45 protein-coding genes and 1 pseudogene (1 of these 46 running past the window's edge) are annotated in these 52,426 nt (G+C 72.6%); 31 read left to right on the top strand and 15 right to left on the bottom strand.

Annotated elements, in window-relative coordinates; all coding sequences use genetic code 11:
* The 12 genes and pseudogenes from ACIBJF_RS17315 to ACIBJF_RS17260 all read left to right on the top strand — a co-directional run.
* Positions 1–106, top strand: a pseudogene (locus tag ACIBJF_RS17315) (RNA-guided endonuclease TnpB family protein); the annotation flags it as partial.
* Positions 107–372: 266 nt separating this feature from the next.
* Positions 373–2,091: an NAD-dependent malic enzyme gene (locus tag ACIBJF_RS17310; protein WP_399174537.1), complete on the top strand. Its 1,719-nt coding sequence runs from the start codon at positions 373–375 to the stop codon at positions 2,089–2,091.
* 90 nt (positions 2,092–2,181) lie between these two features.
* On the top strand, positions 2,182–2,976 hold the full coding sequence (locus tag ACIBJF_RS17305) for a TIGR03084 family metal-binding protein (protein ID WP_399174536.1): 795 nt from the start codon (positions 2,182–2,184) through the stop codon (positions 2,974–2,976).
* The gene (locus ACIBJF_RS17300) at positions 2,973–4,649 is read left to right on the top strand and encodes an acyclic terpene utilization AtuA family protein (protein WP_399174534.1); all 1,677 of its coding nucleotides are present in this window, start codon (positions 2,973–2,975) and stop codon (positions 4,647–4,649) included. Before ACIBJF_RS17305 ends, ACIBJF_RS17300 begins: the two co-directional genes overlap by 4 nt.
* The gene (locus ACIBJF_RS17295) at positions 4,646–6,244 is read left to right on the top strand and encodes an acyl-CoA carboxylase subunit beta (RefSeq protein WP_399174533.1); all 1,599 of its coding nucleotides are present in this window, start codon (positions 4,646–4,648) and stop codon (positions 6,242–6,244) included. The genes ACIBJF_RS17300 and ACIBJF_RS17295 overlap by 4 nt, the downstream gene beginning before the upstream one ends.
* Before the next feature lie 8 nt (positions 6,245–6,252).
* On the top strand, positions 6,253–8,100 hold the full coding sequence (locus ACIBJF_RS17290) for a biotin carboxylase N-terminal domain-containing protein (protein WP_399174532.1): 1,848 nt from the start codon (positions 6,253–6,255) through the stop codon (positions 8,098–8,100).
* Between the two features lie 7 nt (positions 8,101–8,107).
* On the top strand, positions 8,108–9,268 hold the full coding sequence (locus tag ACIBJF_RS17285; protein WP_399174531.1) for an acyl-CoA dehydrogenase family protein: 1,161 nt from the start codon (positions 8,108–8,110) through the stop codon (positions 9,266–9,268).
* A gap of 29 nt (positions 9,269–9,297) precedes the next feature.
* Positions 9,298–10,869 carry a 4-coumarate--CoA ligase family protein gene (locus tag ACIBJF_RS17280; protein WP_399174530.1) on the top strand — a complete coding sequence of 524 codons (1,572 nt, stop codon included), beginning with the start codon at positions 9,298–9,300 and terminating at the stop codon, positions 10,867–10,869.
* Positions 10,866–11,600 carry an enoyl-CoA hydratase family protein gene (locus ACIBJF_RS17275; protein ID WP_399174529.1) on the top strand — a complete coding sequence of 245 codons (735 nt, stop codon included), beginning with the start codon at positions 10,866–10,868 and terminating at the stop codon, positions 11,598–11,600. The genes ACIBJF_RS17280 and ACIBJF_RS17275 overlap by 4 nt, the downstream gene beginning before the upstream one ends.
* 4 nt (positions 11,601–11,604) lie before the next feature.
* Positions 11,605–12,240, top strand: coding sequence for a TetR/AcrR family transcriptional regulator (locus ACIBJF_RS17270; protein WP_399174528.1), 636 nt, complete (start codon positions 11,605–11,607; stop codon positions 12,238–12,240).
* A 34-nt stretch (positions 12,241–12,274) separates the two neighbouring features.
* Entirely contained in the window at positions 12,275–12,847 is a 573-nt protein-coding gene (locus ACIBJF_RS17265; RefSeq protein WP_399174527.1) for a hypothetical protein, read from the top strand.
* A 233-nt stretch (positions 12,848–13,080) separates the two neighbouring features.
* Complete coding sequence (locus ACIBJF_RS17260; protein WP_399174526.1) at positions 13,081–14,115, top strand: isopenicillin N synthase family dioxygenase; 1,035 nt, start codon at positions 13,081–13,083, stop codon at positions 14,113–14,115.
* Positions 14,116–14,200: 85 nt separating this feature from the next.
* Here ACIBJF_RS17260 and ACIBJF_RS17255 read toward each other — a convergent pair whose 3' ends face one another.
* A complete protein-coding gene (locus tag ACIBJF_RS17255) occupies positions 14,201–15,301 on the bottom strand; it encodes a citrate synthase 2 (protein WP_399174525.1) in 1,101 nt (366 codons plus the stop codon).
* A gap of 166 nt (positions 15,302–15,467) precedes the next feature.
* Here ACIBJF_RS17255 and pdxH point away from each other — a divergent pair, with 166 nt between their 5' ends.
* On the top strand, positions 15,468–16,154 hold the full coding sequence (gene pdxH, locus ACIBJF_RS17250) for a pyridoxamine 5'-phosphate oxidase (protein WP_399174524.1): 687 nt from the start codon (positions 15,468–15,470) through the stop codon (positions 16,152–16,154).
* Positions 16,155–16,591: 437 nt separating this feature from the next.
* Positions 16,592–17,347 carry an SIS domain-containing protein gene (locus ACIBJF_RS17245; RefSeq protein WP_399174523.1) on the top strand — a complete coding sequence of 252 codons (756 nt, stop codon included), beginning with the start codon at positions 16,592–16,594 and terminating at the stop codon, positions 17,345–17,347.
* Positions 17,348–17,375: 28 nt separating this feature from the next.
* Here ACIBJF_RS17245 and ACIBJF_RS17240 read toward each other — a convergent pair whose 3' ends face one another.
* The gene (locus ACIBJF_RS17240; RefSeq protein ID WP_399174522.1) at positions 17,376–18,782 is read right to left on the bottom strand and encodes a PAS domain-containing protein; all 1,407 of its coding nucleotides are present in this window, start codon (positions 18,780–18,782) and stop codon (positions 17,376–17,378) included.
* Between the two features lie 308 nt (positions 18,783–19,090).
* On the opposite strand from ACIBJF_RS17240, the gene ACIBJF_RS17235 reads away from it, so the two are divergent.
* Both ACIBJF_RS17235 and ACIBJF_RS17230 read left to right on the top strand, forming a co-directional pair.
* The gene (locus tag ACIBJF_RS17235; protein ID WP_020940714.1) at positions 19,091–19,783 is read left to right on the top strand and encodes a metal-dependent transcriptional regulator; all 693 of its coding nucleotides are present in this window, start codon (positions 19,091–19,093) and stop codon (positions 19,781–19,783) included.
* Between the two features lie 359 nt (positions 19,784–20,142).
* Positions 20,143–21,063, top strand: a complete 921-nt coding sequence (locus tag ACIBJF_RS17230) for an alpha/beta fold hydrolase (protein WP_399174521.1) — start codon at positions 20,143–20,145, stop codon at positions 21,061–21,063.
* Between the two features lie 9 nt (positions 21,064–21,072).
* Here the strand turns inward: ACIBJF_RS17230 and ACIBJF_RS17225 are convergent, their stop codons facing one another.
* The 3 genes from ACIBJF_RS17225 to ACIBJF_RS17215 form a co-directional block, all read right to left on the bottom strand.
* Entirely contained in the window at positions 21,073–22,659 is a 1,587-nt protein-coding gene (locus tag ACIBJF_RS17225; RefSeq protein ID WP_399174520.1) for a transporter, read from the bottom strand.
* Positions 22,656–23,432 (bottom strand): ABC transporter ATP-binding protein, encoded by a 777-nt coding sequence (locus ACIBJF_RS17220; RefSeq protein WP_399174519.1) that lies wholly within the window; start codon positions 23,430–23,432, stop codon positions 22,656–22,658. Before ACIBJF_RS17220 ends, ACIBJF_RS17225 begins: the two co-directional genes overlap by 4 nt.
* An 88-nt stretch (positions 23,433–23,520) precedes the next feature.
* Entirely contained in the window at positions 23,521–24,186 is a 666-nt protein-coding gene (locus tag ACIBJF_RS17215) for a bifunctional DNA primase/polymerase (protein WP_399174518.1), read from the bottom strand.
* 289 nt (positions 24,187–24,475) lie between these two features.
* On the opposite strand from ACIBJF_RS17215, the gene ACIBJF_RS17210 reads away from it, so the two are divergent.
* Together ACIBJF_RS17210 and ACIBJF_RS17205 are read left to right on the top strand one after the other, a co-directional pair.
* A complete protein-coding gene (locus tag ACIBJF_RS17210) occupies positions 24,476–25,861 on the top strand; it encodes a transcriptional regulator (RefSeq protein ID WP_399174517.1) in 1,386 nt (461 codons plus the stop codon).
* Positions 25,862–26,058: 197 nt separating this feature from the next.
* Positions 26,059–27,666 carry a hypothetical protein gene (locus ACIBJF_RS17205; protein ID WP_399174516.1) on the top strand — a complete coding sequence of 536 codons (1,608 nt, stop codon included), beginning with the start codon at positions 26,059–26,061 and terminating at the stop codon, positions 27,664–27,666.
* A 43-nt stretch (positions 27,667–27,709) separates the two neighbouring features.
* Here the strand turns inward: ACIBJF_RS17205 and ACIBJF_RS17200 are convergent, their stop codons facing one another.
* Positions 27,710–29,035: an ABC transporter substrate-binding protein gene (locus ACIBJF_RS17200; protein WP_399174515.1), complete on the bottom strand. Its 1,326-nt coding sequence runs from the start codon at positions 29,033–29,035 to the stop codon at positions 27,710–27,712.
* A gap of 117 nt (positions 29,036–29,152) precedes the next feature.
* Between ACIBJF_RS17200 and ACIBJF_RS17195 the strand changes: the two genes are divergently transcribed.
* Both ACIBJF_RS17195 and purU read left to right on the top strand, forming a co-directional pair.
* Complete coding sequence (locus ACIBJF_RS17195; protein ID WP_399174544.1) at positions 29,153–29,653, top strand: hypothetical protein; 501 nt, start codon at positions 29,153–29,155, stop codon at positions 29,651–29,653.
* 99 nt (positions 29,654–29,752) lie between these two features.
* Positions 29,753–30,631: a formyltetrahydrofolate deformylase gene (purU, locus tag ACIBJF_RS17190; RefSeq protein ID WP_399174514.1), complete on the top strand. Its 879-nt coding sequence runs from the start codon at positions 29,753–29,755 to the stop codon at positions 30,629–30,631.
* A gap of 38 nt (positions 30,632–30,669) precedes the next feature.
* Here the strand turns inward: purU and ACIBJF_RS17185 are convergent, their stop codons facing one another.
* Together ACIBJF_RS17185 and ACIBJF_RS17180 are read right to left on the bottom strand one after the other, a co-directional pair.
* Entirely contained in the window at positions 30,670–31,878 is a 1,209-nt protein-coding gene (locus ACIBJF_RS17185) for a zf-HC2 domain-containing protein (protein ID WP_399174543.1), read from the bottom strand.
* A 209-nt stretch (positions 31,879–32,087) separates the two neighbouring features.
* Positions 32,088–32,657, bottom strand: coding sequence for a sigma-70 family RNA polymerase sigma factor (locus tag ACIBJF_RS17180; protein WP_399174513.1), 570 nt, complete (start codon positions 32,655–32,657; stop codon positions 32,088–32,090).
* A gap of 342 nt (positions 32,658–32,999) precedes the next feature.
* Here ACIBJF_RS17180 and ACIBJF_RS17175 point away from each other — a divergent pair, with 342 nt between their 5' ends.
* Entirely contained in the window at positions 33,000–33,374 is a 375-nt protein-coding gene (locus ACIBJF_RS17175) for an STAS domain-containing protein (protein ID WP_399174512.1), read from the top strand.
* Between the two features lie 187 nt (positions 33,375–33,561).
* Positions 33,562–34,074 (top strand): EF-hand domain-containing protein, encoded by a 513-nt coding sequence (locus tag ACIBJF_RS17170; protein WP_366487261.1) that lies wholly within the window; start codon positions 33,562–33,564, stop codon positions 34,072–34,074.
* Between the two features lie 249 nt (positions 34,075–34,323).
* Here the strand turns inward: ACIBJF_RS17170 and ACIBJF_RS17165 are convergent, their stop codons facing one another.
* A complete protein-coding gene (locus ACIBJF_RS17165; RefSeq protein WP_399174511.1) occupies positions 34,324–35,832 on the bottom strand; it encodes a class I adenylate-forming enzyme family protein in 1,509 nt (502 codons plus the stop codon).
* Between the two features lie 91 nt (positions 35,833–35,923).
* Here ACIBJF_RS17165 and ACIBJF_RS17160 point away from each other — a divergent pair, with 91 nt between their 5' ends.
* From ACIBJF_RS17160 to ACIBJF_RS17145, 4 genes are all read left to right on the top strand, one after another.
* Positions 35,924–37,120 (top strand): amidohydrolase family protein, encoded by a 1,197-nt coding sequence (locus ACIBJF_RS17160; RefSeq protein WP_399174510.1) that lies wholly within the window; start codon positions 35,924–35,926, stop codon positions 37,118–37,120.
* Positions 37,120–38,253 carry an acyl-CoA dehydrogenase gene (locus tag ACIBJF_RS17155; protein ID WP_399174509.1) on the top strand — a complete coding sequence of 378 codons (1,134 nt, stop codon included), beginning with the start codon at positions 37,120–37,122 and terminating at the stop codon, positions 38,251–38,253. The genes ACIBJF_RS17160 and ACIBJF_RS17155 overlap by 1 nt, the downstream gene beginning before the upstream one ends.
* Before the next feature lie 2 nt (positions 38,254–38,255).
* Positions 38,256–39,131 carry an acyl-CoA dehydrogenase family protein gene (locus tag ACIBJF_RS17150; RefSeq protein WP_399174508.1) on the top strand — a complete coding sequence of 292 codons (876 nt, stop codon included), beginning with the start codon at positions 38,256–38,258 and terminating at the stop codon, positions 39,129–39,131.
* A 553-nt stretch (positions 39,132–39,684) separates the two neighbouring features.
* Positions 39,685–40,248: an ATP-binding protein gene (locus ACIBJF_RS17145; protein ID WP_399174542.1), complete on the top strand. Its 564-nt coding sequence runs from the start codon at positions 39,685–39,687 to the stop codon at positions 40,246–40,248.
* A gap of 263 nt (positions 40,249–40,511) precedes the next feature.
* Here the strand turns inward: ACIBJF_RS17145 and ACIBJF_RS17140 are convergent, their stop codons facing one another.
* Positions 40,512–41,438: a cyclase family protein gene (locus ACIBJF_RS17140; protein WP_399174507.1), complete on the bottom strand. Its 927-nt coding sequence runs from the start codon at positions 41,436–41,438 to the stop codon at positions 40,512–40,514.
* A gap of 86 nt (positions 41,439–41,524) precedes the next feature.
* Here ACIBJF_RS17140 and ACIBJF_RS17135 point away from each other — a divergent pair, with 86 nt between their 5' ends.
* The 3 genes from ACIBJF_RS17135 (at position 41,525) to ACIBJF_RS17125 (ending at position 44,733) form a co-directional block, all read left to right on the top strand.
* Positions 41,525–42,436: an SDR family NAD(P)-dependent oxidoreductase gene (locus tag ACIBJF_RS17135; protein WP_399174506.1), complete on the top strand. Its 912-nt coding sequence runs from the start codon at positions 41,525–41,527 to the stop codon at positions 42,434–42,436.
* Between the two features lie 99 nt (positions 42,437–42,535).
* Complete coding sequence (locus ACIBJF_RS17130; RefSeq protein WP_399174505.1) at positions 42,536–43,684, top strand: acyl-CoA dehydrogenase family protein; 1,149 nt, start codon at positions 42,536–42,538, stop codon at positions 43,682–43,684.
* A complete protein-coding gene (locus tag ACIBJF_RS17125) occupies positions 43,684–44,733 on the top strand; it encodes a Zn-dependent alcohol dehydrogenase (protein WP_399174504.1) in 1,050 nt (349 codons plus the stop codon). Before ACIBJF_RS17130 ends, ACIBJF_RS17125 begins: the two co-directional genes overlap by 1 nt.
* Here the strand turns inward: ACIBJF_RS17125 and ACIBJF_RS17120 are convergent.
* Positions 44,723–45,739, bottom strand: a complete 1,017-nt coding sequence (locus ACIBJF_RS17120) for a GlxA family transcriptional regulator (protein ID WP_399174503.1) — start codon at positions 45,737–45,739, stop codon at positions 44,723–44,725. The genes ACIBJF_RS17125 and ACIBJF_RS17120 overlap by 11 nt on opposite strands.
* A gap of 71 nt (positions 45,740–45,810) precedes the next feature.
* On the opposite strand from ACIBJF_RS17120, the gene ACIBJF_RS17115 reads away from it, so the two are divergent.
* Positions 45,811–47,118, top strand: a complete 1,308-nt coding sequence (locus ACIBJF_RS17115) for an MFS transporter (RefSeq protein WP_399174502.1) — start codon at positions 45,811–45,813, stop codon at positions 47,116–47,118.
* A 23-nt stretch (positions 47,119–47,141) separates the two neighbouring features.
* Here ACIBJF_RS17115 and ACIBJF_RS17110 read toward each other — a convergent pair whose 3' ends face one another.
* The gene (locus ACIBJF_RS17110; RefSeq protein ID WP_399174501.1) at positions 47,142–47,930 is read right to left on the bottom strand and encodes a hypothetical protein; all 789 of its coding nucleotides are present in this window, start codon (positions 47,928–47,930) and stop codon (positions 47,142–47,144) included.
* A 93-nt stretch (positions 47,931–48,023) separates the two neighbouring features.
* Positions 48,024–48,620, bottom strand: a complete 597-nt coding sequence (locus tag ACIBJF_RS17105) for a flavin reductase family protein (RefSeq protein ID WP_399174500.1) — start codon at positions 48,618–48,620, stop codon at positions 48,024–48,026.
* Between the two features lie 83 nt (positions 48,621–48,703).
* Here ACIBJF_RS17105 and ACIBJF_RS17100 point away from each other — a divergent pair, with 83 nt between their 5' ends.
* Positions 48,704–49,639: a hypothetical protein gene (locus tag ACIBJF_RS17100; protein WP_399174499.1), complete on the top strand. Its 936-nt coding sequence runs from the start codon at positions 48,704–48,706 to the stop codon at positions 49,637–49,639.
* Positions 49,640–49,643: 4 nt separating this feature from the next.
* Here the strand turns inward: ACIBJF_RS17100 and ACIBJF_RS17095 are convergent, their stop codons facing one another.
* Both ACIBJF_RS17095 and ACIBJF_RS17090 read right to left on the bottom strand, forming a co-directional pair.
* Positions 49,644–50,426, bottom strand: a complete 783-nt coding sequence (locus ACIBJF_RS17095) for an enoyl-CoA hydratase/isomerase family protein (protein WP_399174498.1) — start codon at positions 50,424–50,426, stop codon at positions 49,644–49,646.
* Positions 50,423–52,426 carry the 3' portion of an acetate--CoA ligase family protein gene (locus ACIBJF_RS17090; protein WP_399174497.1) on the bottom strand. 219 nt of this gene lie beyond the right edge of the window, so the window shows 2,004 of its 2,223 coding nt (coding positions 220–2,223); the start codon falls outside the window, past its right edge; the stop codon is at positions 50,423–50,425. The genes ACIBJF_RS17095 and ACIBJF_RS17090 overlap by 4 nt, the downstream gene beginning before the upstream one ends.

The following is a 52,426-nucleotide window of genomic DNA, read 5'->3' as shown; positions in this document are numbered from 1 at the left end:
CAGGGACAAGAACTCCGCCCGCGTGATGCTGGTCCGGGCAGGTTGGAACCCGGACGGTGCCGAGGGCGTAAGACCACCCGAGCCGCCGGCTCCGGTGGCGGCCTGAGCCGTAAATCCCCGCTCAGCCCTGGAGGGTGACCAATCCCCTCCCTTCAAGGGAGGGGAGCCTTCAATCTCAACTGGATCCCTCCCCCACGCGACGCACCCGGCATGCACCGCAGGCAGCGCATCCTAATGGGCCCCGCTGCGCGGCCGTCCGATCACCGCCGTATGCCCGCGCGGCCCGGACCACCCGGTCCGCCTGACCGGCTCAGTAACAGAGAGTAGCCATTGCGGTGCACACCGGAGCCGGATGTGTGGAAAAGTGGTCTCGTGACCGGCAACAGCGATCCCGCTCCTCGTCCGCTGAAGATCACCGCCCGTGGCCGTGCCGTACTCGCCGACCCCCGGATCAACCGCGGGACGGCGTTCACCGAGACCGAGCGCCGGGCCCTGGACCTCGTCGGGCTGGTCCCGCCCCACGTGCTCACCCAGGACGAGCAGGCCGAGCGCGCCTACGCCCAGTACCGGGCGCAGCCGAGCGACCTGGCCAAGAACGTCAATCTGGCCGCGCTGCACGACCGCAACGAGACGCTCTTCTACCGGGTCGTCGGCGACCACCTCGAAGAGATGCTGCCCATCGTGTACACGCCCACCGTGGGCACGGCCATCGAGCGCTACAGCCACGAGTACCGCCGCCCGCGCGGCATCTACCTCTCCGTGGACGCCCCCGATGACATCGAGTGCTCCCTGCGCGCGAGCGGTCGCGGCGCCGACGACGTCGATCTGATCGTGGCCACCGACGGCGAGGGCATCCTCGGCATCGGCGACTGGGGCGTGGGCGGCATCGACATCGCGGTCGGCAAGCTCGCCGTCTACACGGCCGCCGCCGGCATCGACCCGCGCCGCACCCTGCCGGTCATGCTCGACGTCGGCACCAACCGCAAGGAACTCCTCGACAACCCCCTCTACCTCGGCAACCGGCACCCCCGCGCCGACCGGGAGACCTACGACGCGTTCATCGACGCCTACGTCAGCGCCGCGACCGAACTCTTCCCGAACGCCCTGCTGCACTGGGAGGACTTCGGCACCGCCAACGCCCGCCGGATCCTGAACCGTTACCGGGACCGGGTCTGCACCTTCAACGACGACATCCAGGGCACGGGCGCCGTGAACCTCGCCGCCGTCCTGTCCGGCGTACGCGCCGCCGGTGTGCCCCTGCCCAAGCACCGGATCGTCGTCTTCGGCGCGGGCACCGCCGGCATCGGCGTCGCCGACCAGCTCCGGGACGCCCTGGTCGCCGAGGGGCTGTCCCCGGCCGAGGCCACCGCCCGTTTCTGGTGCGTCGACCGGTACGGGCTGCTCACCGACGGCCAGGGCGACAAGCTCCGCGACTTCCAGCAGCCCTACGCCCGCCCCGCCGACGAGGTCGCCGACTGGCGGCGCGACGACAGCCTGCCCGGCATCCCCCTCGACGAGGTGGTCCGAAGGGTCCGTCCCACCATCCTCATCGGCACCTCCGGCCAGAGCGGCGCCTTCACCGAGCCGATCGTCCGCGAGATGGCCCGGCACACCGAGCGCCCGATCATCCTGCCCATGTCCAACCCCACCCACCTCGCCGAGGCGACCCCGGCCGACCTGCTCGACTGGACGGACGGGCACGCGCTGGTGGCCACCGGCAGCCCTTTCCCGCCGGTCGAGCGGGACGGGACGACGTACGAGATCGGGCAGGCCAACAACGCCCTCGTCTTCCCCGGTCTCGGCCTCGGCGCGATCGTCGCACGGGCCTCCCGCATCACCGACCGCATGCTCCGCGCGGCGGCGGACGCGGTGGCCCGCCGGACCGGCGACAGCGACGTGGCCCGGCTGAACGCGCCGGTCCTGCCGCCCATCCGGGACCTGCGCGGCACGTCGGAGGCGGTCGCCGTGGCCGTGGTCCGCGCGGCGATGGCGGACGGCGTCGCCCGGGCCGGTCTGGACGGCGCCGACGTCGAGGCGGCGGTGCGCGCGGCGCGCTGGGAGCCGGTGTATCCGCCGGTGGAAGCGGTGTGAGGGCCCCTTCCCGGGAAGCGGGCGAAACCGGCCGCCCAAATTCATGCAAGCACGCTTGATTGTTTCTGTGTCCACTGCCATGCTCCCCCCATGGCCGACCCGACGCCCGTCATCGATGACCTGCGTGCCGAGAGCGAGGAACTCGACCTGCTCGTGGCCGAGTTGAACCCCGGGCAGTGGGCACTGCCCACCCCGGCCCCCGGCTGGACCGTCGCCCACCAGATCGCCCATCTCGCCTGGACCGACCGGTCGGCGCTGATCGCCGTCACCGACGCGGACGCCTTCCGCGCACTGGTCGGCAAGGCGCTCGCCACCCCCGACTCCTTCGTGGACGAGGGGGCGGAGGAAGGCGCCCGGCGCACGTCCGCCGAGCTGCTGGCGGCCTGGCGCGAGGGGCGCATCGCCCTCGACCGGGCCCTGCGCGAGGCCCCGCCCGGCGCCCGTTTCCCCTGGTACGGCCCGCCCATGTCGGCCGCCTCCATGGCCACCGCCCGCCTCATGGAGACCTGGGCCCACGGCCTGGACATCGCCGACGCCCTCGGTGTGGCCCGCACCCCCACCGACCGGCTCAGGCATGTGGCCCGACTCGGGGTTCGCACCCGGGACTTCGCCCACACCGTGCACGGGCTCACTCCGCCCGCGGAGGAGTTCCGCGTGGAACTCGTGGCGCCGACGGGCGAGTTGTGGGCGTACGGCCCCGAGGACGCCCCGCAGCGCGTCACCGGCCCCGCCCTCGACTTCTGCCTCCTCGTCACCCAGCGCGCCCACCGCGTGGACCTCGCCCTGAGCGCCGTCGGCCCGGACGCCGACCGCTGGCTGGACATCGCGCAGGCCTTCGCGGGTCCGTCCGGCGGCGGCCGCCCGCCGAAGGGGGCCCCGGCATGACAGTGCTGCGCATCGGCAACTTCTCCGGCTTCTACGGCGACCGCTTCGACGCCCTGCGCGAGATGCTCACCGGCGGCGAGGTCGACGTCCTCACCGGCGACTACCTCGCCGAGCTCACCATGCTGATCCTCGCCCGCGACCGGCTGAAGGATCCCGGCGCCGGTTACGCCCGCACCTTCCTGCGCCAGCTGGAGGACTGCCTCGGCCTCGCCCACGAGCGCGGAGTGAAGATCGTCACCAACGCGGGTGGACTCAATCCGGCCGGACTCGCGAATGCCGTCCGGGAGTTGGCCGGCCGCCTGGGCATCCCGGTCCGTGTCGCGCATGTCGAGGGCGACGACATCGCCGCCTCCCACCCCGGCGCGCTCGCCGCCCACGCCTACCTCGGCGGCTTCGGTATCGCCGCGTGCCTGCGGGCCGGTGCGGACATCGTCGTCACCGGACGGGTGACCGACGCGGCCCTCGTCACCGGGCCCGCCGCCGCCCACTTCGGCTGGGGCCCCACGGACCACGACCGGCTCGCGGGCGCCGTCGTCGCCGGGCATGTGCTGGAGTGCGGGACCCAGGCCACCGGCGGGAACTACGCGTTCTTCCGGGAGGGAGACGTACACCGGCCCGGCTTCCCGCTCGCCGAGGTCCACGCCGACGGCAGCAGCGTCGTCACCAAGCACCCCGGCACCGGCGGCCTGGTCGACGTCGGCACGGTCGCCGCGCAGCTGCTGTACGAGACCGGTGGCGGCCGGTACGCCGGGCCCGATGTCACCGCCCGGCTGGACACCGTACGGCTGAGCCAGGACGGGCCGGACCGAGTGCGGATCGAGGGCGTGCGGGGCGAGGCGCCACCGCCCACGCTGAAGGTCGGGCTCAACCGGCTCGGCGGCTTCCGCAACGAGGTCGTCTTCGTCCTCACCGGACTCGACATCGAGGCCAAGGCCGCGCTGGTGCGGGCGCAGCTCACCGACGCACTCGCCAAGTCGCCGCCCGACGAGGTCCGTTGGGAGCTGGTCCGCACCGACCGGGCCGACGCCGACACCGAGGAGACCGCGAGCGCCCTGCTGCGGCTCGTCGTACGGGATCCGGACGAACGGGTCGTCGGTCGGGCGCTGAGCGGGGCGGCCGTGGAGCTGGCGCTGGCCAGTTACCCGGGCTTCCATGTGCTCTCCCCACCGGGGAAGGGCTCGCCTTATGGGGTCTTCGAGGATGTGTACGTCCCCCATGGTGCCGTCGCCCATCTGGCCGTCCTCCACGACGGACGCCGTATCCCTGTGCCGGTGCCCCAGGACACTCAGCCCCTGGACGACGTACCAGCCCCACCGCTCCCTGACCCCCTCCCGCCCGGTCCGACCCGTCGCGCAGCCCTCGGGCTGGTCGCCGGGGCCCGCAGCGGGGACAAGGGCGGGAACGCCAACGTCGGCGTCTGGGCCCGCAGCGACGAGGCCTGGCGGTGGCTCGCGCACGAGCTGACCGCCGAAAGGTTCCGGCAGCTGATCCCCGAGAGCCGGGACCTGCCCGTCACCCGGCACCTGCTGCCGAATCTCCGCGCCCTGAACTTCGTCGTGGCGGGCATCCTCGGCGCGGGCGTCGCCGCGCGGGCCCGCTTCGACCCGCAGGCCAAGGCCCTCGGCGAATGGCTGCGCTCCCGCCACCTGGACATCCCGGAGGCCCTGCTGTGACCGTCCTGACCTCGGCCCTGGACCCGGCCGGTCCCGACTACCGGGCCAACCGCGAGGCCATGCTCGCCAAGCTCGCCGCACTCGACGCCGAGCACGCCAAGGCGCTCGCGGGCGGCGGCGAGAAGTACATCCAGCGGCACCGCAAGCGGGGCAAGCTGCTCGCGCGCGAGCGGATCGAGCTGCTGCTCGATCCGGACACGCCCTTCCTGGAGCTGTCCCCGCTGGCCGCCTGGGGCAGTGACTACACCGTCGGCGCCTCGCTGGTCACCGGCATCGGCGTGGTCGAGGGCGTGGAGTGCCTGATCACCGCCAACGACCCGACCGTGCGCGGCGGCGCGAGCAACCCGTGGAGCCTGAAGAAGGCCCTGCGGGCGAACGACATCGCGCTCGCCAACCGGCTGCCCTGCATCTCCCTGGTGGAGTCGGGCGGCGCCGACCTGCCCTCCCAGAAGGAGATCTTCATCCCCGGCGGCGCCATCTTCCGCGACCTCACCCGGCTCTCCGCCGCCGGCATCCCGACCATCGCGGTCGTCTTCGGCAACTCCACCGCCGGCGGCGCCTACATCCCGGGCATGTCCGACCACGTGATCATGGTCAAGGAGCGGGCGAAGGTCTTCCTCGGCGGGCCGCCGCTGGTGAAGATGGCCACCGGCGAGGAGAGCGACGACGAGTCCCTGGGCGGCGCCGAGATGCACGCGCGCGTGTCGGGCCTCGCCGACTACTTCGCCGTGGACGAGCCGGACGCCTTGCGGCAGGCCCGCCGTGTGGTGGCCCGGCTGGGCCACCGCAAGGCGTACCCGGATCCCGGCCCCGCCGAGCCTCCCAAGTACGACCCGGAGGAACTGCTGGGCATCGTCCCGGGCGACCTCAAGATCCCCTTCGACCCGCGCGAGGTCATCGCCCGGATCGTCGACGCCTCCGACTTCGACGAGTTCAAGCCGCTCTACGGGACCAGCCTGGTCACCGGCTGGGCGGCCCTGCACGGCTACCCGGTGGGGGTGCTCGCCAACGCCCAGGGCGTGCTCTTCAGCGCCGAGTCGCAGAAGGCCGCCCAGTTCATCCAGCTCGCCAACCAGCGCGACATCCCGCTGCTCTTCCTGCACAACACCACCGGTTACATGGTCGGCAGGGAGTACGAGCAGGGCGGGATCATCAAGCACGGCTCGATGATGATCAACGCGGTCAGCAACAGCAGGGTCCCGCACCTGTCCGTGCTCATGGGGGCGTCGTACGGCGCCGGGCACTACGGCATGTGCGGGCGGGCCTACGACCCCCGCTTCCTGTTCGCCTGGCCGAGCGCCAAGTCCGCCGTCATGGGCCCGCAGCAGCTCGCCGGCGTGCTGTCGATCGTCGCCCGCCAGTCGGCGGCGGCGAAGGGACAGCCGTATGACGAGGACGCGGACGCCGCTCTGCGCGCCATGGTGGAGCAGCAGATCGAGTCCGAGTCGCTGCCGATGTTCCTGTCCGGGCGGCTGTACGACGACGGCGTCATCGACCCGCGCGACACCCGCACCGTCCTCGGCCTGTGCCTGTCCGCCCTCCACACGGCGCCCTACGAGGGCGTGCGCGGCGGCTTCGGCGTCTTCCGGATGTGAGGCATCACGTGATTACGACACTGCTCGTCGCCAACCGGGGCGAGATCGCCTGCCGGATCTTCCGCACCTGCCGTGAGCTGGGGATCCGGACGGTCGCCGTGCACTCGGACGCCGACGAGAACGCGCTCCACGCGCGCGTGGCCGACACGGCGGTACGGCTGCCGGGCGCGGCGCCCGCCGAGACGTATCTGCGCGGCGACCTGCTCGTGAAGGCGGCCCTCGCCGCGGGCGCGGACGCCGTGCACCCCGGCTACGGCTTCCTCTCCGAGAACCCCGACTTCGCCCGCGCCGTCCTCGACGCCGGCCTGACCTGGATCGGCCCCTCCCCGGAGGCCATCGAGGCGATGGCGTCCAAGACTCGCGCCAAGGAACTGATGGGCCTCACGCCCCTGCAGGAGGTCACCGAGGCCGACCTGCCGGTGCTGGTGAAGGCGGCCGCCGGCGGCGGGGGGCGCGGGATGCGGATCGTGCGCCGCCTGGAGGAGCTGAGCGCCGCCCTGGAGGCCGCGCGCGCCGAGGCCGCGAGCGCCTTCGGCGACGGCGAGGTGTTCATCGAGCCCTACCTGGAGCACGGCCGCCACGTCGAGGTCCAGATCCTCGCCGACACCCACGGCACGATCCGGCCCCTCGGCACCCGCGACTGCTCCCTGCAGCGCCGCCACCAGAAGGTCGTCGAGGAGGCCCCGGCGCCCGGCCTGTCCGAGCAGCTCACGGAGGACCTGTACGCGCTGGCCGTACAGGCCGCGTCCGCCGTCGCCTACACCGGCGCCGGCACCGTCGAGTTCCTCGTCGCCGACGGCCGCGCGCACTTCCTGGAGATGAACACCCGCCTCCAGGTCGAACACCCCGTGACCGAGGCGGTGTTCGGCATCGACCTGGTCGCCGAGCAGATCCGCATCGCGGAGGGCGGGGCCCTGGAAAAAGACCCGCCACGCGCGCGTGGCCACGCCGTCGAGGCCCGCCTGTACGCCGAGGACCCCGCCCACGACTGGGCCCCGCAGACCGGCACCCTGCACCACCTCGCCGTACCGGACGGGGTCCGCCTGGACACCGGCTACACCGACGGCGACACCATCGGCGTCCACTACGACCCGATGCTCGCCAAGGTCGTCGCCCACGCGCCCACCCGCGCGGAGGCCATCCGCCGGCTCGCGGGCGCGCTGGAGCGGGCCGATCTGCACGGCCCGCTCACCAACCGGGACCTCCTCGTGCGTTCCCTGCGCCACGAGGAGTTCACGAGCGGCCGCATGGACACCGGCTTCTACGACCGCCACCTGCCCGCCCTGGCCACCCCGGCGCCCGACCCGTACGCCCCCCTGGCCGCCGCCCTCGCCGACGCCCACGGCCGCTCCCGCTTCGGCGGCTGGCGCAACGTTCCCTCACAGCCGCAGGTGAAGCGGTACGCGGTCGCGGGGGAGGAGCACGAGGTCCGCTACCGGCACGCGAGGGACGGCCTCGCGGCCGAGGGAGTGCGGGTCGTGCACGCCGACGCGCGCGTGGTCGTACTCGAAGTGGACGGCGTGGAACGGAAGTACACCGTCGCCCGCTACGGCGACGAGGTCTACGTGGGTGCCACCCGCCTCACCGCCCTGCCCCGCTTCCCCGACCCCACCGCCCAGCTCGCACCGGGTTCCCTGCTGGCACCGATGCCGGGCACGGTCGTCCGCGTCGCCGAGGGCCTTCAGGAGGGGGCGGCCGTCCAGGCGGGCCAGCCGCTGATCTGGCTGGAGGCGATGAAGATGCAGCACCGGATCTCGGCGCCGGTCACGGGAACGCTGACCGCGCTGCACGCCAGGACCGGCCGGCAGGTGGAACCAGGAACCCTGCTCGCCGTAGTGCAGGAAACCTCTTCTTAGGAGCCTCATGTCTCCCGTCATCGAAACCGAAGAGCACAAAGCCCTCCGCTCGGCGGTGGCCGCCCTCGGCAAACGCTACGGCCGCGACTACCTCGTCCAGGCCGTCGCCGCGGGCAAACCCCCCACCGAACTGTGGACCGAGGCCGGAAAGCTCGGCTACCTCGGCGTCAACCTCCCCGAGGAGTACGGCGGCGGCGGTGGCGGCATCGCCGAACTCTCCATAGTCCTCGAAGAGCTGGGAGCAGCGGGCTGCCCCCTGCTCATGCTGGTGGTCTCGCCCGCCATCTGCGGCACCGTGATCTCCCGCTTCGGCACCGAGGCCCAAAAGCAGCGGTGGCTCCCGGGAATCGCCGACGGCACCCGCCTCATGGCCTTCGGCATCACCGAACCCGACGCCGGCTCCAACAGCCACCGCATCACCACCACCGCCCGCAAGGACGGCACCGACTGGCTGCTGACCGGCCGCAAGGTCTTCATCTCCGGCGTCGACATCGCGGACGCCGTCCTGATCGTCGGCCGTACCGAGGACGCCCGCACCGGACGCCTCAAGCCCTGCCTGTTCATCGTCCCGACGGACGCCGAGGGCTTCGAAAGGCGCCCGATCGACATGGAACTGGGCGCCGCCGAGAAGCAGTTCGAGCTGGTCCTGGACGACGTACGGCTGCCCGCCGACGCACTCGTCGGCGACGAGGACGCCGGACTGCTGCAACTGTTCGCCGGGCTGAACCCCGAGCGGATCATGACCGCCGCCTTCGCCATCGGAATGGGCCGCTACGCCCTGGCCAAGGCCGTCGAGTACGCCCGCGACCGTACCGTCTGGAAGTCCCCGATCGGCGCCCACCAGGCCATCGCCCACCCCCTGGCGCAGGCCCACATCGACCTGGAACTGGCCCGGCTGATGATGCAGAAGGCGGCCCACCTCTACGACACCGGCGACGACATCGGCGCGGGCGAGGCCGCCAACATGGCCAAGTACGCGGCCGGGGAGGCCTGCGTGAAGGCCGTCGACCAGGCCGTGCACACCCTCGGCGGCAACGGGCTCACCCGCGAGTTCGGACTCGCCTCGCTGATAACGGCCGCGCGCGTGGCTCGTATTGCCCCGGTGAGCCGGGAGATGATTCTCAACTACGTCTCTCACCAGACCCTGGGCCTGCCCAAGTCGTACTAGGCGACCGCGCCGACCGTCCTGGAGGAACCGTGTTCCGCAGCGAGTACGCAGACGTTCCGCCCGTAACACTCCCGATCCACGAGGCCGTCCTGGGACGTGCCGCCGAGTTCGGCGAGCACCCCGCGCTCATCGACGGCACGGACGGCACCACACTCACGTACCAGCAGGTGGACCGGTTCCACCGGCGCGTCGCCGCCGGACTCGCTGACGCGGGCGTCGGCAAGGGCGACGTCCTCGCCCTGCACAGCCCCAACACCATCGCCTTCCCGACCGCCTTCTACGCCGCCACGCGCGCGGGTGCCTCCGTCACCACGGTGCACCCGCTCGCCACGCCCGAGGAGTTCGCCAAGCAGCTCGGCGACAGCAGGGCACGCTGGATCGTCACCGTCTCACCCCTGCTGGAGACTGCCCGCCGCGCCGCCGAACTCGCGGGCGGCATACGGGAGATATTCGTCTGCGACAGCGCGCCCGGCCACCGCTCCCTCACCGACATGCTCGCCACCGCCGCCCCCGAACCGGAGATCGCGTTCGACCCGGCCGAGGACGTCGCCGCGCTGCCGTACTCCTCCGGCACCACCGGCATCCCCAAAGGCGTGATGCTCACCCACCGCCAGATCGCCACCAACCTCGCCCAGCTGGCGCCCGCCGTACCGGCCGCCCCCGGCGACCGCATCCTCGCCGTACTGCCGTTCTTCCACATCTACGGCCTCACCGCCCTGATGAACGCGCCCCTGCGCCAGGGCGCCACGGTCGTCGTCCTGCCCCGCTTCGACCTGGAGACCTTCCTCGCAGCCATCGAGAAGCACCGCATCACCGGCCTGTACGTCGCCCCGCCGATCGTCCTCGCCCTCGCCAAGCACCCGGCGGTCGCCCGCTACGACCTCTCCGGCCTGAAGTACGTCATCAGCGCCGCCGCCCCGCTGGACGCCCAGCTCGCCCGCGCCTGCTCGCAGCGCCTCGGCCTGCCCCCGATCGGCCAGGCCTACGGCATGACCGAACTGTCCCCCGGCACCCACGTCGTCCCCCTCGACCGGCTGCACGACGCCCCCGCCGGCACCGTCGGCAGGCTCATCGCCGGCACCGAGATGCGGATCGTCTCCCTGGACGACCCCGACAAGGACCTCGGCACCGGCGAGAGCGGCGAGATCCTGATCCGCGGCCCCCAGGTGATGAAGGGCTACCTCGGCCGCCCCGACGCCACCGCCGCGATGATCGATGCCGACGGCTGGCTGCACACCGGAGACGTCGGGCACACCGACGAGGACGGCTGGCTGTACGTCGTGGACCGGGTCAAGGAACTCATCAAGTACAAGGGCTTCCAGGTGGCCCCCGCCGAACTGGAGGCCCTGCTGCTCACCCACCCACGCATCGCCGACGCCGCCGTCATCGGCACCTACGACGGCGACGGCAACGAGGTCCCGCACGCCTTCGTCGTCCGCCGCGCCGACACCGCCGGCGAACCGACCGAGAACGAGATCATGCGGTACGTCGCCGAACGCGTGGCCCCCTACAAACGCGTGCGCCGGGTCACCTTCATCGACGCCGTCCCCCGCGCCGCCTCCGGCAAGATCCTGCGCCGGGAACTGAGGGAGCTGCCGTGACATCGATCAGCCGCACGCGCGCGCGTGCCGTCGAAACCCTCAGCCTCGATGCCACCGACACCCGCAACGCCCTCTCGGCCGCCCTCGTCTCCGACCTCGCCGCCGCCCTCACCGACTGCGGCGAGGACCCCGGCGTACGCGCCGTCGTCCTCACCCACACCGGCTCCACCTTCTGCGCCGGCGCCGACCTGCGCGACCCGCCCGACCCCGACGCCCTGGTCGCCCTGCTCCGGCAGATCGTGGAACTGCCCAAGCCGGTCGTCGCCCGCGTCACCGGCCACGTCCGCGCCGGCGGCCTCGGCCTGCTCGCCGCCTGCGACATCGCCGCCGCCTCCACCACGGCCACCTTCGCCTTCACCGAGGTCCGCATCGGCGTCGCCCCCGCGGTGATCTCCCTGCCGGTCATCCCGCGCACCGACCCCCGTGCCCTCGCCCGCCACTACCTCACCGGCGAGCGCTTCGACCCGGCTCAGGCCGTACGCCTCGGCCTGCTGACGACGACCGCCGACGACGTCGACGACGCCCTCGCCCCCATCCTCGACGGCCTGCGCCGCTCCTCCCCGCAGGCCCTGACCGAGACGAAACAGCTGCTCACGGCTAGGGTGCTGGAAACATTCGACCGGGACGCGGCGGCGCTGACCGCGCTCTCGGCCCGGCTGTTCTCCTCCGACCAGGCCCGGGAGGGGATGACGGCCTTCCTGGAAAGACGGGACGCGGCATGGGTGGTGTGACCGGATGAGCACGACGGCGGAACGCGACGGCGTGGCCCGGCAGGACCCGAACCCCAAGCCGGACCGCAGCCCCAAACAGGACCGCAGCCGGGCCACCCGGCAGCGGCTCCTGGAGGCCGCCGTGGCCTGCCTGGCCGAACACGGCTGGGCGGGCTCCACCGTCGCCGTCGTGGCCGAACGCGCCGGCGTCTCCCGCGGCGCCGCCCAGCACCACTTCCCGACCCGCGAGGACCTCTTCACGGCCGCCGTCGAATACGTCGCCGAAGAACGCTCCACCGCCCTGCGGGAACTCTTCCCGGCCGGCCCCGCCGACCGCCGCGCCGTCGTCGCCGCCCTCGTCGACCTCTACACCGGCCCCCTCTTCCGCGCCGCCCTGCACCTGTGGGTCGCCGCCTCCAACGAGGACCAGCTGCGCACCCGCGTGACCGAACTGGAGGCCCGCGTCGGCCGCGAGACCCACCGCATCGCCGTCGACCTCCTCGGCGCAGACGAGAGGCGCCCCGGCGTCCGCGAAACCGTCCAGGGCCTCCTCGACATGGCCCGCGGCCTCGGTCTCGCCAACCTCCTCACCGACGACACCGCCCGCCGCGCACGGGTCGTCGCCCAGTGGGCCGACCTGCTCGAACAGGCCCTCGGCTGAGCCGTTGTCAGTGGCGGCGGCTACGGTTGCGGGCATGGGGGACCACTTTCAGACCATCGTCGACCTGGACGCCACCGCCGCCGAGGCACCGCGGCTCGCCGAGCACGTCCTCGACCGGCTCGTGACCGAGGGCATCGTGCTGGCCGAGCGCACCGACCGCTCCTTCGGCCACCACCTGCCCGGCCCGCACTGGCACCGGGCGGTCGACCCGGCAGACGCCGACTGGAAACCGTCCGACGGCCTGACCGTGTACACCGGGCGCACGATCTTCCACGGCGGCCAAGGCGAGCCCGAGTGGGTCCGCTGCCCCCGCTGCACGACCACCACCCGCCTCTACACCGACGAGTACGACCGAATAGACGCGGCCTGGGAGCCGTACGGCACGGCCATGGACCGCTGGCACGCGACCGGAGCGGCCGACGTCACCTGCCCCGCCTGCGCCACCCCGGTCCCGCTCCCGGACTGGACCTGGGCCCACGACTACTTCGCCTTCGCCCACCTGGGCTTCGAGTTCTGGAACTGGCCCGAGTTCGGCGAGGACTTCCGCACCCTGCTCGCCGATGCGCTGGGCGGCCACCGCACCGTGTGCGTGTGGGGCAAGTTCTGACCGGGTGAGCCGGGCCACACCCGTATCCGGCACAGGGCAGTACTCTTGGCCCATGCTTCCGATGCTCGTCCGCCGCCGCCACGTGGACTACGTGCGCGTCACGAGCATGGGCTGTCGGCGCCTGCCCGCCTGATCCAGCCCCCTCCTCACTTCTTTTTCCGGTCCTTTTCCGGCACCCGGGGGCCGTCACACCCCTCGGCGGCCACCGTGCCCCGTACACCCGCGGACGCACCATGACCACGCACACCGAGACGGCGACCCCGTCCTACGACCAGCTCCCCATCATCGACCTGTCGGCCGCCGACCGCGGCCCCCAGGCCCGCGCCGAGCTCCACGCCCAGCTGCACAGCGCCGCCCACGACGTCGGCTTCTTCCAGCTCGTCGGACACGGCGTCACCCAGGCCGAGACCGACGCGCTGCTCACCGCCATGCGCGCCTTCTTCGCCCTCCCCGAGGCCGACCGGCTCGCCCTCGACAACGTGCACTCCCCGCACTTCCGCGGCTACACCCGCACCGGCGACGAACGCACCGCCGGCGCCCGCGACTGGCGCGACCAGCTCGACATAGGCGCCGAACGCCCCGCCCGCGTCCCCGCCCCCGGCGAACCCCCGTACTGGTGGCTCCAGGGCCCCAACCAGTGGCCCACCGCCCTCCCCGAACTGCGCACCGCCGCCCTGGCCTGGATCGACAGGCTCAGCGCAGTGGCGAACCGCCTCCTGCACGAACTCCTGACGGCGATCGGCGCCCCCGCCGACTTCTACGACCCGGTCTTCGGCACCCACGCCCACCCGCATCTCAAGCTCGTCCGCTACCCCGGCAGCGCCGACGACGGCACCGACCAGGGCGTCGGCGCCCACAAGGACTACGGCTTCCTGACCCTGCTCCTGCAGGACACCGTCGGCGGCCTCCAGGTCCAGCGCGAGGACGGCCTCTTCCACGACGTCCCGCCCATCGAGGGCGCCTTCGTCGTCAACCTCGGCGAACTCCTGGAAGTCGCCACCAACGGCTACCTGATCGCCACCAACCACCGCGTGGTCAGCCCGCCCGGAGCCACACAACGCTTCTCCGTGCCGTTCTTCTACAACCCCCGCCTGGACGCCAAGGTCGAGCCGCTGCCCTTCCCGCACGCCTCCGAGGCCCCCGGCATCACCACCGACCCGGCGAACCCCCTGTACGCCGAGTACGGCTACAACGAACTCAAGGGCAAGCTGAGGGCACACCCGCTGGTGGCGCAGCGGCACCATGCGGATCTGCTGACCCCTGCATGAAAAAACCGGGCCCGAAGGGCCCGGTTTTCAGGGGCGCGGGCAACCACGGCAGACCCGCGGTCGCCCGCGCCCCTGAGCCCCTCTCTCAGCGGGCGATCTCTTCGTACCCCTCGATGTCCTCCGGCCGACGCGGCCCGGGACCCACATACCGAGCCGACGGCCGCACCAGCCGCCCCGTCCGCTTCTGCTCGAGAATGTGCGCCGACCACCCGGCGGTCCGGGCACACGTGAACATCGACGTGAACATGTGCGCCGGTACCTCGGCGAAGTCCAGCACGATGGCCGCCCAGAACTCCACGTTGGTGGCGAGCACCCGGTCGGGCCGGCGATTGTGCAGCTCCTCCAGCGCGGCCTTCTCCAAAGCCTCGGCGACCTCGAACCGCGGCGCCCCCAGCTCCCGCGCCGTACGCCGCAGCACCCGCGCCCGCGGATCCTCCGCCCGGTACACCCGGTGCCCGAACCCCATCAGCCGCTCACCCCGGTCCAGGGCCTGCCGGACGTACGCCTCCGCGTCCCCCGTCCGCTCGATCTCCTCGATCATCCCGAGCACCCGAGAGGGGGCACCCCCGTGCAACGGGCCGGACATCGCCCCGACCGCCCCCGACAGCGCGGCCGCGACATCGGCCCCGGTGGAGGCGATGACCCGCGCGGTGAACGTCGAGGCGTTCATCCCGTGCTCGGCCGCGGACGTCCAATAGGCGTCCACCGCGGCGACATGCTTGGGATCCGGCTCCCCCCGCCACCGGATCATGAACCGCTCCACCACCGACTTCGCCTTGTCGATCTCCCGCTGCGGCACCATCGGCAGCGTCTGCCCACGCGCCGACTGGGCCACGTACGACAGCGCCATCACGGCGGCCCGCGCGAGGTCCTCACGCGCCCGCCGCTCGTCGATGTCGAGCAACGGCTTCAGCCCCCACACCGGCGCCAGCATCGCGAGCGCCGACTGCACATCCACCCGGATGTCACCGGAGTGCACCGGGATCGGGAACGGCTCGGCGGGCGGCAGCCCCGGATTGAAGGCCCCGTCGACCAGCAGCCCCCACACGTTCCCGAACGAGACATGACCGACCAGATCCTCGATGTCGACGCCCCGGTAGCGCAGGGCGCCCCCCTCCTTGTCCGGTTCGGCGATCTCCGTCTCGAACGCGACGACTCCCTCGAGTCCGGGTACGAAATCGGACATCAGGCGGCTCCTCGTGAAGTGTCGGCGGCGGTCACCCCGGTGATGCCCCGATCGGCCGGTGGTCACCCAAACCGCAAGGGAACCTGCACGATAACTCCCAGTGCCACGGTTGGGGAGTCTGTACGACACTGAGTGCCAGTGGCGTTCGATACGGCAAGATGACCGCGTGACCGACCGCGACCCGCTCCTGGATCCCGTCCTCGACCCCGCCGCCATGCGCAAGCAGTACCGGGCGGAGGGACTCGCCGAACAGGACCTCGCCGCGCACCCCATGGACCAGTTCGCCCGCTGGTTCGAGGACGCCGCCCGGGCGGCCCTGCACGGCACCATCTACGAGCCCAACGCGATGGTCGTCTCCACGGTGGACGCGGCGGGCCGCCCCAGCTCGCGCACGGTCCTGATGAAGCAGTTCGACACCGAGGGCTTCGTCTTCTTCACCAACTACGGCTCCCGCAAGGCCCACGACCTCGCCGAGAACCCGCACATCTCCCTGCTCTTCCCCTGGCACCCGCTGGCCCGCCAGGTCATCGTCACTGGCACCGCCCACCGCACCGGCCGCGACCAGACCGCCGCCTACTTCCGCACCCGCCCGCACGGCTCCCAGCTGGGCGCCTGGGCCAGCGCCCAGTCCTCGGTGATCGCCTCCCGCACCGAACTGGACGCCGCCTACGCCGAACTGCAGGCCCGCTACCCCGAGGACGAACAAGTCCCGGTCCCCCCGCACTGGGGCGGCTTCCGCATCACCCCGGAGACCATCGAGTTCTGGCAGGGCCGGCACGACCGCCTCCACGACCGCCTGCGCTACGTCGCCCAGCCGGGCGGCGGCTGGCAGGTCGAGCGCCTCGCCCCCTGAGAGCACGGGCGCCCCGTGAACGCAGACGACCCGCGGGCTGGGTTCCTCTGAGAGGAGCCGGCCGGACGTACCGGCAGCCCGCGGGTCGGGTGACTGCGTTGGATTTGGCCAGCTGCGTGTTTCGCACACACGCTGGTCCGGCACCGCACTTGGTGTGGTGGCGAGCCGCTAGCCCGCAGCCACCTCGCGCGTCCGGGTTTCACTCATTTACCCGATCACCTCCCTTCCACGTAAGGCACAGCCTAGGAAGCGGTCGGGGAGGGCTCAAGTGTTTTTCCGATGCGCCGCCGGCGGAGACGGAGATCCGGGTTCCCGAGATCGCACCGGCCGGCTGTCCCGAACGCGTGACCGGCCCGGATGGCAGGCGGCCGTATTGACACCGCGCTGGTCCAGACCGCACGGTGATCCGCGACACAGACGCTGCGAAGGGGCACCGCATGAGCGACGGCACGCCTGCCGACCTGTTCTTCGACGCCGCCATCGGCCTGCTGCAACGGGTCCGCGAGGAGGAGGCCGAGTCGATCGCCGCCGCCGGCAACCTGCTCGCCGACACCGTCGCCGCCGGCGGCCGCCTGTTCGCCTTCGGCGCCGGGCACTCCTCCCTGGCCGCCCAGGACGTCGTCTACCGCGCCGGCGGCCTCGCCCTGATGAACCTGCTCGCCGTCCCCGGCGTCGTCGGCGTCGACGTCACCCCGGCCACCCTCGGCTCCGCCCTCGAACGCGTCGACGGCCTCGCCGGTGCCGTCCTCGACACCTCACCGGTCCGCTCCGGCGACGCCCTGGTGATCATCTCCCTCTCCGGCCGCAACGCCCTGCCCGTGGAGATGGCAGTGAACGCCCGCGGCCTCGGCCTGAAGGTCATCGGTGTCACCTCGGTCGCGTACGCCTCGCAGACCACGTCCCGGCACTCCTCCGGCACCTTCCTGAAGGACCACTGCGACATCGTCCTGGACTCGAAGATCGCCGTCGGGGACGCGGAGCTCACCCTGGACACCATCCCGGCGCCCTTCGCCCCCGCCTCCACGGTCGTCACCGCCGCCCTGATGCAGGCCGTCATGGCGACCGCCGCCGCCGCCCTCGCCGACCGGGGCATCGAACCCCCGCTCCTGCGCTCCGGCAACGTCGACGGCGGCCACGAGTGGAACCGCCGCGTGATGCGGGAGTACGGCGACCGGATCTTCTACCGGCACTGAGCCCACCGGCGAGCCGCGGCGGGAGGGGCTACTTCTCCCGCACCGCGTCCGCCAGGTCCAGCGCCGCCGCGATGCGGACCGCCACGTCCTCGGCGTAGGCCGTGTCGGACCGCTCGAAGCGGCTGCGGCCGGAGCCGCGCAGGAAGGTCACCACGCCCAGCGTCCGCCCCCGGCTGCGCAGCACCGCGCACAGGGCGTGCACCGCGTCGCCGGGCCACTGCCGGGCCAGCGCCCACTCCCGCGCCCGCTGTTCCGGGACCGATCCGGCGTCCGCGCGTACCGCCCCGGCCCGCTCCACGCACTGCAGCGCCGGATGGCCCGGCTCGTAGCGCACGGGCAGCCCGGCCGCGCCGGTGAGCAGGCTCGGTCCCGGCGCTCCGGCGGGCGTCGCGGCGAGCCGTACCAGTCGTACGGCCGTCCCCTCGCCCTCGGGACCCTGGGAATCCTCCGAGCGCGGGGAAGGCACCATACGGTCGATCAACGCGTGGTCGGCGAAGCCGGCGAGGGCGAAGTCCAGGTGGACGGTGGCCGCCTCGGCCGGGTCCTCGCACTCGGCGGCGGCACGCGCGGCCCGGTGCAGTTGGTTGGAGCGGAAGCGCAGCAGGGCCGCCTCCTGCTCGCCCTGTTTGGCCTCGGTGACGTCCTGGAACAGCCAGCCGACGCCGAGCGGCACGGGTTCCTCCGCGAGCGGCGAGGACAGCCGTACGAAGCCGTTGCGCCAGCAGCGCCGCTTCTCGCTCCCCTGGGTGCGCACGGTCACCCACATCTCGGCGGGCGCGGGCGGCGCGCCTTCGGCCAGCACATGGGTCAACGCGGCCTCCAGTTCCTCCACCCCCTGCGCGAGCAGTTCGCCGAGCGGCCGGCCCAGCGCGGAGGTGCGCCCGATGCCGAGCGCGCGGGCCGCGTGCGCGTTGACGACGGCGGGCCGCAGGTCGGCGTCGATGAGCACGACTCCCCAGGCGGCGTCCTCGAACAGCGCCTCGCTCAGCGCGATCGACCGCTCCAGGTCGATCTGGGTGTGCACCTCGCTGAACGCGCAGTAGACCCCCGCGGGTTTGCCGTCGGGCCCGCGTACGGCGGCGGACTGGGTCCGTACGAGCACCCGCCCGCCGTCCTTCGTGACCAGCGCGAACTCGTGCACCTGCCGCCCGGGCGCCTGCATCACCGACATCAGCCGGGTCTGCACCTCCTCGGCGTCGGCGCTGCGCACCGCCCATCCGGCGAACCCGTGCCGCCCCACGGCCTCGGCGGCCGTCCAGCCGAGGATGCGCTCGGCCTCCCGGTTCCAGTGCGTGACGACCCCGTCGGCGTCGAAGGCGCACAAGGCCGCGTCCATGCCGTCGAGCAGTGCGGCGAGCAGATCGGATCCGCCTGACTCACCGGGCTCGTCCGGCCCGAGTGCGTCGGTGGTCCCACTCCGCCGGGAAGCACTCACCTGGACCCCCTGGAGGCTGCGTCGGCGCGCTGACGGCGCACGGTTCGCTCACTGGGCTTCATCTAACTGGAACGTGACTCAGCCCACATCCTGTTCCCGCAAGATTGGCCCCACAAGATTGAGCGCCCCAAGGGGTGCGGGGAACTGCGCGACCAGCGGCCCGCGGACCCGTACCCGGCAGCGGCCCCGGACTCCCCGGTGGCCGCCCGTTTTCCCGGGGGCCCCCGCTTGTCAGTCGGATCCGGCAGAATTGGTGCCAGGGCCAGCGCACGCGCCGGGCTGCCGGCAGAGGTAATCGAGGGGCACGTATGTCCGGACTGATCGACACCACGGAGATGTATCTCCGCACCATCCTCGAACTCGAAGAGGAAGGCGTCGTCCCCATGCGCGCCCGCATCGCGGAGCGGCTGGACCAGAGTGGGCCGACGGTGAGCCAGACGGTGGCGCGTATGGAGCGCGACGGGCTCGTCTCCGTCGCCAGCGACCGGCATCTGGAGCTGACCGACGAGGGGCGCAGGCTCGCCACGCGCGTGATGCGCAAGCACCGGCTGGCCGAGTGTCTCCTCGTCGATGTGATCGGCCTGGAGTGGGAGCAGGTGCACGCGGAGGCCTGCCGCTGGGAGCACGTGATGAGCGAGGCCGTCGAGCGGCGCGTGCTGGAGCTGCTGCGGCACCCGACCGAGTCGCCGTACGGCAATCCGATCCCGGGCCTGGAGGAGCTGGGCGAGAAGGACGGTGCCGATCCGTTCCTGGACGAGGGCATGGTCTCGCTGGCCGACCTGGACGCGGGCACGGACGGCAAGACGGTCGTCGTCCGCCGTATCGGGGAGCCGATCCAGACGGACGCGCAGCTGATGTACACGCTGCGGCGCGCGGGTGTGCAGCCCGGGTCCGTGGTGAGTGTGACGGAGTCGGCGGGCGGTGTGCTGGTGGGCAGCGGCGGCGAGGCGGCCGAGCTGGAGGCGGACGTCGCCTCGCATGTGTTCGTGGCCAAGCGCTGAGCGGGAGAGGGCCCCGGCGCCTTGCGGCGCCGGGGCCTGTCCTCCCCTGTGCTGACCCGGAGCCCCGAGCTCTCAGGGTCATTCCCCTCGGACCGTTTTTCCCCGAGCGGTCCGCCTCCCGCAGAAGTGATCCCCTCGGTGGCGGCGATCATTCCTTCAGGGGTGTCACTCGAATGAGGGGTGTTGTCCGCAGATACGCATTTTTCGAATAAGTATTCGATAGTCTGCGGCGGCAGGACGACCACGACGGCGAGCGCGACGACAAGCACGACGACAAGCACGACAGCGACAGCAGCGAGTACGAGCGAGTACGGCAGTACACCGGTACGAGGCAGGCGGAGCTGGGGGGTGCCAGGCCGATGGCACGGCGTATCGACGTGACGGGAGCGGGTGGGGTGCGCCTCGCCGCCTGGGAGTTCGCCGACCCTCCCAAGACGGGACTCGATCCGGACGACCGGACGGGCGGCCGGGCGGGCGGCCGGGCGGACGCGCCGCCAGGTCCGACGCCCGGCGCCGCGGGCGTGCTGTTACTTCACGGCCTGATGGGCCGTGCCTCCCACTGGGCCTCCACCGCCCGCTGGCTCGCCGCACGCCACCGTGCCGTCGCCCTCGACCAGCGCGGACACGGCCAGAGCGAGAAGCCCCCACAGGCCGCCTACACCCGCGAGGCCTATGTCGAGGACGCCGAGGCCGCCCTCGAACAGCTCGGCCTCGCCCCCGCGCTCCTGATCGGCCACGCCATGGGCGCGCTGACCGCCTGGCAGCTCGCCGCGAAGCGCCCCGAACTGGTCCGGGGCCTGATCATCTGCGACATGCGGGCCTCCGCCCTGGGCGCCGCCTCGCAGCGGGAGTGGGCGGACTGGTTCAGGGCCTGGCCCGTCCCCTTCGCCACGCTGGCCGACGTGCGCAAGTGGTTCGGTGAGGACGATCCCTGGGTGGAGCGGCCGAATCCGGCGCGTGGTGAGTTCTACGCCGAGGTGATGCACGAGGGCGCCGACGGCTGGCGACCGGTGTTCGAGCCGGAGCAGATGCTCCGGTCCCGGGAGACCTGGGTGTACGACGCGCACTGGGAGGAACTGGCCCAGGTGCGGTGCCCGACGCTGGTGGTGCGTGGCGTGGACGGGGAGCTGGGGCGGGCGGAGGCGCAGGAGATGGTGCGGGTGCTGCCGGCCGGGGAGTACGCGGAGGTCTCCGATGCCGGGCACCTTGCGCACTACGACATGCCGGGGGCCTGGCGAGGAGCCGTCCAGCCGTTTCTTGATCGGGTCCTCGGGGACTGAGGAGTTGCTCTACCCCTTGCTGACAGCCGTGAGGATCTCCGGCAGCCGCCCTGCCGTCCTCGGAGCCGCCAGGCGCAGGCCCAGCCAGGTCAGCGTCGCGCCGTACGCCGCCCCCACCGGCAGCAGCAGCCACCGCCAGTCCTCCCCGCCCGCGCTCACGTGGAGCCAGACGGTGAGGGTGATGACGGGGGAGCAGAGCAGGGCCGCCGCGATCATGCCGCCGAAGATCGAGATCCAGGCGAGGCCCGCCTGGCCCGGGACGACGTTCTTGTGGCCCTCCTGGGGGATGGAGTAGGGGAAGCGGGCCGAGGTCCAGGCGCCGGTCGCGAGCATCGCCCCGAGCAGCGCGAAGGACAGCCCGAGCACCTCCGGCAGCCGCGTCCAGGCGCCGAGCAGGGCCGTCGTCACCACCGTCACGAGCGCCGCGTAGGGGAGGGTGATCAGCAGCAGGGCGAGGGCGCGGCCGCGCAGCTCGGCGTAGGCGTCCCGGGGTGAGGAGATGGTCATGGCCACCATCCAGAACGCGGAGGTGTCCTGCCCGAACTGGTTGTACATCTGGATGCCGAGCATCCCGGCGGCGAAGCACGCGAAGTAGATCGACCCGGTGCCCTGCACGGCGTTGAACACCGGCACGATCAGCCCGATGGCCAGCGAGGTCACCCAGGCGGCCTTGGTCTTGGGGTCCCGCCAGATGTAGCGCAGGCTGCGTTCCGTGACCGTACCCGTGCGGTCCCGCGGCAGCAGCCGGCCGAGTCCGGTGGCCGAGCGGCTGCGGACCGCGGCGTCGGCCGGCTGCAGCGTGGAGGCGTCGGGCGCGGTCATCAGCCGGGTCAGGCTCCGCGCCCACACGACGATCAGCGCCGCCAGACCGGCGACGGTGACGGCGAGTTGGGCGGCCGCGACGCCGTACGACCCTTCGCTCGCCGCGCGCACCGCCGCCACCGCCGACGCCGGCGGCACCCAGGACAGCACGTCCGCGACCGGCTGCAACTGGCCGAGCCCGGCCGAGCCCAGCTGCCGCGCCCCGAAGTTGACCAGCTGCGCCCCGATCGCGATCACCAGTCCGCTCAGCACGGCCAGATCGCGGCCCTTCCTGCTGGTCAGCAGGCGTACGTTGGCCGTGGCGACGGCCCGCGCCAGTGCCACGCAGACCAGCAGGGCGAGGGCCACGGCGACGACGGAGACGACGTACCCGGCCGCGCCCTGGGCCAGGGACAGCGCGCAGCCCGCCAGCACCAGCAGCGTGAACAGCGGGCCGATGCCGACCAGGGAGGCCGCGAGCAGTGCCCGGACCAGCGGGCGGGGGCGCAGCGGGAGCATCACCAGCCGGGTGGGGTCCAGCGTCTCGTCACCGGTCGGGAAGAACAGCGGCAGCACCGTCCAGCCCAGCGCCAGCACGGCCGTACCCGGCACGGCGACGGCGTCGGCGTGCGCGTGCCCGTGCAGCGCGAGCAGCCCCAGCAGCTGCAGCAGGGCGAACAGGACCGCGATGACCGCCGAGACGACGAACGCGGCCCGCCGGCCCCCGGACTGCCGCAGCCCGTTCTTCAGCAGTGACAGTTTCAGCCGTACGACGGTGGAGGTGAGGTTCGTCATCGGGCCGCCCCGCCGCCCAGCCAGTCCAGATCGGACCCGGCGTCCCGGCCGGTCGCGCCGACCAGCTCAAGGAAGGCCGCCTGGAGCGTCGGGTGCGTGCCGCGCACGTCGGCCAGCGGGCCGGTCGCGCGGATGCGTCCCGCCGCCATCACCGCGACCCAGTCGCACAGCGACTCGACCAGCTCCATGACGTGGGAGGAGAAGACGACGGTGGCGCCGGAGGCGGTGTACCGCTCGAGGACGCCCCGGATGGTCTGGGCGGACACCGGGTCGACGCCCTCGAAGGGCTCGTCCAGGAAGAGCACCTCGGGGTTGTGCAGGAGCGCGGCCGCGAGCCCGATCTTCTTGCGCATGCCGGTCGAGTAGTCGACGACGAGCTTGTGCTGGGAGCCGGCCAGGTCGAGGACGTCCAGCAGTTGCGTGGCCCGCTTGTCGACCTCGGCCCCCGGCAGTCCGCGCAGCCGTCCCGAGTACCCGAGCAGCTCCCGCCCCGACAGCCGCTCGAACAGCCGCAGCCCCTCGGGAAGGACGCCGATCCTCGCCTTGACGGCCACGGGATCCCGCCACACGTCGTGCCCGACGACCTCGACGGTCCCGCCGTCCGGCCGCAGCAACCCGGTCGCCATGGACAGGGTGGTGGTCTTCCCGGCCCCGTTGGGCCCGACCAGCCCGATGAACTTCCCGGCGGGCAGGTCCAGATCGATCCCCCCGACGGCGACCTGCTGCCCGAACTGCTTCCAGAGCCCTCGTACGCGTACTGCGACTTCGGTCATGGAGGAAGGCTACGACCAGTGCGGCGCCCGGTAGGGGCGCGGGGCTGGGCCCGGTATGCGGCTCCGCCGCGCGGACGACGGCGCGCGGCTACCGATCCCGCCCGCAGGCGTACGCGAGCGGCGAGATCAGCTCCTCCGCGTCCGGCAACCACCGATTCGCCGGGGTGGGCCGGCAGGCCCACTGCACGGCCCCGCGAGACCCGAACCGCGTCGGGGGAGCGGCCACGTACGCCCCCTCACCCAGCGCCACGAGATCAAGGGACGACAACGTCCACCCCAGCTTCCGCACCAGTTCCGGCACCTTCACCGACCCGCCCGGCAGCACGAAGAAGTGCATCCGCCGATCCGGACTCAGCGTGACCGGCCCCAGGGTCGACTCCATCCGCTCCATCCGGGCGAGCGCCAGAAACCCCGCGCTCTCCGGGACCGACAACGCGTCGAACGTCCGGCCCGTCGGCAGCAGGATCGAAGCCGTCGGCTGCTTCTGCCACATCCGGCGCGCGACGGTCGCGCTGCCGGTCGCCTGCGTCGCCCAGTCGGGGCGCGCGGGGTGCGCACCCGGCGCAGGGCAGGAGGCGTCGCCGCACGAGCAGCGCTGGACTCCGGCGACCGCTTCCAGCCAGGTGCCCGGGAACACGTCCCAGTGCCGGTCCTCGACGTAGCGTACGGCGGTCTCCAGCAGCGATTCCCCGCGCTGCTGCGGAATCTGACCGGCAATCTGAATGTTTTCGGCGCCCGCGATCGTCTCTTCCACGCCCCTCTCAACTCCCGCACCCACCTGGAGTTACGGCCGTAGCGCGCGCGGGGGTGGAGCATCGATTCGGCAGTCGGGGCGCATGGGTGCACGGGCGGGGGCGCGCGGGAGGAAGCGGGGCCTGACCTGGGTAGCCAGGGGTGGGGTTGGCATGCGCCTTTACCCCGGCAAACCGCACATGTCGCGCATTGACGGTATGTCAACTGGGCAGTGATCTTCCCGTACGGATCGTCACCGACCACTCGGCCGGAACCTCACGCTCCGGGGGTCGCAACGCAGGGGGTAGTCCATGGCCGCAAGGCCTCTCGTGGCGAGGCAGCCGAACGAACGGCTGCAGGCACTCATCCAGGAAGCGGGGTGCTCGAACGCCGGGCTGGCCCGGCGGGTCAACATGTGCGGCGCCGAGCACGGCCTCGATCTGCGCTACGACAAGACGTCCGTGGCCCGCTGGCTGCGCGGACAGCAGCCACGGGGCCGCGCGCCGGCGATCATCGCGGAGGCGCTCGGGCGCAAGCTCGGCCGTACGGTCACGATCGACGAGATCGGCATGGCCAACGGCAAGAACCTCGCCTCGGGGGTCGGTCTCCAGTTCTCGCCGACGGTACTGGGGGCCATCGAGCAGGTCTGCGAGCTGTGGCGCAGCGACGTGGGCCGGCGGGACTTCCTGTCCGGCTCTTCCGTCGCCGCCTCCGCGCTGGTCGAGCCCAGCCGCGACTGGCTGATCTCGGCGCCGGACGCCCAGGTGGCCCGGCAGGCGGGCCCGCGGGTGGGGCAGGCCGACGTGGCGGCCGTACGGTCCATGACGCAGGCGCTGACCGACCTGGACCACCAGTTCGGCAGCGGGCATGTGCGCCCGGTCGTCGTGCACTACCTCAACGGCGTCGTCTCCGGGCTGCTCGCCGGCTCCTACCGGGAGACGGTCGGGCGGGAACTCTTCGCGTCCGTCGCCCGGTTGACCGAACTCGCCGGGTACATGGCCGTGGACACCGGCCAACCGGGGCTGGCCCAGCGGTACTACATCCAGTCGCTGCGGCTCGCGCAGGCCGCCGGTGACCGCGGGTACGGCGCTTACGTCCTCGCCGCGTCCATGAGCCACCTCGCCGCCCAGCTCGGAAACCCGCGGGAGATCGCCCAGTTGGCGCGGGCGGCGCAGGAAGGGGCGCGCGGGCAGGTGACCCCGCGCGTGGAGGCGATGTTCCACGCGGCCGAGGCGCGCGGGCACGCCCTGCTCGGCGACGCGCGCGCGGCGCAGGCGTCCATCGGGCGGGCGGTGACGGCGATGGAGCAGGTGGACGGCTCCTGCGGCGACGACCCGGTGTGGATCCGGCATTTCGACGAGGCGTATCTCGCCGACGAGTTGGCGCACTGCCACCGCGATCTCGGTCGGCCCGAGCAGGCGGCCCGGTACGCCGAGCAGTCGCTGGCCGGGCACCCGGAGTCCCGGGCCAGGCGGCGCGCCATCGGTTATGTGCTGCTCGCCACGGCCCAGGTGCAGCAGCGGGAGGTCGAACAGGCCTGCAGCACCGGCCTGAAGGCGGTGGAACTGCTGGAGACGCTCCGCTCCAACCGGGGCGCCGAGTATCTGGAAGATCTCCAGCAGCGCCTGGAACCCTTCCGGGAGGAGGCGGTGGTACGGGAGTTCGGGGCGCGCCTCGATCTCCAGCAGGCCGCGTGAACACCGGCCCCGCGGCTGCGTGAACGCACGGCGAACGGCACCCGGATCCGTGAGGGTGTCGGGCCTGCGCGCCGCGGGGCTGTTTTGTTACCGCTGTCACAGGGAAGAAGATCGCGCCCTGAGCTGCATGGCACCCGGCTCGGGGGACCCGGTAGCGTGAGCCCGATTCACAAGGTCCCCCATTGGTAGGAGTCCCGGTGACGCAGAGTGGACAGGGCGAGGAGCCGTCGGCGCGGCCCGCGCGCGAAGGCATCGTGCTGCCCTCCGACGGAGGCGAGCCCTTGCTGCCCGGCATGACCGGCGCGCCCGCCCCCGCGGCCCCGGCAGGCGGGCAGGCCTGGGGCGGCTCCTGGGGGCCCGAGCAGCAGGCACCGCAGCCGGGCCAGGGCTGGCCCCCGGCGGCGGCCCCGCAGTGGCACACCCCGGACGCCGTGCACCAGCAGCCGCCCGCCGCGAACCCCGGCCCGCTGCCCCCGGAGGGCGCCCCGGCCCCGTCGTACGGCCAGACGCCGTCGTACGACCACTCCGGCGCGCAGGGCGGTGGCTACGACGCCGGTCAGCAGCCCGGGTACGGCGCGGCACCCGATCCGTACCAGCAGCATCAGCAGCAGTCGTATCCGCAGCCGTCGGGCGCCGCCGCGCCGCTTCCGCCAGCCGTGCCGGACGCCTACCCGGCCCCGCTGCCCCCGGCGGACGAGGGCGCGACGCAGTACATACCGCCGGTGCAGGCGTCGGCCGCACCCGAGGGCGCCACGCAGTACCTGCCGCCCGTGCCGGCCGCCCCCGCCGACGAGGGCGCGACCCAGTACATCCCGCCGGTGGCGCCCGGCGCGCTGCCGCCCGAGTCGGGCGGCGAGGAGACGCGCTACCTCGGCCGCGTCCAGCAGCAGGCGCCCGCGCAGGCGTCGCCTGATGCACAGGCCACCCAGTACATCCCGCCGTACGCCGCGCAGGCGCAGAACCAGTCGCAGGGCGGGAACCAGCAGCCCTCGGACGGGTTCGACCACCTCTTCCGGGGCGGCCCGGCGGGCGACGGCCCGGCCGGGGCCACCCAGCAGATGCCGCGCGTCCAGCAGCCGGACGCCCACCACGGCCCGGCGCAATACGGCGCCCCGCAGCCCTCGTACGGCGCCCCGCAGCCCTCGTACGACCCCGCACACGACGACGAGGGGCCCCGGAGCCGGTCGCGGGTGCCGCTGATCGCCGCGATCGGTGTCGGCATCGTCGTCGTCGGCGTGGGCGTCGGCGCCCTGCTCAGCGGCGGGGGCGGCAAGGACCAGGGCACTGACGGCAAGACGGTCGCGGCCACCTCCGCGGCTCCGAGCCAGGGCTCCTCGGCGGCGGCCGACCCGGCCCGGCAGCAGGCGGTCGCGCTGGACAGGCTGCTCGCCGACAGCGGCAGCAGCCGCGCCACGGTGATCAAGTCGGTTGCCGACGTCAAGAACTGCGACAACCTCGACGGTGCCGCCTCGAACCTGAGGGACGCGGCCAGGCAGCGCAACGACCTGGTGACCCGGCTCGGCAAGCTGTCTGTGGACAAGCTGCCGAACAACGGCGACCTCACCGCCGCGCTGACCCAGGCCTGGCAGGCGTCCGCCGCGGCCGACAACCACTACGCGGCCTGGGCCGACCAGGCTAAGAACCGCAAGGTCTGCCGCAAGGGCCACGCCCGCACCACGGGCGAGGCCCAGGCCGGCAACCGGGCGAGCGGCACCGCCAGCGCGCAGAAGGTGAAGGCGGCGGCGCTGTGGAACGCGATCGCGCAGAAGTACGGCCTGACCCAGCGCCAGCCCACCCAGCTGTGAGCACCCGGCCGTGACGGGTGCCTGAGGAGCGCGCTGGCGGGCGTCACTGCACGTCGGCGTTCTCCAGCGTCCGCGTCATGTCGGTGGTGCCGTCGAGTCCGCCGACGCCCCTGCGGGCCGCGACCAGCTTGCCGTCCTGGACCACCTGCAGGGTGACGTCGGCGTTGACCATCCGCGGGAAGCCCACCGCGGCCAGCTTGCTGGAGTGGGTCCAGTGCAGGGTCGGGGTGAGACCGCCGGTGGAGACCCGCAGGCCGTCGTCGAGGGTGCGGCGCACGGAGTCGGCGGCCACGTCCCCGTCGCCGATCTTGTCCAGGACGGCCTTCAGCACGGTGTAGGCGATCCAGGTGGTCTGCACTCCGGCGTCCGCGGGGTCGATGCGGGTGTCGCCGAAGGCCTCCTCGTTGATCACCTTCTTCATCGGGTCCCACCGCGAGTCCGAGGCCGGCGGGTACCACCCGGTGATGTACGCCCCCTCGTACGGCCCGGACGCGCCGCCGGTGGAGTTGATCACGGTCTGGTCGACGCTGCCGAGCACGGTCGCGAGCCGTACGGAGGGGAAGTTCCCGCGGATGCGCCGGAAGGAGTCCAGGAAGGTGTCGGTGCGGTCGCCGAGCGCGGGGACCACGCAGCCCTTCTTCGCGAGGTCCCTGCCGGCGTAGCGCAGCGCCTCGTCGGCCTGGTCGCCGTACTCGGTGGAGTCCTCCTCGGCGAGCTGGTCGCCCGCCTTGGCGTGCCCGCCCGACTGCAGGCCGGCGTCGAGCAGCACGGGCAGCTCGTCGCCGGCGATGCTGTCGGGGCGGACCAGGGAGATGTTGCCGCAGGAGGCCGCGAGGGCCTTGCCGAGACCGGCGAGCAGGGCGGGCTGGCCGCCGTTGACCGGATAGGACATCTGGCCGGTGAACTCGTCGTTGGTGACGCCGTAGCCGCCTATGTAGGGGATGCCGGCGCCCTCCAGCGGGGCGGAGTAGGAGTCGGTGAACTGGCTGTAGGAGCCGACGACCGCGACCACGTTCTCGTCGGCCGCGTACCGGGCGCACTTGGCGGCGCCCACGCTGTCGTTGTGGTCGTTGCAGGTCAGGACCTTCAGCTTGCGGCCGTTGATGCCGCCGTGCGCGTTGATCCACTTGGCGTAGGCCAGGGCCATCGCGGGCATGCCGGGCTTGTTGGTGGCGTCGGTGTCCTGCGGCGCCCAGGTCATCACCTTGACCGGGTCATCCCCGGAGCCCCCCGTGGCACCGGGGATGACCCCGCATCCGGCGGTGAGCGACGCACAGAGGGCCACGGCGCCCGCGGTCAGGGCGGCAGCTCTGCCGGGGCGGAAGGACGAATGGAGGAATGTACTAAAAGTGCGTCGCCTGCCGGTCATGTGCACACACGATTCCCTCACATGACGAACCGGCGAGTGACCCTGAGTCAACGAGGGGTGACAGCAAGGTGAATTCCAGGGGTCTGTGAGGCTGGTGTGGCGGAGATCGTACGATCTATCACCGTGCAAGCTTCGGAGAACCCTTCCCGTCGTGGCCGTCGCTCCCCCACCATGGGCGGCATGCCCCTAAGCGACATGCCGTGGTGGCGCTGGCGCAGCAATGTGCGCTCGGCGCTGCACATGCTCTCCGATCCCCCCTTCCAGCGGGACGTCTGGCTGGCCGGCGTGGACGGGTACGGCGACGTCACCGACGCCGTCTACCGGCTGGTGGAGGACACCTGGCTGGACAACTGGTCCGCGGAGAAATACGTCGGCACGATATTCCGCGACTCGCAGGAGGCGGCGCTGGTGGACAGCGCCGTGCTGCGGGTGCTGCGGATCATGCACCAGGTCGGCCCGGACGCGCCGGTCGCCGCCTATCTCGACCACCAGGGGTGGCCGGAGGCGGTGCGGGCGGCGCGGGACGCGCACGTCCGGATGGCGACGAGTGACGGGGACGACCCGGACGCGCCGCCGAAGAGCCTGGAAGTGCTGCGGATCCTGACGCGGACCGCCTAGGCGTCCCGCCCCGTCATCCGGCCCTGTGCGGCCGCCCCGCCGTTCCGCCCTGCGGGACGATCACCCACGGCGGGCGGTCGGCGTGAGAACCTGTAGTGCATGAACGAGCAGCCCGCGCCCGCGGCCCCGGCCGACCAGTACGTCCTCACCCTCTCCTGCCCGGACAAGCAGGGCATCGTGCACGCCGTGTCGAGCTACCTCTTCATGACCGGCTGCAACATCGAGGACAGCCAGCAGTTCGGCGACCACGACACGGGCCTGTTCTTCATGCGCGTCCACTTCTCGGCCGAGCCGCCGGTGACGGTGGAGAAGCTGCGGGCGAGCTTCGCGGCGATCGGTGACTCCTTCCACATGGACTGGCAGATCAACCGGGCCGACGAGAGGATGCGGATCCTGCTCCTGGTCAGCAAGTTCGGGCACTGCCTGAACGACCTGCTGTTCCGGGCCCGGATCGGTGCGCTGCCGGTGGAGATCGTGGGCGTGGTCTCCAACCACACCGAGTTCGAGGAGCTGGTGGGCTCCTACAACATTCCCTTCCACCACATTCCGGTGACGAAGGACACGAAGTCGCAGGCCGAGACGAAGCTGCTGGACATCGTGCGCGAGGAGGGCGTCGAGCTGGTCGTCCTCGCCCGCTATATGCAGGTCCTCTCCGACGACCTGTGCAAGCAGCTCAGCGGCCGGATCATCAACATCCACCACTCCTTCCTGCCGAGCTTCAAGGGCGCGAAGCCGTATCACCAGGCGCACGCCAGGGGCGTCAAGCTCATCGGGGCGACCGCGCACTATGTGACCGCCGACCTCGACGAGGGGCCGATCATCGAGCAGGAGGTCGAGCGGGTCGGGCATGACGTGACCCCGGACCAGCTGGTCGCGATCGGCCGGGACGTGGAGTGCCAGGCGCTGGCGCGGGCGGTGAAGTGGCATGCGGAGCGGAGGATTCTGCTGAACGGGCGCCGCACGGTGGTGTTCGCCTAGCGGCTTCCCCGTGGCGGAGCCGCACGGCGATACGGCCCCTACAGCCGGCTCAACCCCGCCGTGGCGAACAGCACGTCCCTGATCGCCTCCCGGTCACCGACCTGCCCCGCCGCAGCCTCCTCCGGCGACACCCGGCCGGCGGCCAGGCGGCAGAACTCCACGCCGTCCAGCGCCACGTGGGCCACCTCCAGGTCCGCGGAGGCCATCGCCGCCGGTGAGTCCAGGGGGATCAGCCACTCGCCGCCCGCCGCACCCTCGATCTCCAGCCGCAGGCTGCGGCCGGGCTCGCCGGCGAGGCCGAGGTGGCGGCCGCGGGCCGGGGACGCCAGCCCGGTCTGCCGCCGCGTGGCCAGCGCGGTGGGCAGCATCCGGGTCGCGAGGTCGATCATCTTGTTCAGGTGGCGCGGCGCGGGCGGCTGGTACGGGTAGTCCACCGCCTCCGCGATGTCCTCGGCGTGCACCCAGCACTCGAAGGCCCGGTCCAGCATCGCGTCGTGCAGCGGCAGCTCGAAGTCGCCGTACGACACCGCCAGTCCGCCCGCCTGCCCGCCGGTGAAGGACACCGTCCGCACCAGGCCGTGGCTCTGCTCCCGCCAGGGCCCGCGCACCGAGCGGGTCGGCGGGAAGTGGGAGGTCCGCCAGAACGCCTCGGTGCGCTCGGCCGGGCCCACCGCCTGCCGCGCGGCCGCGCCGACGACCTCGGTCAGCGGGTCCTCCAGGCCGAGCCCGACCGCGACCAGCCCGTCCACGGACAGCAGGTGCGCGATCACCCCCGCCACCGTCGTACGACGGCTCTTCGCCGCGTCGGACTCGAACCACCGCAGCCGCACCGGCGCGTGCCACTCCGCGTCCCCGAAGTCCTGCAGCAGGGCGTCCAGGCGCGCGGTCTCGGCGTCGTACGGCCCCGCCCAGTCGGGGACCGGGATGCGCGGCGGACGGCGTTCCAGGCAGCTCGCCAGGACGCGGGTGCGCAGCCCCGGGTCCAGGTCGAGGCTTTCGGGCTGGTGCAGCAGGCCGACCGCCTCGCGCAGCCGGCGGGCCTCGTCGGCGCAGCTTCCGCAGGAGCCCAGGTGGTCCTCGACGGCGGCCGTCTCCGCCGCCGAGCAGGCGGCCAGCGCCCAGGCGCCGAGGAGCGATTTCAGGACGTCGTGCGGCAGGTCGAGCGGCGCGGGCGCGAGGTCGTCCGGATCGGCGAGGTCGGGCAGCGGGCGCCCGCCGTCCTCGACGGAGGCGCGGGGCGTCGGTATGCGCGCCGGCCGGTCCGGCCCGGGCCCGCCAGCGCCGTCCGGGTCCTGCCCCGAACCGCCGCCCGCGCCGTCGCCGGTGTGGCCGCTCTCACGCCGGCCGCCCTCACCCTCGTACGGCTGCCCCTCGCGCTCGTACGGCTGCCCCGCGTGCCGCTCCTCGTCTCCCGGTCCCTCGGGCCCGTCGTGTGCCTCGAACCGTCCCGCTTCGCTCACACCGCACCCCCGTGTCCCGGTGGTGTCCCGGCGTCATGGGCGGTGGAGAGCAGTTGCAGGCCGAGGCGGAGCCGGCGGCGGGCCTCGTCCTCGGTGACGCCGAGGTCGGTGGCGGTCTGGCGGTAGTCGCGGCGCTGGAAGTAGGCCAGGTCGAGGGCGGCGCGCAGCGGGGCGGGCATGGAGTGGACGATGTAGTCGGCGCGGGCGGCCACCGAGGCGCGGCGCACCCTGCGCTCCAGGTCCGCCACGGAGCCGCCGCCCCGGGGCAGCGCGGCGGCCTCGCTGTCGCGCAGCCGCTGTACGGCGAGCCGGTGGGTGACCCCGGCGACCCAGGTGCGCAGCGGGCCCTTCTTGGGATCGTAGGTCTCGGGGTGTTCCCAGAGGTGGGTGAAGACCTCGCGGGTGAGGGTGTCGGCGGCCTTCTCGTCGCCGAGGACGCGGTGGGCGAGGCCGTGCACGAGCGAGGCGAAGCGGTCGTACAGCTCGCCCAGGGCGGCGGCCTCACCGCGGGCGAGTCGCTGCTGCATCTTGCGGTCCCACCGGGGTGGTGCGTCCTTGGTGGCCATGCGGTCCCCTCCCCTCACCCGTGTCCGGCCCGTCCAGCCTGTCTGCACCGTCTTCTCGAATGTAGTCGGCACGTCGGACCGTGCACGCCCCTTTGTGTCGATGCGCGCCCCCGGAAGGGCTGCAGGTGATAGTGCCCCCTCCACATAACCTTCACACGAGGTGGCCATATCTGTGACCGAACGGGATCGATAGTGACCGAAAAAAGCCCCTTGTCGATCACGTCTGGTTTGTGGCTCGACGTTTCAGGGAACGGCCGCTGGGCAGCCGCGCGGAAGCAAGCGTAGGAACTGCTTCCGTTTCCGGGCGGTTCCGGGAGTTCCGGCGAGCGGAGGGGCAGGGACGTGGCATTCAAGGTGACGGGTGTCGAACAGGGCGAATGGGCCGTGCTCCGGGTGTCCGGGGAACTGGACCTGATGACCTCCCCGGTCCTGCGTCAACGTGTGCACGACGTCGTCGCCGAGGGGCATCACAGCCTGGTCGTGGACCTCTCCGACGTCTTCTTCTGCGACTCCAGCGGGGTCGGCGTGCTCGTCGCCGCCCGCAGGCTGATCCGCTCCTGCCAGGGCCGGCTCCGGCTCATACTGCCCGACCGCGGGGCCGACGACGGCTCGCACGTCAACCGGGTCCTCGGCGCGCTCGGTGTCCGCCGGCTCTTCGACGTCCGGCCCGACGTCGAGTCCGCGACGACGGACGAGGCGGGCCCGCTCTCGGCCTGACGCGCCGCCCGCACCCCTCACCCCCTTGCGACACGGCCACACTGTTGTCGCAAAATTCCCCCGGTCTTGGCACAACCACCGGATTCCCGCCATCGGACGGCCACCCGCGTCATACGCTCCCTGCCAGGTCCCTCACGCACCCGTAGGACGACCCGAACGACGCACACGTAAGGCGGCCCGAACAGACATGGTCAGCACCGACTACGAGCGCAGGATCGCAGCCCGGTTCGCCACCTTCGACCAGGACGGCAACGGCTGGATCGACCGCGAGGACTTCAGCGCGGCGGCCAAGGCACTCCTCGCCGAGTTCGCCGTGCCCGCACGCTCCGACAAGGGGCAGGCCCTGTACGCCGGCGCGGAGGCGTTCTGGCAGGGCATGGCGGGGATCGCCGACCGGGACGGCGACCAGCGCATCACCCGCGAGGAGTTCGTCACCGGCGCGGTCAAGCGCCTGCGCGACAACCCCGGACGCTTCGCCGAGATCGCCCGCCCCTTCCTGCACGCGGCCCTGGCCGTGGCGGACACCGACGGGGACGGCCGGGCCACGGTCGCGGACACCGTGCGCGTCCTGCGGGTCTTCCACGTGCCGGACGACATCGCCCGGGCGACCGCCACCGCGCTGGACACCGACGGCGACGGCATGGTGGGCGAACCGGAGATCGTCCCGGCGTTCGCCCGCTACTTCACCGTCCCCGAATAACCCCGCCGTCCCCGTGGTTCCCGGTCGCGCGGCCGGCCGACCGGGCACGGGGGGTGCCGCTCCCGATCCCTTCCGGACTCCTTGGATACGTTCTGCGCGAGTTCGCCCCTTTTGAACGGGGGCATCCTCGTCGCCGACCGGATCACCCGGACGGCCGTCGCACCGGTCGGTGAGATCGAGTGCTGCGGCCACAAGGCGACCGCCGTCGTCAGACGCCGCTGAGGGCAAGCGGGCTGTCGTCCGAGCGGTTCAGGGGAGCGGTTGGGAGAACCGCTCCCGCAGCTTGTACTTCAGCACCTTCCGCAGGGTGTCGTTACGGGGCAGCGCCTCCACGACCTCCAGCCGTTCCGGCAGCTTGTGGACGGACAGGCCCGAGGAGCGCAGGTACGAGACGACCTGTGGCAGGGTCAACTCGGCGGCTTGCGGAGGCTGTTCCACGACCGCGCAGACCAGCTCGCCCCGGTCCGCGTCCGGCAGGCCGATCACCGCCACGTCGGCCACGGACGGGTGCGCGGCGAGGAGGTCCTCGATCTCCTTGGCCGAGATGTTCTCGCCCTTGCGGATGATCACGTCCTTCACGCGGCCGGTGAGGACGAGATGGCCGGAGTCCGTCAGATGGCCCAGGTCGCCGGTGCGCAGAAAGCCGTCGGGGTCGAAGGCGGCGGCCGTCTGGGCGGGGTCCAGATAGCCCTGGCAGACGGCCTCGCCGCGCAGCCGTATCTCCCCGTCGACGATGCGGATCTCCATGCCGGCCGGGGGGCGGCCCTCGGTCGTGGCCAGGTTCTCGGGGGTGTCCCGGGGGTCGCCCATGGTGATCATCGGGACCTCGGTCATGCCGTAGCCGTGGGTGAGCTGGACGTTCATCTCGCGGACCACGCGGTGGTGGACCTCGGGGGGTTTCGGCGCGCCGCCGCCCGCCAGGAGGCGCAGGGTCGGGATCAGCCTCTCGTCCGGTCGCTTGCGCTGCTCGGCGAGGAACATCGAGTAGAAGGCCGTGGAGCCGCCGGCCACCGTCACCTTGTGCCGCCGGTACTCCGCCAGCGCGTCCGGCAGCGCGAAGTGCTCGAACATCACCGCGGGGAAGCCGTAGAGCAGCAGCATCACCAGGTAGTCGGGGCCGCCTATGTGGGCGTAGGGGAAGGCGATCGAGCCGACGTCGTCCGGTGTCAGGTGCAGGGCGTGGGCGAGGCAGGAGCCGCCCGCGATCAGGGAGCGGTCGGTGTGCAGCACGCCCTTGGGGTCGGAGGTCGTGCCGGAGGTCCAGTAGATCCAGCGGACCGAGGTGCCCTCGGCGGGCGGGGCGGGGAGCACGGACGGGTCGCCCCCGGGGAGATCGTCGTACGCCTCGAAGATGCCCTTCGCGCCGAGGCGGCGGGCCATCTCCGTGTGGTCGTGGCCTCTCCACACACCCGGGACCGCGAAGAACTCCGCCTTCGACTCGCGCAGCGCGAAGCCGACCTCCCGGTCCCGGTAGAACGGGATCACCGGGGACTGCACGGCGCCCAGGCGGGCCAGGGCGAGGGACAGCAGGGCGGTCTCGATCCGGGTGGGCAGCTGCCAGGCGACGACCGTGCCGGGCCGTACGCCCATGTCGTGCAGACCCGCCGCCACCCGCTCGGCACGCGCGCGCAGTTCGCCGAAGGTGAGCGTGCGATCCCGCTGGAGGAGAACCGGGCGGTCGGGGGTCAGGGCGGCGCGGCGGACGACAAGGTCCCACAGCGTGCGGGCGGAGCTCAGGGTGTGCGGGGTCTCGTTCACGTATGCCCCCTGACCGGCTTGGCTGACGGGCTGTCAGCTGTCATGCTATCTGACGGACCATCAGATAGCTGCTGTCCGGCGGAGGGGAACCATGGCCAGCGAACTGCCCCGCATCATCAGCGTCGACGACCATGTGATCGAGCCCGCCCACCTCTTCGAGACCTGGCTGCCGGCCAGGTACCGGGACCGTGGGCCCAAGCCGCTGACCGCCGGGATCGGGGAACTGGCCTACGTCGGCGGCAAGTACCGGATCACCATGGACCCGGCCGGCCAGCCGACCGACTGGTGGATCTACGAGGACCTGAAGTTCCCGTACAAGCGCAACATCGCCGCCGTCGGCTTCGACCGGGACGAGATGACCCTGGAGGGCATCACCCGGGAGCAGATGCGGCCGGGCTGCTGGGACCCCGTCGAGCGCCTGAAGGACATGGACCTCAACCACGTCGAGGCCAGCCTCTGCTTCCCGACCTTCCCCCGCTTCTGCGGACAGACCTTCGCCGAGGCGCACGACAAGGAGGTCGCCCTCGCCTGCGTACGCGCCTACAACGACTGGATGGTGGAGGAGTGGTGCGGGCACAGCGGGGGCCGGCTGATCCCGCTGTGCCTCATCCCGCTGTGGGACGTGGAGCTGGCGGTCGCGGAGATCCGCCGGAACGCGGCGCGCGGGGTCCGCGCCGTCACCTTCTCCGAGATCCCCACCCACCTCGGGCTGCCGTCCATCCACTCCGGCTACTGGGATCCCTTCTTCGCCGTCTGCCAGGAGACCGGCACGGTCGTCAACATGCACATCGGCAGCAGCTCGCAGATGCCGGCCGCCTCCCCCGACGCCCCGCCCGCCGTCCAGGCCTCGCTGAGCTTCAACAACGCGATGGCCTCGATGATGGACTACCTCTTCAGTGGGGTCCTGGTGAAGTTCCCCCGGCTCAAACTCGCCTACTCCGAAGGGCAGATGGGCTGGATCCCGTACGCCCTGGAGCGCGCCGACGACGTGTGGGAGGAGCACCGTGCCTGGGGCGGGGTCCGGGACCTGATCCCCGAGCCGCCGTCGACGTACTACTACCGGCAGATCTTCTGCTGCTTCTTCCGCGACAAGCACGGTGTCGCGTCGCTGGACGCGGTGGGGCGGGACAACGCCACCTTCGAGACCGACTACCCGCACGTCGACTCGACCTTCCCGCACACCAAGGAGGTCGCCCTCGACCATGTGAAGGGCCTGGACGAGGAGACGGTCCACAAGCTGATGCGGGGCAACGCCATCCGCATGCTCGGCCTGGACCTGGACCGCTAGTGGATCTGTCGTACACGCCCGAGGAGGAGGCGTTCCGCGCCCACCTTGGCGAGTGGCTCGCCAAGGTGCTGCCCACGCTGCCGCCGAAGCCGTCCCCCGACGACTGGCCCGCGCGCCGGGCGTACGACCTCGGCTGGCAGCGGACGCTGTACGACGCCGGGTACGCCGACGTCCACTGGGACGCCTCGCCGACGACCCGGCTGATCTTCCTGGAGGAGACCGAGCGCGCGGGGGCGCCCTATGTGGGGGCGAACTTCGTCGGGCTGCTGCATGCCGGCCCGACCGTCGCCGCCGAGGGCACTGCCGAGCAGCGGGCCCGCTGGCTGCCGCCGATCCTGCGCGGCGAGGAGGTGTGGTGCCAGGGGTTCAGCGAACCGGGCGCCGGCTCCGACCTGGCCGCGCTGCGCACGCGCGCGTGGCGCGACGGCGACGACTACGTGGTCACCGGGTCCAAGATCTGGACCTCCCACGCCGAGGTCGCCGACTGGTGCGAACTGCTGGTCCGCACCGACCCGGACGCCCCCAGGCACCGGGGCATCACCTGGCTCGCGATGCCCATGTCCGCCGACGGCGTCACCGTACGGCCCCTGCGCACGCTCGCCGGCTCGGCGGAGTTCGCGGAGGTCTTCCTCGACGAGGTACGGGTACCGGTGGCGAACCGGGTCGGCGCGGAGAACGACGGCTGGCGCGTGACCATGGTGACCCTGTCCTTCGAACGCGGCACGGCGTTCGTCGGCGAGGTGGTGGCCTGCCGCCGTGTGCTGGCCGAGCTGGCGGCCGAGGCCCGGGAGAACGGCCGCTGGGACGATCCCGTGCTGCGGCGCCGACTCGGCCGTCTGGAGGCGGAGTTCCGCGCGCTGTGGCGGCTGACCCAGTGGAACGTGAGCGAGGCCGAGGCGAGCGGCGGGGTCCCGGGGGCCGGGGGTTCGGTCTTCAAACTCCGCTACTCCCACGCCCGTCAGGAGCTGTACGACACCGCCGCCGAGGTCCTGGGGCCCGATTGCCTCGACATGGACCGGCCCTGGGTCCTGGACCGCCTGTCCTCCCTCTCGTACACCATCGCCGCCGGCACCTCGCAGATCCAGCGCAACATCGTGGCCGAGCGGATCCTGGGGCTGCCGAAGGGGAGATGACCATGCGTTTCCAACTCACCGAGGACCAACGTGCGTTGAAGGCAGGCGTACGCGAGCTGCTGGACCGGCGGTTCGGGCGGGAGGCGCTGCGGGCGGCCGTCGACGCGCCGGGGCGGCTCGACCGGGAGCTGTGGCGGGCGCTCGGGGACGCGGGGTTCTTCGCCCTGCGGCTGCCCGAGGCGGACGCCGGGGTCGGGCTGGGGCTGCCCGAGGCGGTGCTGGCCTTCGAGGAGGCGGGCCGGGCCCTGCTGCCCGGACCGCTCGTGGCGACCCACCTGGCGGCCGGGCGCGTACCGGGCGCGGCCACCGGCGAGACGGTGGTGACGGCGGTGGACGGGGAGCTGGTGGAGTGGCTGGAGGCGGCGGACGTCGCGCTGGGGGAGGTGGCCGGGGCCGTACCGCTGCGCTGCGTCGACCCGCTCACCCCGCTGCACCGGACCCCCGCGGACGCGGGCGGTCGCGCCCCCGACCCCGTCGCCGCCCTCCTCACCGCCGCCGAGCAACTCGGCACCGCCGTACGCGTGCAGGAGCTCGCCGTGCAACACGCCTGCACCCGCGAGCAGTTCGGGCAGCCGGTCGGGGCCTTCCAGGCCGTGAAGCATCTGTGCGCGGACTTGCTGGTGCGGACCGAGACCGCGCGCGTCGCCGTGTACGCGGCCGCCGTCACCGCCGACCCGGTCGACATCGCCGCCGCCCGGCTGCTCGCCGACGAGGCAGCCGTACGCGGGGCCCGTGACTGCCTCCAGGTGCACGGCGGCATGGGGTTCACCTGGGAGGCGGATGTGCATCTGCACCTGAAGCGGGCCTGGGTGCGGGCCCGACGAGGTGGCGGCGGTACGGAGAGTGAGGAACTGCTCGCCGCGCGGCTGGTGGCCTGACGGGACGACCACGCCCTGGACTGCACCGCCGGAAAAGCCTTGGCCCAAGATGTCGCGGATCGTGGCACACCGGTGTCACGGAGCGTCGATACGTGGTTGTGTCCTTCGCCGGGCTCGTCACATCCCGGAGTCGGGTGTCCGCTCCGGTACCTTGTGTGGGATGCGAGTGGCTGCGAGCACGAGCCGGGCCGACGGTGCCCCTGGGGCGGCACCGGGCCGCGCGGTGCGCGCCGCTGCTCGCGGGGCGGTAGGGGCGTCGGTAGACGCCTGTTCGACTCCCCCGCACGAGCGTCGCACAGTATGCCGCACGCGTACTCCTTCGCGCTGGAATATGCCCGAAGCGCTTGTTGGGGTGACTGTACGTCAACCATGCTGTCTCCCAAGGGAATCACGTTCCGTGACCCTTGCTCTGGCCGTTGTTCTGGCCATGCAGAAAATGGCTACGATCGTGGCCCTCGTGATCGTCGTCGCGGCCACAGCGGCCGTGGCGGCCGGGTGGCGTGGGGTCATGTGTCCGCCGGTTCGGATGGTGTGAGCGGTGCAGGTGCTTCAAGTGCAGCTGGAGATCCGGCCCGATCCCACGGAGGTGGGGCGGGCGAGGAGGTGGGCCCGCTCGCGGCTCCCCGGGCTCGGCATAACGGCCGACGAGCCGCTCGCCGAGACCCTGATCCTGCTCGTCTCCGAGCTGGTGACCAACGCGGTCGTGCACACCGGCCACGCGGCCGTGCTCCGGCTCTCCCTGCCGGGCACGCTGGCCGGGACCGCCGAGCCGGCCGAAGCCGCCGGGCGGACGGCGGCTGCCGGGCCGGCCGGGACCGCCGAGCCCACGGGGACCGCCGAGGCGCCGACGGCACCCGCCGCGGTCACCGTGCGCGTCGAGGTGGCCGACAGCAGCTCCCGCGCCCCCGTGCCGCGTTGCGTCGGCGGTGACGCCACCGGCGGCCGCGGCCTGGCCCTGGTGGACTGCCTGGCCGATCGCTGGGGCTGGAGTCCGGAAGGCGCCGGCAAGAGCATCTGGTGCGAACTGGACCGCTGTTCACAGCCCAGGGAGAGCGCAGCGATGGCGTACGGGGGCGGACTGTCCGCCTACGAGGGTCTGGCCTTCGAGGCGGTGTAGCGACCGGCGCCGCGGGCGCCGGGGGTGCATCCGTGCGCGGGTGTCACGAACAGGGCGTACGTGACAAATCCGCGTACCGGCGTTGACGACTCGTGACCGCCTGAACACGCTTGTGGGCGACGATTCGCCGCGAGGGGACGGCGAGGGCCTGGGTGACGGCGGCCCTCGTCGAGTGTGGGTCGCACCCGGTGGGCGGCGCGTGCGCGCGACGGTGGGGGGAGGCGCGCCGCCGGCCGGTCAACGCCCCGCGTGCGGGCCGGCTGTCAGAGGACGGCCACAGGGGCCACCGGGGTGCCCGTCGCGCCGACGAACGGCTCGGGCATCGCCGAGAGCAGGAACGCGTACCGCCCCTCTTCTCCACAGGCTGTGGACAACTCTTCGAGATTCCAGTTCTGGCCCTGCAGCATCCCCATCTCCACCAGGTCCAGGGCGTGCACGGGCAGCCACAGACCCTCCGACTCGGGCGGAAATATCTCAAACGTGAGCGTATCGTTCGCGACCGCCGCCACATCGCGGGCGTGGAACCACTCCGGCGTACGGAGGGACAGCCCCGGAGACGGATAGCCGTACCCGTGCTTGTCCCCGGCCAGGTACACCTGCACCTGCCCGGTCCGCACCAGCACGATGTCCCCGGCCCGGACCCGCACTTCGCCGAACTCCTCGGCCGCCTCCAGATCCTCCGGCGTGACCGCGTGGCCCCCCGCCAGCCGGTCCACGCCACGCGCGCGTGCCACGTCCAGCAGCACCCCGCGCGAGACGATGTGCCGCGCCTTGTCGATCCCGCCGAACTCGGCGCCGCCGTGCGCGGTGACCGTGTGCGCCGGGCGGCCGTTGTAGAGCTTCCCGGAGTGCGAGACATGGGTGAGCGCGTCCCAGTGGGTGCCCGCCTGCAGCCCCATGGTCACCGCGTCGTCGCTGCACGCCACGGTGCCCGGCCCGAAGAGTTCCTGGTTGATCTGGACCATGACGTGCAGCGGGTTGACCCGCCCGGGGATCATGCCGGTCTGCACTCCGTCCTGCCGGAGGGGGAGTGCGAGCGGGACGCGGCGGCCGGTGCGGACGCAGGCGGCGGCCTCCCGGACGGTCTCGTCGGTGATCAGGTTCAGCGTGCCGATCTCGTCGTCCGCCCCCCAGCGCCCCCAGTTGTTCACGCGCTTGGCGATCTCGAAGAACTCCTCCGGCAGTGCCATCCGGTGCCTCCCCGGGGCTTGTGTCCGCGCGTCCGGCGCGCCATAAAATCTAACGGACCGTCAGAAACCGCGGGAAGGGGCCGGGCGTGGGGAACTTCTTGGCAGGAAAGGTCGTCGCCGTGACGGGCGCCGGACGGGGCATCGGCCGGGCGGTCGCGCGGGCGGCGGCCGCCGAGGGGGCGAAGGTCGTCGTCAACGACTACGGCGTCCGCGTCGACGGCGCCTCACCCACCAGCGAGGTCGCCGAGGCCGTCGTCAAGGAGATCGAGGCGGCGGGCGGGGAGGCGGTGGCGGTCGCCGACGACATCTCCACGATGGCGGGCGGGCAGCGGGTGGCCGACGTGGCGCTGGCCTCGTACGGCCGTCTCGACGGGGTCGTGTGCGTGGCCGGGATCCTGCGCGAACGCATGCTCTTCAACATGACCGAGGAGGAGTGGGACCCCGTGCTCGCCACCCACCTCAAGGGCACGTTCACAGTCTTCCGGGCGGCGTCCGCGGTGATGCGGGGGCAGCGCTCCGGCACCCTGATCGGGTTCACCAGCGGCAACCACCAGGGTTCCGTGTCCCAGGCCAACTACAGCGCGGCGAAGGGCGGGATCATCTCGCTCGTCCGCAGCGCGGCCCTCGGCCTGCACAAGTACGGGGTGACCGCGAACGCGGTGGCGCCCGTGGCCCGTACGCGGATGTCGGCGAACGTTCCCATGGAGCTGACGGAGATCGGCGAGCCGGAGGACGTGGCCGCGCTGGTGGTGTACCTGCTGTCCGACCAGGCCGCCGCGCAGGGGGTCACCGGGCAGGTGTACACCGTCGCGGGGCCGAAGATCGCGGTGTGGGCGCAGCCGAGGGAACTCCGGGCCGCGTATGCCTCCGGCGGTTGGACACCGGAAAAGATCGCGGAGTTCCTGCCGGGGTCTGTGGGGGTGGATCCGATGCCGATGCTGTCCCGGCTCTCGGCGATGGAAGAGGCGGCGCGCTCTGATTCTCGGCCGAACGCCTAAAAGCTCGGGGCGCGTTGTGGTTCGGCGGGTGCGCGTCGTTCGTGGTTGATCGCGCAGTTCCCCGCGCCCCTTCGGGGGCGCTCAAGTTGAGGGGGCTTTATGGATTTCGGGTTCAGTCACGAGGACGAGGACTTTCGTGCCGAGGCCCGCGCATGGCTGACGGCGAACGCCGAGTCGGCCACCGACCGCCGTACCTGGGAACGCGCCCTCGGTCGATCCGGCTGGATAGGGCTCGGCTGGCCCGAGCAGGGATACGGGAACCGCACGGCCACCCTCACCCAGCAGGTCGTCTGGGCCGAGGAGTACGCCCGGTCGGCCGCGCCCCCGCGCTCGGGGCACATCGGGGAGAACCTGCTCGCGCCCACCCTCGTCGCGCACGGCACCGGGGAGCAGAAGTCCCGCTTCCTGCCGCCGATCGCGGCTGGTGAGGAGTGGTGGTGCCAGGGATACAGCGAGCCCGGCGCGGGCTCGGACCTGGCCGGAGTGCGGACGGCGGCCGTGCGGGAGCGGGACTGCTACCGGATCAGCGGGCAGAAGATCTGGACCTCGCTCGCCCATGAGGCCGACTGGTGCTTCGTGCTGGCCCGGACCGACCCGGAGTCCAGGCGCCACCACGGGCTCAGCTTTCTGCTCGTCCCCATGGACCAGCCCGGCCGGATCGAGGTCCGCCCCATCCGGCAGATGACCGGCACCAGCGACTTCAACGAGGTCTTCTTCGACGGGGCGCACGCGCGCGTGGAGCACGTCGTGGGCGGGGAGGGGCGGGGGTGGTCGGTGGCCATGAGTCTGCTCGGGTTCGAGCGCGGGGTGTCCACGCTCGCCCAACAGATCGGGTTCGCCGAGGAGTTGGCCCAGGTCGTACGCGCGGCCGTGGAGACGGGGGCGGCGGCGGACCCCGTCGTACGGTCGCGGCTCGTGCGGCAGTGGGCCGAGCTGCGGACCATGCGCCGGCACGCCCTGCGCACCCTCGGCGGCTCGGACGACCCCGGTGCGCCCAGCGTGGCCAAGCTGCTCTGGGCCGGCTGGCACCAGCGGCTCGGCGAGCTGGCCATGCAGGTCAGGGGCGCGGCGGCCGCCGTCGGCCCCACGGACTGGTCGGCTGCGGCGCCGTACGAACTCGACGCGGACCAGCACCTGTTCCTCTTCTCCCGGGCCGACACCATCTACGGCGGCTCGGACCAGGTCCAGCGCACGATCATCGCCGAGCGCGTGCTCGGTCTGCCCAGGGAGCCCAAGGGGGCCGTGTGATGCGTGGTGTGGTGTTCGACGGCGAGCAGGTGCAGGTGATCGACGATCTCGCGGTGCGCGAGCCGGGGCCGGGCGAGGTGCTGGTGGCGATCGCGGCGGCGGGACTGTGCCACAGCGATCTGTCCGTGGTGGACGGCACCATTCCGTTCCCGGTACCGGTGGTGCTGGGGCACGAGGGCGCCGGGGTCGTGGAAGCGGTCGGCGCGGGCGTCACCCATGTCGCGCCCGGCGACCATGTGGCGCTGTCCACGCTCGCCAACTGCGGTACGTGCGCGGAGTGCGACCGGGGCCGGCCGACGATGTGCCGGCAGGCCATCGGGCGCCCGGGCAAGCCCTTCACCCGGGGCGTCGACCCGGTGCACCAGTTCGCCTCCAACTCCGCGTTCGCCGAGCGCACGGTCGTCAAGGCGGTGCAGGCGGTGCGGATCCCGAAGGACATCCCCCTGGAGTCGGCCGCGCTGATCGGGTGCGGGGTGCTCACGGGCGTGGGGGCCGTGCTGAACCGGGCCCGGGTGGACCGCGGGGACAGCGTCGTCGTCATCGGGACCGGCGGGATCGGGCTGAACGTGCTGCAGGGCGCGCGGCTCGCGGGAGCGCTCAGGATCGTCGCCGTGGACGCCAACCCGGCCAAGGAGGAGACGGCCCGGCAGTTCGGCGCGACCGACTTCCTGACCTCGGCTCAGGGCGTGCGGGACCTCCTGCCCACGGGGGCCGACCACGCCTTCGAGTGCGTGGGCCGGGTGGAGCTGATCCGGCAGGCGATCGACCTCCTCGACCGGCACGGACAGGCCGTCCTGCTGGGTGTGCCGCCTGCCGCCGCCGAGGCGTCCTTCCGCGTCTCCTCCCTCTACCTGGACAAGTCCGTCCTGGGCTGCCGCTACGGCTCCTCGCGCCCCCAGCGGGACATCACGCTGTACGCCGAGCTGTACCGCCAAGGCCGCCTGCTGCTCGACGAGTTGGTGACGGCGGTCCACCCGGTGGAGGACTTCGCCAAGGCCCGCGCGGACGCCGAGGCGGGGCGGGTGGCGCGGGCGGTGCTCACGTTCTGACTCCGGTGCGGAAGGTCCGCCGGTACGTCGTCGGCGTCACCCCGAGCGCCTGCTGGAGGTGCTGGCGCATCGACTGGGCCGTGCCGAAGCCCGCCTCGCGGGCCACCTGGTCGATGGACAGGTCGGTGGTCTCCAGCAGATGGCGGGCGCGTTCGACGCGCTGCTGAGTGAGCCACTGCCCGGGGCTGATCCCGACCTCCTCGCGGAAGCGGCGGGTGAAGGTGCGGACCGACATGGCCTCCTGCTCGGCCATGTCCCGCAGCTGGATGGGCTGGTGGAGGCGGCCGAGCGCCCAGGCGCGGGCGGCGGTCGTCGTGGCCAGCTGCGGGTCCGGGACCGGGCGGTGGATGTACTGGGCCTGGCCGCCGTCGCGGTGCGGCGGTACGACCGTGCGCCGGGCCACCTCGTTGGCGACCGCCGTACCGAAGTCGCGGCGCACCATGTGCAGGCACAGGTCGATCCCGGCGGCCACGCCGGCCGAGGTGAGCACGTCGCCGTCGTCGACGAACAGCACGTCCGCGTCCATCCTGACCTGCGGGAACATGCGCTGGAAATGCTCGGCGTCGGCCCAGTGCGTGGTCGCCGGGCGGCCGTCGAGGTATCCGGCCGCGGCGAGGACGTAGACGCCGGTGCAGATGGAGGCGAGCCGGGTGCCGGGGCGGATGCGGGCGAAGGCGGCGGCCAGCTCGTCGGTCAGCCGGCCCTCCTCGAAGACCGGGCCGAGCTCGTACGACGCCGGGACGATCACCGTGTCGGCGCCGGCCAGCGCCTCCGGGCCGTTCGGGACGTGCACGGCGAAGTCGGCGTCGGTCTCGACCGGGCCGGGCGGCCGTACCGAGCAGGTCACCACCTCGTACAGGTGCCGGCCGTGCTCGTCCTTGGGGCGGCCGAAGATCCGGTGCGGGATACCCAGCTCGAAGGGGAGCAGGCCGTCGAGGGCGAGGACGACGATGCGATGCGGACGGAAACCCGCGGCTCCCTCGGGTTCCTCGGTGACAGCAGTCATGGCCCGATTCTAGCGAATGCTGTCTCTCGGGCCACTCGATGTGCGGTCATGAAAAAAGGACGCTGTACGACGTGACTCAGACAAGCCCAGCCGCAGCCCCCGTCCAGGCCCCACCCGCCCGGCGCCGCCGTGTGCACCGGGCGTGGTTCGTCGCCGCCGTCACCTTCGTCACGATCATCGGCGCGGCCGCCTTCCGTTCCCTGCCCGGCCTGCTCATCGACCCGCTGCACCAGGAGTTCGGCTGGTCGCGCGGCACGATCGGCGCGGCCGTCTCCATCAACCTCGCGCTCTACGGCCTCACCGCCCCCTTCGCCGCGGCGCTGATGGACCGTTTCGGCATCCGCCGGGTGGTCGCCGTCGCGCTGACCGTGATCGCCGCCGGTTCGGGCCTGACCGTGTGGATGACGGCGGCCTGGCAGCTGTGGCTGTGCTGGGGCCTGCTGGTGGGACTGGGCTCGGGCTCGATGGCGCTCGCCTTCGCCGCGACGGTCACCAACCGGTGGTTCACCGAGCGGCGCGGACTGGTCAGCGGCATCCTGACCGCCGCGTCCGCCTCCGGGCAGCTGATCTTCCTGCCGGTGCTGTCCTGGCTGACCGAACACCACGGCTGGCGCCCGGCCGCCGTGACGGTCGCCCTGGCGGCGCTCGCCGTCGTCCCCTTCGTGTGGATCCTGCTGCGCGACCACCCGGCCGACGTCGGCCAGAAGCCATACGGCGCCCGGGAGTTCGTGGCCAAGCCCGCGCCGGTGACCGGCGCCGCCCGCCGCACGCTGAAGGTGCTTTCCACCTCCGTCCGCACCGGCACCTTCTGGCTGCTCGCGGGCACCTTCGCGATCTGCGGCGCCTCCACCAACGGCCTGATCCAGACCCACTTCGTGCCCGCCGAGCACGACCACGGCATGCCCGTCACGACGGCGGCCTCGCTGCTCGCGGTCATCGGCGTGTTCGACGTGGCCGGCACGATCGCCTCCGGCTGGTTCACCGACCGCTTCGAACCGCGCCGCCTGCTGGCGGTGTACTACGCCCTGCGCGGCCTCTCCCTGCTCTTCCTCCCGATGCTGCTGGGACCCGCCGTCCACCCGCCGATGCTCTTCTTCATCGTCTTCTACGGCCTGGACTGGGTGGCCACCGTCCCGCCGACCCTCGCGCTGTGCCGCGAGAACTACGGCGAGGACAGCGCCATCGTCTTCGGCTGGGTGCTCGCCTCCCACCAGGTCGGCGCGGCCCTCGTCGCCTACCTCGGCGGCCTCGCCCGCGACGTCTTCGGCTCCTACAACCTCGTCTGGTACGCCTCCGGCACGCTGTGCGCGGCGGCGGCCCTGATGTCCCTGGTGATCCGCCGGGCGGCTCCGCCGGCCCCGGTGGCCGCCGTGTCCTGAAGGGGTCCACCGGCCGGACGGCGTCAGTGCAGGTCTGCCTCGAAGGGGTGGCTGTGGTCGGCGGGGCAGGTGAAGAGCCGCAGCTCTCCGTACCGGCCGACGACGACCCCTGACTCGGCGTCGCCGGCCACGGTGAACAGCAGCGTCATCTCGGTGCCGCACTCACCGCACGCGAACACCACCGGATGCGCCAGGTGCCAGGTCGGCCAGCCGCCCAGCTTCCAGCCGGCGAGGCGGGTGATGACGTCACCGCCGTCACCCGTGTCACGGACCAGTTCCTCCAGCCGCGGACGCAGCGACGCGGGCAGCTCCTCGCGGTAGGGGAAGTCGGTCAGGTGCTCGGCAGTGACGGTGCACGCCTGGGGCAGAAAGCCGTCCTCGTCGTACCGCGAGGGCGCCGGCGGGCTGGTCAACGGGCTCGTCACCTCGGCGGCCCGGCGCCATCGCAGCTCGACCACCGGGCTGACGTCGGCCTGCCGGGCCGGGGGGTCCCAGTGTTCGTTGGGACACCAGAGGACCTGCAGGAGGTCGAAGTCGGCCGGCCACCAGGGGCCCGGTACGTCGCGCCGGTAGATCTGGGCGACCGGCACCATGGCCGTGGCGGACCCGCCGTCGGGATCGGCCGCATCGGGCAAGGAGCACTCCGGCCACGGCTCGTCACCGGGCCACAGCAGCGGGCCGCCGACCGAGCTGCTCCCACGGTCCGGCCTTCCACGCTCGGGACGCAGCACCGCCGCGTCACGCCCGTAGGGGGCGAGCTCGGGAAGCGCGGCGAGTATCGCCTCGGTCGGCGGTCTGGAGACGCGCGTCATCACTGCCTTCCGGTCAGCAGGTCGTGGACCGCACGCAGCGTATCGGCAGCCCGGCGACCGGGGCCCGCTCCCGGAAGAACCGCCGGACAGGGTCTAGGGGTTGCGGATCCGGGCGAACCGCCCCCGGTGGAAGAGCAGCGGCTCGCCCGGCTCCTGCGTGCCGAGGGCGTCCACCCGGCCCACCACGATCAGGTGGTCGCCCCCGGTGTGCACGGCGTGGACGGAGCAGTCGATCCAGGCGGCGGCACCGGCCAGCCGGGGCGAGCCGGACACGGGTGCCGCGTCGTACGCCACCCCCGCGAACTTGTCCGCGCCGCTCACCGCGAAGGCCCGGCACAGCTCGCCCTGGCCGGCGCTGAGCACGTTGACGCAGAAGACGCCCGCGCGGGCGATCCGGGGCCAGGTGGTGGACGTACGGCCCACCATGAAGCAGACCAGGGGCGGTTCCAGGGAGAGGGAGGCGAAGCTCTGGCAGGCGAAACCCGCGGGACCGCCCTCTTCCTCGGCGGGCGGCGCCGTGATCACCGTCACGCCGCTCGCGAAGCTCCCCAGCACCCGCCGGAACTCGTCCGGGTCCACCGGAGCCCGCTCGTCCTGACGCACGCACCGCAACTCCGGCCGCGGCAACGGCTCCACGGGCCCGCGCCCCAGATACCGGACGGCGGCGGCCGCCGCCCCTGCGTGTCCCATCACGCCACCTATTGAAACTGACGTACCGTCAGATAGGAAGTCCGGTGACAAGGGTCCGCACAGGCCCTTCATAATCTGCGGCCATGGGGCGGGAAAAGAAACGGGAAAGAGCCGGTGACCCGGAGATGCCGCGGTCGCTGCGGCGTGATCTCGCCGCGGCGGCCCCGGTGCACGCGGCGCAGCTGCCGACGGCCTGGCTGCTGTGGTGGATCTGGCTGAGCAGCCAGGACCAGTACGGGACCGGCTACATCGGCGCACTCGGGATCGCCTGTCTGGTGGTCTTCGCCCCGCTGCTGCTGCCGTTCCTCGGCCTGCTCCTCTCGGCCCTGCTGACGCTGCCCGCGATCCTGCTCGCCCGCCCGGCGCTCCGGCGGTTCGGCGGGCCGGAGGGGGCCTGGCGCGTGATCGGGGCCGCGGTCACGGCCGTCGGCTGGGGCGCGGTGGCGACGGCACTCTTCGGCCGGCCCTTCCTCACCACGGCCTCGGTGCTCACCGCCCTGGGCCTGCTGCCCGCGCTCGGCATCGCCTACGTCCGCACGCGCCCCTGGTCGATGTGGGGCGTGTGGTGGCGCTCGGCACTCGCCTGCGCCGGCCTCTTCGCCCTGGCCCTCGGCGGCGGGCTCGCGGCCTCCGCGGCCGGCCTGATCCCGCAGTACGAGCCGCCCGAGTTGACCCGCGCCCAGCTCACCGGCGTCTGGCGCGGCGACGACGGCGCCGAGCTCCGTCTCACCCCCGACGGCCGGGCCGAGGCCCACAGACTCCCCACCGAACCCACGGACGACGACTGGTCGGCCCCGGACTACAAGGACTACGTCGTCTGCGCGGGCTCCGGCACCTGGAAGCCCGACCCCGACACGGACGGCACCGGCCGCGCCGGCATCCTCCTGCACCTCGACACCGACTGCGGCCTGGACACCCACTGGTCCGTCAGCGGCACCGAGTCCGCCCCCCAGCTTTACGTCCTCCTCGGCGACCCAGACGCCGGCACCCTGCGGACCCTGGACCGCGCCGGGGACTGAGCCCTCACCGCCCCCGGAACTCCGGCCCCCGGCGCTCCGCGAACGCCCGCAGGCCCTCCCACGCGTCCTCGGTCGTCATGTTGAGCTCCTGGGCCCAGGCCTCCGCGGCGAAGGCGGTGGCCCGGTCCGACTCCAGGGAGGCGTTCACCAGGTGCTTGGTCAGGGCCAGGGCGCGGGTCGGGGCGGAGGCCAGCCGGGTCGCCCACTCCCGGGTCGTCTTCGCCAGGTCCGCGTCCGGTACGACCCGGTTTACCAGGCCCAGGCGTTCCGCCTCCGCCGCCGACACCGCGTCACCGAAGAACATCAGCTCCTTCGCCCGCCGGGGGCCCAGCAGGCGGGGCAGCAGGTACGCCCCGCCGCCGTCCGGTACCAGCCCCCGCCGTACGAACACCTCGATGAAGCGGGCCGACTCGGCGGCCAGGACCAGGTCGCAGGCGAACGCCAGGTGCGCGCCGAGGCCCGCCGCCGTGCCGTTCACGGCGGCGATCACCGGCTTCTCGCAGTCCAGGACGGCCGCGATCAGGCGTTGCGCGCCCTGGCGCAGCACCCGGGCCACGTCGCCGGTCAGCCGGTCGCCTCCGGTGCCGCCTCTCAGGTCCGCGCCCGCGCAGAAGCCCCGGCCCGCGCCGGTCAGCACCACCGCCCGGATGCCGGGGGCGGCGGATGCCTCGGCAAGGCGGTCGATCAGCTCGTCCCGCAGCGCGGGCGTGAGGGCGTTGAGGGACCCGGGACGGTTCAGGATGAGGTGGGCGACCTGTTCGCTGCGCTCGGTCTCCAGCTCGCTCATCGGCACACCACCAGCGCGTCCAGCGCCACCGCGCCCTGCCCCCGGGGCAGCACCATCAGCGGGTTGACGTCCAACTCGGCAATATGCTCGCCCAGTTCGAGGGCCATGCGCTGGACCCGCAGGATCACCTCGACCAGCGCGTCCCGGTCGGCGGGCGGGCGGCCCCGGACGCCGTCCAGCAGGGCCCGGCCGCGGAGCTCGGTGAGCATGGCGCGGGCCTGGTCCTCGCCGAACGGCGGGACACGGACCGCCGAGTCGTGCAGGACCTCCACCAGGACCCCGCCGAGGCCCACTGTCACCGTCGGCCCGAACAGGTCGTCATGGGTCATCCCCAGGACCATCTCCACGCCCTGCTCGACCATCTGGCACACCAGGATCCCGTCCAGCGGGACACCCTCGTAGCGGGCGATGTCGGTCAGCTCGCGGTAGGCGTCCCTGACCTGGCTGGCCGACGTCAGGCCGATCTTCACCAGGCCCAGCTCGGTCTTGTGGGCGATCTGGGCGCCGGAGGCCTTCATCACCACCGGGTAGCCGACCTGGGCCGCCGCCCGGACGGCCGCCGCCGCGCTGGTCACCAGCTGCTCACGCGGCACCCGGATGCCGTAGGCGCGCAGCAGCTGCTTGGCCCCGTGCTCGCTGAGCTGCCGGCCGGGGCGCATCAGGGCCTCGGCCTTGCGGAAGGAGGGGGAGGGGGTGCGCGGGGCCTCGTCGAAGGGGGAGCGGTAGCCGCTCGCGAAGGCGTGGTGGTCCAGCCAGGCGCGGACGGCCTTGAGGCAGTTGCCCACCGTGCGGAAGGTCGCCACCCGCGAGGAGCCGAGCAGGACCTCGCGGTAGGCCGCCTCGGTGCCCACCGGCGAACCCCACACCACGCACACCAGCTTGTCCGTCTGCTCGGCCGCCTCGACCAGATCCGCCACCAGTTTGTCGCTCAACGGCGGGAAGGGGCCGGTGATCGGGCAGATCAGGACGCCGATCGACGGGTCGGCGAGGATCGCGTCGATGATCTTCCGGCCGCGCGAGTCGCCCACCGGATGCCCGCCGTTGTCCACCGGGTTGGCCACGCTCAGGTACTCCGGTATCCACTGGTGCAGCTCGGCCTGCCTGGCCTCCGACAGGCGGGGAAGCCGTAGTCCGGCCGCCGTGGCCAGGTCGGCGGCGTGCGCGCCGGTGCCACCGGAGATCGAGTACACCGCGACCCCGTCCGCCAGCGGCGCCCGCGCCCGCGCCAGCAGGGCGGCGGTGTCCTGGAGTTCGTCGAGACCGTCGACCCGTACGACGCCGAACTGGCGCATCGCCGCGTCCACCACGTCGTCGGCGCCGGTGAGCTTGCCGGTGTGCGAGGCGGCCGTACGCGCGCCGGTCTCGGTGCGGCCCACCTTCACCGCGACCACCGGCACCCCGCGGCGAGCGGCCCGGTCGGCGGCCAGCAGGAAGGCGCGGCCGTCCTTCAGGCCCTCCACGTAACAGGCGATGGCGCCGACCTCGGGCTGCTCGGCGAACCAGGCGAGGAAGTCGGCGGTCTCCAGGTCGGCCTCGTTGCCGGTGGGCGCCCAGTGGGAGAGGCGGATGCCGAGCTCCTGGAGCGAGAAGACGGGGCGGCCCTGGTGGCCGGACTGGGTGATCAGCGCTATCGCCGGGCCGGTCAGGTCCTCGCGGAAGTGCTCGAAGGCGTTGAGGTTGGTGTTCGGGCCGAGGAGCCGGATCCCCGAGCGGCGTACGGCGTCCGCCAGGCGCTGCTGCGCCTCGGCGCCCGCCTCGCCCGTCTCGGCGAACCCGGAGGCGAAGGCGACCGCGAACTTCACCTTGGCGTCGGCCAGTTCGCCGATCACCGGCAGCGGGTCGGCCACCAGCAGCACGGCCAGGTCGACCTGCCCGGCCGGCAGTTCGGCGACGGAGGCGGCGCAGGGCACGCCGAAGACCGAGGCGCGGGTCGGATGCACCGGGTGCACGCGTGCGCCGACCCGCTCGGCCCAGGCCAGCAGCTGCCGGGTGATCCCGGT

The sequence above is a fragment of the Streptomyces sp. NPDC050743 genome (assembly GCF_044456925.1).
In the GTDB taxonomy this organism is placed as follows: Bacteria; Actinomycetota; Actinomycetes; order Streptomycetales; family Streptomycetaceae; genus Streptomyces.
Note: the sequence above shows the minus strand (reverse complement) of the source record. Positions and strands in the feature narration are given on the sequence as shown.

Coding starts and splice junctions, on each gene's coding strand:
- ACIBJF_RS17305 (WP_399174536.1), top strand. CDS start 2,182: ATGGCCGACCCGACGCCCGTCATCGATGACCTGCGTGCCGAGAGCGAG.
- ACIBJF_RS17300 (WP_399174534.1), top strand. CDS start 2,973: ATGACAGTGCTGCGCATCGGCAACTTCTCCGGCTTCTACGGCGACCGC.
- ACIBJF_RS17285 (WP_399174531.1), top strand. CDS start 8,108: ATGTCTCCCGTCATCGAAACCGAAGAGCACAAAGCCCTCCGCTCGGCG.
- ACIBJF_RS17270 (WP_399174528.1), top strand. CDS start 11,605: ATGAGCACGACGGCGGAACGCGACGGCGTGGCCCGGCAGGACCCGAAC.
- ACIBJF_RS17265 (WP_399174527.1), top strand. CDS start 12,275: ATGGGGGACCACTTTCAGACCATCGTCGACCTGGACGCCACCGCCGCC.
- ACIBJF_RS17260 (WP_399174526.1), top strand. CDS start 13,081: ATGACCACGCACACCGAGACGGCGACCCCGTCCTACGACCAGCTCCCC.
- ACIBJF_RS17255 (WP_399174525.1), bottom strand. CDS start 15,301: ATGTCCGATTTCGTACCCGGACTCGAGGGAGTCGTCGCGTTCGAGACG.
- ACIBJF_RS17245 (WP_399174523.1), top strand. CDS start 16,592: ATGAGCGACGGCACGCCTGCCGACCTGTTCTTCGACGCCGCCATCGGC.
- ACIBJF_RS17235 (WP_020940714.1), top strand. CDS start 19,091: ATGTCCGGACTGATCGACACCACGGAGATGTATCTCCGCACCATCCTC.
- ACIBJF_RS17230 (WP_399174521.1), top strand. CDS start 20,143: ATGGCACGGCGTATCGACGTGACGGGAGCGGGTGGGGTGCGCCTCGCC.
- ACIBJF_RS17225 (WP_399174520.1), bottom strand. CDS start 22,659: ATGACGAACCTCACCTCCACCGTCGTACGGCTGAAACTGTCACTGCTG.
- ACIBJF_RS17220 (WP_399174519.1), bottom strand. CDS start 23,432: ATGACCGAAGTCGCAGTACGCGTACGAGGGCTCTGGAAGCAGTTCGGG.
- ACIBJF_RS17210 (WP_399174517.1), top strand. CDS start 24,476: ATGGCCGCAAGGCCTCTCGTGGCGAGGCAGCCGAACGAACGGCTGCAG.
- ACIBJF_RS17200 (WP_399174515.1), bottom strand. CDS start 29,035: ATGACCGGCAGGCGACGCACTTTTAGTACATTCCTCCATTCGTCCTTC.
- purU (WP_399174514.1), top strand. CDS start 29,753: ATGAACGAGCAGCCCGCGCCCGCGGCCCCGGCCGACCAGTACGTCCTC.
- ACIBJF_RS17180 (WP_399174513.1), bottom strand. CDS start 32,657: ATGGCCACCAAGGACGCACCACCCCGGTGGGACCGCAAGATGCAGCAG.
- ACIBJF_RS17170 (WP_366487261.1), top strand. CDS start 33,562: ATGGTCAGCACCGACTACGAGCGCAGGATCGCAGCCCGGTTCGCCACC.
- ACIBJF_RS17160 (WP_399174510.1), top strand. CDS start 35,924: ATGGCCAGCGAACTGCCCCGCATCATCAGCGTCGACGACCATGTGATC.
- ACIBJF_RS17150 (WP_399174508.1), top strand. CDS start 38,256: ATGCGTTTCCAACTCACCGAGGACCAACGTGCGTTGAAGGCAGGCGTA.
- ACIBJF_RS17140 (WP_399174507.1), bottom strand. CDS start 41,438: ATGGCACTGCCGGAGGAGTTCTTCGAGATCGCCAAGCGCGTGAACAAC.
- ACIBJF_RS17130 (WP_399174505.1), top strand. CDS start 42,536: ATGGATTTCGGGTTCAGTCACGAGGACGAGGACTTTCGTGCCGAGGCC.
- ACIBJF_RS17125 (WP_399174504.1), top strand. CDS start 43,684: ATGCGTGGTGTGGTGTTCGACGGCGAGCAGGTGCAGGTGATCGACGAT.
- ACIBJF_RS17120 (WP_399174503.1), bottom strand. CDS start 45,739: ATGACTGCTGTCACCGAGGAACCCGAGGGAGCCGCGGGTTTCCGTCCG.
- ACIBJF_RS17110 (WP_399174501.1), bottom strand. CDS start 47,930: ATGACGCGCGTCTCCAGACCGCCGACCGAGGCGATACTCGCCGCGCTT.
- ACIBJF_RS17105 (WP_399174500.1), bottom strand. CDS start 48,620: ATGGGACACGCAGGGGCGGCGGCCGCCGCCGTCCGGTATCTGGGGCGC.
- ACIBJF_RS17100 (WP_399174499.1), top strand. CDS start 48,704: ATGGGGCGGGAAAAGAAACGGGAAAGAGCCGGTGACCCGGAGATGCCG.
- ACIBJF_RS17095 (WP_399174498.1), bottom strand. CDS start 50,426: ATGAGCGAGCTGGAGACCGAGCGCAGCGAACAGGTCGCCCACCTCATC.